The organism is Limibacter armeniacum (assembly GCF_036880985.1).
Taxonomy (GTDB): domain Bacteria; phylum Bacteroidota; class Bacteroidia; order Cytophagales; family Flammeovirgaceae; genus Limibacter; species Limibacter armeniacum.
In genome coordinates this window covers 1,268,773-1,326,443 of sequence record NZ_JBAJNO010000009.1, presented here as the reverse complement: position 1 = coordinate 1,326,443, position 57,671 = coordinate 1,268,773, and the positions used below count along the sequence as shown (strand labels likewise).

The 57,671-nt window shown below is 40.4% G+C and carries 48 protein-coding genes (2 of these 48 only partly in view); 28 read left to right on the top strand and 20 right to left on the bottom strand.

Going from position 1 to position 57,671, the window contains the following annotated elements; translation table 11 throughout:
• Nucleotides 1–543, top strand: partial view of a class I SAM-dependent methyltransferase gene (locus V6R21_RS23200; protein ID WP_334245921.1) — the 3' portion only. Its footprint begins 351 nt before the window's first position; only the last 543 of its 894 coding nucleotides appear in the window; its start codon lies off the left edge, out of view; its stop codon occupies nt 541–543.
• A gap of 239 nt (nt 544–782) precedes the next feature.
• Nucleotides 783–2,201 (top strand): DEAD/DEAH box helicase, encoded by a 1,419-nt coding sequence (locus V6R21_RS23195; protein ID WP_334245920.1) that lies wholly within the window; start codon nt 783–785, stop codon nt 2,199–2,201.
• 241 nt (nt 2,202–2,442) lie between these two features.
• On the opposite strand, the gene V6R21_RS23190 is transcribed toward V6R21_RS23195, so the two are convergent.
• Entirely contained in the window at nt 2,443–3,252 is an 810-nt protein-coding gene (locus V6R21_RS23190) for a hypothetical protein (RefSeq protein ID WP_334245919.1), read from the bottom strand.
• Nucleotides 3,253–3,576: 324 nt separating this feature from the next.
• Here V6R21_RS23190 and V6R21_RS23185 point away from each other — a divergent pair, with 324 nt between their 5' ends.
• From V6R21_RS23185 to V6R21_RS23155, 7 genes are all read left to right on the top strand, one after another.
• Nucleotides 3,577–5,373 (top strand): WG repeat-containing protein, encoded by a 1,797-nt coding sequence (locus V6R21_RS23185; protein WP_334245918.1) that lies wholly within the window; start codon nt 3,577–3,579, stop codon nt 5,371–5,373.
• 192 nt (nt 5,374–5,565) lie between these two features.
• A complete protein-coding gene (locus V6R21_RS23180; RefSeq protein ID WP_334245917.1) occupies nt 5,566–6,198 on the top strand; it encodes a peroxiredoxin in 633 nt (210 codons plus the stop codon).
• A gap of 138 nt (nt 6,199–6,336) precedes the next feature.
• Complete coding sequence (locus V6R21_RS23175) at nt 6,337–7,581, top strand: flavin monoamine oxidase family protein (RefSeq protein ID WP_334245916.1); 1,245 nt, start codon at nt 6,337–6,339, stop codon at nt 7,579–7,581.
• A 158-nt stretch (nt 7,582–7,739) separates the two neighbouring features.
• Entirely contained in the window at nt 7,740–8,573 is an 834-nt protein-coding gene (locus V6R21_RS23170; RefSeq protein ID WP_334245915.1) for a hypothetical protein, read from the top strand.
• A 78-nt stretch (nt 8,574–8,651) separates the two neighbouring features.
• Nucleotides 8,652–9,515, top strand: coding sequence for a hypothetical protein (locus V6R21_RS23165; protein WP_334245914.1), 864 nt, complete (start codon nt 8,652–8,654; stop codon nt 9,513–9,515).
• A gap of 168 nt (nt 9,516–9,683) precedes the next feature.
• Nucleotides 9,684–10,976, top strand: a complete 1,293-nt coding sequence (locus V6R21_RS23160) for a hypothetical protein (RefSeq protein WP_334245913.1) — start codon at nt 9,684–9,686, stop codon at nt 10,974–10,976.
• A 732-nt stretch (nt 10,977–11,708) separates the two neighbouring features.
• Complete coding sequence (locus V6R21_RS23155) at nt 11,709–13,103, top strand: YfcC family protein (protein ID WP_334245912.1); 1,395 nt, start codon at nt 11,709–11,711, stop codon at nt 13,101–13,103.
• Nucleotides 13,104–13,168: 65 nt separating this feature from the next.
• On the opposite strand, the gene V6R21_RS23150 is transcribed toward V6R21_RS23155, so the two are convergent.
• Nucleotides 13,169–13,462 (bottom strand): DUF4235 domain-containing protein, encoded by a 294-nt coding sequence (locus tag V6R21_RS23150; RefSeq protein WP_334245911.1) that lies wholly within the window; start codon nt 13,460–13,462, stop codon nt 13,169–13,171.
• 182 nt (nt 13,463–13,644) lie between these two features.
• Here V6R21_RS23150 and V6R21_RS23145 point away from each other — a divergent pair, with 182 nt between their 5' ends.
• Nucleotides 13,645–15,927, top strand: a complete 2,283-nt coding sequence (locus V6R21_RS23145) for a CHAT domain-containing protein (RefSeq protein WP_334245910.1) — start codon at nt 13,645–13,647, stop codon at nt 15,925–15,927.
• A 71-nt stretch (nt 15,928–15,998) separates the two neighbouring features.
• Here the strand turns inward: V6R21_RS23145 and V6R21_RS23140 are convergent, their stop codons facing one another.
• From V6R21_RS23140 to V6R21_RS23110, 7 genes are all read right to left on the bottom strand, one after another.
• Nucleotides 15,999–16,634, bottom strand: a complete 636-nt coding sequence (locus V6R21_RS23140) for a hypothetical protein (protein WP_334245909.1) — start codon at nt 16,632–16,634, stop codon at nt 15,999–16,001.
• A gap of 234 nt (nt 16,635–16,868) precedes the next feature.
• Entirely contained in the window at nt 16,869–18,275 is a 1,407-nt protein-coding gene (locus V6R21_RS23135; protein ID WP_334245908.1) for a DUF5723 family protein, read from the bottom strand.
• Between the two features lie 58 nt (nt 18,276–18,333).
• Nucleotides 18,334–20,121 (bottom strand): hypothetical protein, encoded by a 1,788-nt coding sequence (locus V6R21_RS23130; RefSeq protein WP_334245907.1) that lies wholly within the window; start codon nt 20,119–20,121, stop codon nt 18,334–18,336.
• Nucleotides 20,122–20,297: 176 nt separating this feature from the next.
• Nucleotides 20,298–20,750 carry a pantetheine-phosphate adenylyltransferase gene (gene coaD / locus V6R21_RS23125; protein ID WP_334245906.1) on the bottom strand — a complete coding sequence of 151 codons (453 nt, stop codon included), beginning with the start codon at nt 20,748–20,750 and terminating at the stop codon, nt 20,298–20,300.
• 58 nt (nt 20,751–20,808) lie between these two features.
• Nucleotides 20,809–21,690 (bottom strand): DUF3822 family protein, encoded by an 882-nt coding sequence (locus V6R21_RS23120; RefSeq protein WP_334245905.1) that lies wholly within the window; start codon nt 21,688–21,690, stop codon nt 20,809–20,811.
• Nucleotides 21,691–21,692: 2 nt separating this feature from the next.
• Nucleotides 21,693–22,301: a hypothetical protein gene (locus V6R21_RS23115; protein ID WP_334245904.1), complete on the bottom strand. Its 609-nt coding sequence runs from the start codon at nt 22,299–22,301 to the stop codon at nt 21,693–21,695.
• 364 nt (nt 22,302–22,665) lie between these two features.
• Entirely contained in the window at nt 22,666–23,307 is a 642-nt protein-coding gene (locus tag V6R21_RS23110; RefSeq protein ID WP_334245903.1) for a peptidylprolyl isomerase, read from the bottom strand.
• A gap of 175 nt (nt 23,308–23,482) precedes the next feature.
• Between V6R21_RS23110 and V6R21_RS23105 the strand changes: the two genes are divergently transcribed.
• Together V6R21_RS23105 and V6R21_RS23100 are read left to right on the top strand one after the other, a co-directional pair.
• Complete coding sequence (locus V6R21_RS23105) at nt 23,483–23,893, top strand: VanZ family protein (protein ID WP_334245902.1); 411 nt, start codon at nt 23,483–23,485, stop codon at nt 23,891–23,893.
• Nucleotides 23,890–24,426, top strand: a complete 537-nt coding sequence (locus tag V6R21_RS23100; RefSeq protein ID WP_334245901.1) for a dihydrofolate reductase family protein — start codon at nt 23,890–23,892, stop codon at nt 24,424–24,426. The genes V6R21_RS23105 and V6R21_RS23100 overlap by 4 nt, the downstream gene beginning before the upstream one ends.
• A 66-nt stretch (nt 24,427–24,492) precedes the next feature.
• On the opposite strand, the gene V6R21_RS23095 is transcribed toward V6R21_RS23100, so the two are convergent.
• The gene (locus V6R21_RS23095) at nt 24,493–26,280 is read right to left on the bottom strand and encodes a cytochrome P450 (protein ID WP_334245900.1); all 1,788 of its coding nucleotides are present in this window, start codon (nt 26,278–26,280) and stop codon (nt 24,493–24,495) included.
• 238 nt (nt 26,281–26,518) lie between these two features.
• Here V6R21_RS23095 and V6R21_RS23090 point away from each other — a divergent pair, with 238 nt between their 5' ends.
• Nucleotides 26,519–28,015 carry a cryptochrome/photolyase family protein gene (locus tag V6R21_RS23090; RefSeq protein ID WP_334245899.1) on the top strand — a complete coding sequence of 499 codons (1,497 nt, stop codon included), beginning with the start codon at nt 26,519–26,521 and terminating at the stop codon, nt 28,013–28,015.
• A gap of 83 nt (nt 28,016–28,098) precedes the next feature.
• Here V6R21_RS23090 and V6R21_RS23085 read toward each other — a convergent pair whose 3' ends face one another.
• Nucleotides 28,099–28,569, bottom strand: a complete 471-nt coding sequence (locus tag V6R21_RS23085) for a GNAT family N-acetyltransferase (protein ID WP_334245898.1) — start codon at nt 28,567–28,569, stop codon at nt 28,099–28,101.
• A 201-nt stretch (nt 28,570–28,770) separates the two neighbouring features.
• Here V6R21_RS23085 and V6R21_RS23080 point away from each other — a divergent pair, with 201 nt between their 5' ends.
• The 4 genes from V6R21_RS23080 to V6R21_RS23065 all read left to right on the top strand — a co-directional run bounded on the left by V6R21_RS23080 (nt 28,771) and on the right by V6R21_RS23065 (nt 32,064).
• On the top strand, nt 28,771–28,962 hold the full coding sequence (locus V6R21_RS23080) for a CPXCG motif-containing cysteine-rich protein (RefSeq protein ID WP_334245897.1): 192 nt from the start codon (nt 28,771–28,773) through the stop codon (nt 28,960–28,962).
• A 165-nt stretch (nt 28,963–29,127) separates the two neighbouring features.
• Nucleotides 29,128–30,576, top strand: coding sequence for an OmpA family protein (locus V6R21_RS23075; RefSeq protein ID WP_334245896.1), 1,449 nt, complete (start codon nt 29,128–29,130; stop codon nt 30,574–30,576).
• A gap of 257 nt (nt 30,577–30,833) precedes the next feature.
• Complete coding sequence (locus V6R21_RS23070; RefSeq protein WP_334245895.1) at nt 30,834–31,304, top strand: hypothetical protein; 471 nt, start codon at nt 30,834–30,836, stop codon at nt 31,302–31,304.
• A 151-nt stretch (nt 31,305–31,455) separates the two neighbouring features.
• Entirely contained in the window at nt 31,456–32,064 is a 609-nt protein-coding gene (locus tag V6R21_RS23065) for a DUF4291 domain-containing protein (RefSeq protein ID WP_334245894.1), read from the top strand.
• Nucleotides 32,065–32,077: 13 nt separating this feature from the next.
• Here the strand turns inward: V6R21_RS23065 and V6R21_RS23060 are convergent, their stop codons facing one another.
• The 4 genes from V6R21_RS23060 to V6R21_RS23045 form a co-directional block, all read right to left on the bottom strand.
• Entirely contained in the window at nt 32,078–33,067 is a 990-nt protein-coding gene (locus V6R21_RS23060) for an AAA family ATPase (protein ID WP_334245893.1), read from the bottom strand.
• Between the two features lie 5 nt (nt 33,068–33,072).
• Nucleotides 33,073–35,073, bottom strand: coding sequence for a TonB-dependent receptor (locus tag V6R21_RS23055; protein ID WP_334245892.1), 2,001 nt, complete (start codon nt 35,071–35,073; stop codon nt 33,073–33,075).
• 157 nt (nt 35,074–35,230) lie between these two features.
• The gene (locus tag V6R21_RS23050; RefSeq protein ID WP_334245891.1) at nt 35,231–36,379 is read right to left on the bottom strand and encodes a hypothetical protein; all 1,149 of its coding nucleotides are present in this window, start codon (nt 36,377–36,379) and stop codon (nt 35,231–35,233) included.
• Nucleotides 36,380–36,683: 304 nt separating this feature from the next.
• The gene (locus V6R21_RS23045; RefSeq protein ID WP_334245890.1) at nt 36,684–38,690 is read right to left on the bottom strand and encodes a glycyl radical enzyme family protein; all 2,007 of its coding nucleotides are present in this window, start codon (nt 38,688–38,690) and stop codon (nt 36,684–36,686) included.
• A gap of 740 nt (nt 38,691–39,430) precedes the next feature.
• Between V6R21_RS23045 and V6R21_RS23040 the strand changes: the two genes are divergently transcribed.
• Nucleotides 39,431–41,101, top strand: a complete 1,671-nt coding sequence (locus tag V6R21_RS23040) for a pyruvate dehydrogenase complex dihydrolipoamide acetyltransferase (protein WP_334245889.1) — start codon at nt 39,431–39,433, stop codon at nt 41,099–41,101.
• A 56-nt stretch (nt 41,102–41,157) separates the two neighbouring features.
• Here V6R21_RS23040 and V6R21_RS23035 read toward each other — a convergent pair whose 3' ends face one another.
• Nucleotides 41,158–41,883 (bottom strand): GIN domain-containing protein, encoded by a 726-nt coding sequence (locus V6R21_RS23035; RefSeq protein WP_334245888.1) that lies wholly within the window; start codon nt 41,881–41,883, stop codon nt 41,158–41,160.
• Between the two features lie 5 nt (nt 41,884–41,888).
• Entirely contained in the window at nt 41,889–42,983 is a 1,095-nt protein-coding gene (locus V6R21_RS23030) for an acyloxyacyl hydrolase (protein WP_334245887.1), read from the bottom strand.
• Nucleotides 42,984–43,523: 540 nt separating this feature from the next.
• Here V6R21_RS23030 and V6R21_RS23025 point away from each other — a divergent pair.
• Together V6R21_RS23025 and V6R21_RS23020 are read left to right on the top strand one after the other, a co-directional pair.
• Nucleotides 43,524–44,513, top strand: coding sequence for an aspartate-semialdehyde dehydrogenase (locus tag V6R21_RS23025; RefSeq protein ID WP_334245886.1), 990 nt, complete (start codon nt 43,524–43,526; stop codon nt 44,511–44,513).
• Nucleotides 44,514–44,644: 131 nt separating this feature from the next.
• Nucleotides 44,645–45,979 carry a Na+/H+ antiporter NhaC family protein gene (locus tag V6R21_RS23020; RefSeq protein WP_334245885.1) on the top strand — a complete coding sequence of 445 codons (1,335 nt, stop codon included), beginning with the start codon at nt 44,645–44,647 and terminating at the stop codon, nt 45,977–45,979.
• A 92-nt stretch (nt 45,980–46,071) separates the two neighbouring features.
• On the opposite strand, the gene V6R21_RS23015 is transcribed toward V6R21_RS23020, so the two are convergent.
• From V6R21_RS23015 to V6R21_RS23005, 3 genes are all read right to left on the bottom strand, one after another.
• On the bottom strand, nt 46,072–48,867 hold the full coding sequence (locus V6R21_RS23015) for a T9SS type B sorting domain-containing protein (protein WP_334245884.1): 2,796 nt from the start codon (nt 48,865–48,867) through the stop codon (nt 46,072–46,074).
• 317 nt (nt 48,868–49,184) lie between these two features.
• A complete protein-coding gene (locus tag V6R21_RS23010) occupies nt 49,185–51,893 on the bottom strand; it encodes a T9SS type B sorting domain-containing protein (protein WP_334245883.1) in 2,709 nt (902 codons plus the stop codon).
• A 381-nt stretch (nt 51,894–52,274) separates the two neighbouring features.
• Nucleotides 52,275–52,769: a DUF6702 family protein gene (locus tag V6R21_RS23005; protein WP_334245882.1), complete on the bottom strand. Its 495-nt coding sequence runs from the start codon at nt 52,767–52,769 to the stop codon at nt 52,275–52,277.
• Nucleotides 52,770–53,173: 404 nt separating this feature from the next.
• On the opposite strand from V6R21_RS23005, the gene rplC reads away from it, so the two are divergent.
• The 8 genes from rplC to V6R21_RS22965 form a co-directional block, all read left to right on the top strand.
• Nucleotides 53,174–53,794, top strand: a complete 621-nt coding sequence (gene rplC / locus V6R21_RS23000; protein WP_334245881.1) for a 50S ribosomal protein L3 — start codon at nt 53,174–53,176, stop codon at nt 53,792–53,794.
• A 10-nt stretch (nt 53,795–53,804) separates the two neighbouring features.
• Entirely contained in the window at nt 53,805–54,425 is a 621-nt protein-coding gene (rplD, locus tag V6R21_RS22995) for a 50S ribosomal protein L4 (protein WP_334245880.1), read from the top strand.
• A 14-nt stretch (nt 54,426–54,439) separates the two neighbouring features.
• Nucleotides 54,440–54,727, top strand: coding sequence for a 50S ribosomal protein L23 (gene rplW, locus V6R21_RS22990; RefSeq protein WP_334245879.1), 288 nt, complete (start codon nt 54,440–54,442; stop codon nt 54,725–54,727).
• A 146-nt stretch (nt 54,728–54,873) separates the two neighbouring features.
• Nucleotides 54,874–55,698, top strand: a complete 825-nt coding sequence (gene rplB, locus V6R21_RS22985; RefSeq protein ID WP_334245878.1) for a 50S ribosomal protein L2 — start codon at nt 54,874–54,876, stop codon at nt 55,696–55,698.
• Between the two features lie 5 nt (nt 55,699–55,703).
• The gene (gene rpsS, locus V6R21_RS22980) at nt 55,704–55,982 is read left to right on the top strand and encodes a 30S ribosomal protein S19 (protein ID WP_334245877.1); all 279 of its coding nucleotides are present in this window, start codon (nt 55,704–55,706) and stop codon (nt 55,980–55,982) included.
• A 2-nt stretch (nt 55,983–55,984) separates the two neighbouring features.
• Complete coding sequence (gene rplV / locus V6R21_RS22975) at nt 55,985–56,371, top strand: 50S ribosomal protein L22 (RefSeq protein WP_334245876.1); 387 nt, start codon at nt 55,985–55,987, stop codon at nt 56,369–56,371.
• 26 nt (nt 56,372–56,397) lie between these two features.
• Nucleotides 56,398–57,192 carry a 30S ribosomal protein S3 gene (rpsC, locus tag V6R21_RS22970; RefSeq protein WP_334245875.1) on the top strand — a complete coding sequence of 265 codons (795 nt, stop codon included), beginning with the start codon at nt 56,398–56,400 and terminating at the stop codon, nt 57,190–57,192.
• A gap of 367 nt (nt 57,193–57,559) precedes the next feature.
• A protein-coding gene (locus V6R21_RS22965; protein WP_334245874.1) for an NUDIX hydrolase crosses the window boundary here: on the top strand, nt 57,560–57,671 show its 5' end (the start). 599 nt of this gene lie beyond the right edge of the window; 112 of the gene's 711 nt are visible here — the first part of the coding sequence; its start codon is at nt 57,560–57,562; the stop codon falls past the right edge of the window.

The window sequence follows — 57,671 nt, the reverse complement described above, 5'->3', positions numbered from 1 at the left end:
TTGAAGAACCCGCAGGGAGCACTCAAGGAGATGAAACGTGTACTGAAACCTGGTGGAACAATACTTTGTGTTGAACCGAACAATAGGGTGCAAAACTTGGCTAAAAGCTCTATCTCGGATAAGGCATCTATTGATGAGACGCTGGAACATGTAAAGTATGCACTGATTTGTGAATTGGGCAAGAAAAAGCTGGGACATGGGGACAACTCCCTTGGTGGATTGTTACCAGGTATGTTTGCCAAGGCTAAATTCAAGGATATTGAAGTAAGGTTGTCAGATAAGGCAATCGCCATGTACCCTCCTTATACCAAGCAGGAACAAAGGGCTACATTGCAGCAATGGGCAACAGGAAGTACATGGTCTTCTGGAGGATTGACGGATAAGGACTATTTTGACGCAGCAGGCAAGCAGTACCGAAAGTTTTTTGAAGCTTATCAACAGAAGTATAAAAATGCAAACGAAGAACTGATCGAGGCATTGGCTGAACAACAATACCATGCGGCAGGTGGCGCTATGATGTACTTGGTGTCTGGCGTGAAATAACCATTTAAGAGACTTAAATACTTGATATAAAAACAGGAGTATTGATACTGTTTCAATACTCCTGTCGTGTATCCAATCTTGTTAACAGTTGTAGCAGACAGAACCTAATAGGTAATGTGTCTGTTTTTCTGTGGTGAAATCTTTTTTTTAGTAGAAAGGGAAAGTAGTTAGTAAGCAGGGGAGTACCTGCTAGCCTAAATACTGACTACGGACTACTAACTACTATTTTTAAAATCTATATGAAATTTGAATCACTGAACTTAATTGCGCCTATCCTGAAGGCTGTGAAGGCTGAAGGCTATGAAAAGCCTACTCCTATTCAGGCGCAAGCAATCCCTGCTGTTTTAGAAAGAAGAGACCTGTTGGGCTGTGCTCAGACGGGTACAGGTAAGACAGCAGCTTTTGCTATTCCTATTCTTCAGATATTGGAAGAAGACAGGGAAAAGGGATTTAAACAAAGGGGAATAAAAACGCTGATACTGACACCTACTCGTGAGTTGGCTATACAGATAGGTGAAAGTGTGGAGGCTTATGGTAAATATATGCAGGTACGCCATGCCGTTATTTTTGGTGGCGTTTCTCAACATGGCCAAGTGCAGGCACTAAAAAGAGGTGTCGATATATTGATTGCAACACCAGGGCGACTATTGGACCTGATGAATCAAGGTTTTATTGATTTAAGAAATATCAGGCAGTTTGTGTTGGATGAGGCTGACCGTATGTTGGATATGGGTTTTGTGCATGACGTAAAGAAAGTATTAGCCAAGTTGCCTAGTAAAAGGCAGTCTTTGTTTTTCTCTGCGACAATGCCCGATACGATTGTAAAACTGGCGGACTCTATCCTGACTAATCCAGTTAAGGTAGAGGTAACACCTGTTTCATCTACAGCAGATACTGTACAGCAATCTATTTACTATGTAGGAAAGAAAAACAAGAGACACTTGTTGCTTCACCTGTTGAATGAGCACGAAATTCCACGTGTCTTGGTGTTTTCAAGGACGAAGCATGGAGCCAACAGAATAGTAAAAGACTTGGATAAGGCAGGTGTCAAGGCAGAGGCTATACATGGTAATAAGTCTCAGAATGCAAGACAACAGGCACTGAAAAACTTTAAGGACAGCCGTACCCGTGTATTGGTTGCTACAGATATTGCCGCTAGAGGTATTGATGTGGATGAGTTGTCTCATGTAATCAACTTTGACTTGCCAAATGTGCCTGAAACTTATGTTCACCGAATCGGTAGGACGGGTAGGGCAGGTACCAATGGTATGGCGCTATCATTTTGTGATGGAGAAGAACGTGCTTATTTGAAGGATATCCACAAAGTGATCAATAAAAGTATCCCTGTGATAGAGGAGCACCCTTTCCATGATGAGGAAGGAGTTGTTGTAACTGAGGCACCAAAGAAAGCAACAGGTGGTGGCAGAGGGAATCACAATAACGGAAACAACCCTAGAAGTAAGGGAGGTAATAAGAAGCGAAGTGGGGAAAGAACAGGCCAGGGAAGACCTAAAAACAATGGAGGACCTCGAAGCAAGAGTGGTGGGCCAAAGCCTGAAAAGAAACCTGATACAAATACTAATGGTGAAAATAAAGGTAGCCAAGGTACAGGTAACGGAAAGAAATGGTCAAAAAGTGGTTGGAAAAAGACTTGGTAATATAGCTCCAACTAGGATACATCTTGAAAGCCCTCAGAGAATTCAATTCTCTGAGGGCTTTTATTTTAGGAGTCAATTTTTGAGCAAACAAAAAGGCAGTCTTAAATGACTGCCTCGTAATTGGTCTGATAGTTTTTCTCTTAATGATAGCCAAATTGTTAAAGGACCAACATTAGGAAATTGCTTTCCGATTAGTCTCTTTACCGTTTTGTTACATAAGAAATACGAGCATAATGCTAAATTATTGTCTTACCCACAGCTCAATTTCTGATGGACCACTCCAAACGAAGCTAAGCTTCTTGTCGTCGAAAGACTTTTGTGGTCTACCATAAAAGAATACAGCCGATGAAGTAGGGACGTTCAGTTTCCAACTGCTGGATGGCGCTAGCTGTCCTTCAAGAATCATAGCGATTTGGCTATAGTTTCCATAAGGCTTTGCTGCGATGACAACTTTACCGTTCGAAGCGGCTTTTACAGCTTCATCCAATACAGTTTGATCTGTAGCCATTCCAATTTTTTTCCATGATCCATTATTCTTTACATACTCATGGATCTCTGTCATGTTAATATAGCTACCATCTACATGTGGATCTTTGAAATCATCAATGCTAAATGTTTGGCAAATGGCTTTAGCTGTAAACCCTTGGCATGAGATGTCATTGGCAGCATCGCCTTCACATGCTTGGTAGTCTAGCAATAGCTGAGCCAAAGCACCTGCTTTTTTAGGGCCAGCTGGCTTAGCTGATGCTGTATTGGAAACAGCGCTACCGCCTAAAAATTCTTCATCTGAAGTCATCAGTTCTTCACTAACTTTAGTGAACATAAATGCTTCAGCGTTGCCACCATTTTTCCAGTTTCCCTTGAACATATAGTTGGCAAGGATGCTACCAGTAAAGGTGCCTGCAGGCTTTCCTTCCGCGTTGGTTGCAGCCATGTTTAAGGTTCCAGATTCTTCAAAACTACCATCTAACGTATATTTTTCTTTGGTCTTTTGGTTCAAGGCAGTACCTGTTACTTTTTTCTCTTCGTTCATTTCAAATGAGACTCTCATTTTATATGACGTGTTGACCAGGCCTTCAAAAACTTGAAGCTTATAACTCTGTGCGTAGATATTGGTAGAGATAAGGAGGAGAAGTGAAAATAAAAATACGTTCAGATATTTCATGTTAATCGAGATGTATAAAGTTTAAATGCCTTTATAATTGAATATGATCTTAGGAAAATCAAATATGATGCCCCGAATGAGAAAGATAACTTATTTTTTAGTTTGGCACCTTTTTTCATTGCATAATCAGAGATAAATTGATCAAAACCACATAGATTGAACAGCCCCATCCTGAACATAAATTTTCTATACGAACCAAAAGCAACCAAGATGAGAATTTCAATTGCAGTTTATGGCTTAGCCATTGTCGCATTAGCTTTTTTGAGTAATGTAATACAGGCTCAGGAACTGTCTGTTTTCAAGAAAAAGAAAGACAGATATGGTTACCGTTTTGAGCACAATGACGAGAGCGTAATAAAAGCCAAATTTGAAAAAGCTTTTCCTTTTAAGAATGGTGTGGCAAGAGTTGTAAAAAGAGGAAAGTGGGGATTAATTAATAGGGAAGGGAAGTATCTGCAACGTCCATCTTTTAGCTATATCTTACCCTTTGATCAGCTAGGTTATGCGAGGTTTTGTGAAGGAGGTGATGAATATGGGTTTGGCGGAAAGTGGGGTGTATTGAATGAGGAAGGTAAAATAGTATTGGAGCCAGTGTATGATTATATATCTGCGTTTTCCTCAATGGGGATTGCAAAAGTAGCGGTTGGTGGGGCAATGCAGAAAACGGGCAGCTTTGAATATGCCCGATTGGTAGATTTGGAACCTCCTTATCCAATTATAGGAGAAGACCTGATTATTGTGGAGAAAGCGGAAGATTGGCAGGAAGCTCCTCAGGATGGAGATGAAGAAGAGTGGGATGAGGAAGGTCAGGTACCAGCATTTTCGTATTGGGATAATGGTAAATGGGGTTTGGTTAATACGGATGGAAAGGTAATCGTGGCGCCAGTATATACTCAAATAGGAAACCTTCCTGTTGCCAATAAATTATCTCATAAGGAAGTGGTTAAAGTATGTTTGGATTGTCAGATTGACTTGGAAAAGACCGTAAGTGCCGAAGAGATTGTTTGGAAAGGTGGCAAGCAAGGGTTTATCAATGTGCGTACGGGAGCAGAGTTTTTGCCTATAAAGTATGGGTACATTGATGCCGATTTGACAAAGTTTGGAGCTGATGTAGCAAACAACCAATGGGTTGTCAGTGATGGGAGCAGACATTTGGAAGTGGATCTAGAAAAGGGGTTGCGTTATTGGGACGGGGTAGGTAAAGTTGGTATCGTGGATGCTGTAACAGGAAAAGAGCTTTTACCTGTAGCATTTGATGAATTACAGCCTTTTTTAAGTGGTGTTCCTGTAGCTGAACAGGTGCTGCCGGTTGGGAAGACAGATCCAAAAACGGGATTTGCTGCATATGGTTTTGCAGATGCCTCAGGCAAAATGATTTCAGACTATAATGCTAATTACAACGATGTAATACTGATGAAAAGTACGCCATTAGGTATTGCTGCTACACAGGAACTGCATTACTGTGTAGTTCGGTATGATGACAGTTTTCAGAAGAATAATAAAGGCTTAATCAACCAAAATGGAAAGGTAATTTTACCTCAGGAATATCAAGAGGTGAAATCCCTATCGGATGGTAAATGGTTGGTTTACAAAGATGATATAGCTGTTGTATTTGACCATACTGGTAAGAAGATCCTCGAAGGAAACTATTCAGAAGTGTTTGTTGCAGAAAATGTGATTTGTGCTTACAGGAATGGGAAGTGGGTTTGTTTGGATAAGGAAGGAGTAGAACAACAGGATTGTAATTGTGATCAACTTACTGAGGGTAAGGAAAAGAAGGTAGGCAGACTGATCAGCGATGAAGTGCAAGTAATGATTGGTTATGGGGCGGCAGGGTATACCGTGTTTGATCCTTATGGAAATGTACTGATTGATGAGGTGTTTGAGCAGGCATTTGTCAAGGATGGGAAGATTTGCACCCTGAAGCAAGGTAACTGGAAATGTTATGCATTGAGCGGAAAATCATTGGAAAGTGGCTGTGATTGCGGACCTGTTAAGAGTGAATAACAGAATACTTGTCAATATATGATTAAATATTCTTTACAATAGTCTTGAATTATAGTGTGTTAGCCTATTCTATAGTTTTTATCTATTGGCGTAAACTAATTATCTATTTGATTGTTGATAATATCGAGTTTATTTTTGCGACGCAAAATTTAGATTATTAGAATAAATTAATCATACAAAACAAAGATTCCTATGTCATTGATTAACAAACCTGCACCGAAATTTGTAGCTCCTGCAGTTATCAACGGAGAAGAGATCGTAGAAGACTTTTCACTGGAGCAATTTATCGGTAAAAATGAAGTAGTATTCTTCTTCTACCCAAAAGACTTCACTTTCGTATGTCCTACTGAGATCTTGGCTTTCCAAGAGAAATTAGCTGAGTTCGAGAAGAGAGGTGTGAAAGTAGTAGGTTGTTCTACTGACACAGAGGAAACTCACCTTGCTTGGTTGAGCACTCCAAAAGCAAACGGTGGTATCGAAGGCGTTACTTACCCATTGGTTGCTGACGTTGCTAAGACTATTGCTCAAAACTTTGACGTATTGGGTGGTGAGTACGTATACGACGAGGAGACTAACCAAGTGAAATTCGAAGGTGCTCCAATCGCACTGAGAGGTACTTTCCTGATCGACAAGAATGGTGTGATCAGACACATGGTAGTAAATGACTTCCCACTGGGTAGAAACATTGACGATGCGTTGAGAATGGTTGACGCACTTCAGTATGTTGAGAAGCACGGTGAAGTTTGTCCTGCAAACTGGGAAGAAGGTAAAGAAGCAATGAAGCCTACAAAAGACGGCGTTGCTGATTACTTGTCTAAGAACTAATTAGATCATTTGATCTTTATGATATTAAAGGCTTCCATAATTGGAAGCCTTTTTTTGTTATCAGACAATTTTTTCATTATCTGAGATCATTCCGTATTTTCCCTCCAAAATATGGTATTGAAACCAACTTTTTAACTTATGAAAATCATCATTGTAGGTGCGGGTATCAGTGGACTTTATGCAGGAGCAATGCTGCAAGAACAAGGGCATGAGGTACTGATTTTGGAAGCTTCGGACAGGGCAGGGGGCAGAATTCTCTCCTCGACCTTAGACGGCGTGAAAGTAGAACTTGGAGCTGAGCAGGTTCACGGTAGAAAATCCGTTTTTTTTGAGATGCTGGAACATCTGAAGGTAACGCTTATCCCCGAAACGGGAGATCATTACTATTGGCTAAAACAACAACTACTGACAGAAGAGAGTACTTATGAACTTCCTGATGCTGCCAAGTTGCTTGACTTTCTGTATCAAGAGATTGAAGGATATGAAGGGGAGGAAATTTCATTGGAAGCTTATTTTAGGAAAAAACCATATTACGAAAAACACCTTAAAAACCTTTTGGAAGGGTTTGCGGCGGAGTATGGAACATCCGCACATCGGTTGGGAGTGAAAAGCTTAGCAGAAGAGGAGAAATTGTGGCATTCAGGAGATAAAAATTACATCACTTCACAACCGCTTTCTCTAGCATGTGAATACTTTGTCAATAAACTTGGTAGAATAATCCAATACAATTCTTCGGTAGTTGGCATCAATTATGCCAATGATATGATAGAAGTGGTTGATAGTCAGAAGGAAACTTACATCGCTGATAAGGTGGTAGTAACTGTGCCATTAGGCGTTCTCAAACAAAATCAGTTGCATTTTCACCCTCCAATGCCTGATTGGAAACAGGATGCAATTGACACGGTTGGTTTTGATGCAGGAATCAAGATGATGATGAAATTTTCAGAAAGATGGTGGGGTGAAGACCTGTTGGAGATTCAGGGAGGTAATGCGTGTGCTGTCTATTGGGCACATGACAGTCAGCCACTGCTAACAGCTTACCTGATGGGAGACAAAGCAACGTTTGTTTCAGGAGAAACGGAAGAACAGCTGAAAGATAGATTCCTAACTGAATTGAGCCATATGATGGGTAACACCAAACCAAGAGACACTTATCAGGGGATGGCCGTTAAAAACTGGCAAGAAGACAAGTTTACAAAAGGAGCTTATTCTTTTGCAGCACCTTTTACGGAAGGGAAACGGGCATTGCTAGCTAAACCATTGGATAACAAAGTCTTTTTTGCTGGAGAAGCTTGTCATACAGAAGGGCATGCAGCTACAGTACACGGCGCAATGGAGACTGCCGAAAAGGTAGTATTTGAGCTGATTGGAATGCATGCCTGAAAAAAGTTTCCAAGTTGTCAGCTACGAGTTAAGAAAAGATTTCCAAACCTAAGTTAGATCCTTATTTTTGTATAAATTCAATAAACTTTATTGACAATCGTAAATTTACTTTCAACCAATTAACGTTCATTACACAGGAACCAATTAAATTTTTTACGATGATAAGAGTTGTTTTAGCGCTGTTGCTTACAGTAGTAATTGGCTTCTCAGTTGAGGCTCAAGATCTGTATGTGTTACATGTGAAAGGAGATATCAGGGTAAATCCGGAAAATAAGCCTTTGAAAACCGGAGATAAGATTACTGCTGACAAGGAAATCAAGTTTATGTCACAGGATGCTACTGCTATTGTGATGAGCCGAGAAAAAGGAAGGATGCAACTGGATGGTAAAAAGTCTAAGTCGTCAGGGTCTGGAGAGTTTTTGGCAGTCGTTACAGAAGTGATGGTACCGATGAAACTGAACATGCAAATGAGTACTCGTTCAGAGGCGGAGTTTGTGCCAGTCAGAAACCTGAAAGAGTATTTTGGAGAAGACCAGTTTGCTGTAGTTGGAGAGCAGCTGTTTGTGCCTTTGGATGAATCACAGTTTCCAGAGGAAAAACACAGTGCGCTTGTATTCAGATATGAAGTAGATGGCAAACCCAAGATGAAGGTGTTGCCACGCAAACAGAATATAATCCTTTTTAACAAGGACAAGATTTTTGGTAATCATCAACCTGTTCAGGGAGAGATTTACCATGTAGATAAGGTGACGAAAGCTTCAGAACAACTGACGTCTTTTAGGCCTGTATTTATTAATGAAGACAGCTTGAGCAAGGAGCTGAACGCATTGGCAGATTTTTATACAACACAAGACAGTACATTGACTCAAGACTCTTTGCGTACTCGCATGGAGCAATATGTACAGGATGTGTATGGCAAAACCGATGCTTATCAGTTGGGTAAATGGATTGAAAAGCAGCCGTTTCCAGCCCAAGAGAATGTTCAAGAGTAGGCATTTTATTAAGAAAAAATATTTGGCCTTGTATCATGCTGGATTGTCAAAGCACTATAACCCAATAATTGACTAGAGATGAAATTGCTTTCAACTTATTTACTGCTTATTGGCTTACTGACAGCTGTATCTTTTCAAGGTTTTACACAACAGCACGCCACTCAGAAAGATGAAATCTATTATGTGGTACATGTTAGTGGTGATATCACCAGCCTGAAAGATGACCGTAAGGTTGTGCCGGGTATGGAGCTTCAATCTTCTGAAAAACTGAAGTTTGTTGGAGTAGGAGCAAAGGCAGTTGTATTGAGCCGTAAAGGAGGACGGATGTTGTTGCAGGCACCTGAAGGGAAGGAGAAAGCAACAGAATTTGAGTTGATGGTTAATGAGGTGTTTGTTCCTAAAAAAGTCCATTTGCGGATGAGTACACGTCAGGCTCCAAACAGTTTAGTTAACAACCTGAAGGATTATTTTGGCGAGGAGCGTTTTGCAATTATTGGTAATGAGCTAACAGTAAAACTAGACTCTTTCAGTTATCCGCTCAATGAGGAGAAAGTAATGGTGCTGTATTATAAGCAACCTGAAGGAGCGGAAAAGAATATTCAGATTCCTTATGAAACAGACAATAGCCTAGTGTTTCATAAGGATTCGCTTTACAATGATATGGATCCAGGCTACACTACTGGAAATAGCATCTACTATTTTTATAAACCCCAAAAGGAAGCCCGCAAGCTAGCAGAGTTTCAACCAGTATTTATTGAGGAAAATAAACTGTTGGAAGAGCTGAAGTTGATGCATGACTTTCTGTCGGAGAAAAAGCTAGCTGAAGGGAGTTTGCTTTATGAGGAGATGCTCAGCTTTGTGACTGACGTGTATGGTAAGGTAGACCTGAATCTATTTGATCAATGGACAAAAAAACATGGCCTTTATACAGGCGATGAATAAAGATAAAGCCTGAATAGGGCTCTTCCTGTTTTGACCGCTCTGTCTTTTAACCTTTATCTAATTTTTTAACCCGGTGTTTAACCCGCCGGGTTTTTTCATATTTTGCCAATAGTTTTTTAACTGACAGTACAATGGAAAATTTTTGGCTACCTGTAAACTAAAATCAAAGTGAAAAATCTACTTAAGAAGATACAGCAAAATAAGCCACTATTGATACTGCTATCTTGTATTCATGCAGTTATCATGATTGCGGCAATATTGTGGTACTCCACTTTGCCTTTTACATTAGGGGATGAAGTAACACTAATAGAAACCAGTGCACTTATCAGGAATACCCTGGTGAAGATGGATGAAAAACCTGATAGGGACCGCTTCTTATTTGTGAACTGTGCTTGGGAAAAGCAACTGATTGCTCATACAGACTCGAATGGTTTCGTAATTGGAAACATTGACATTACAAACCGTAAATCTTTGGGAAGACTGGTTCAGGTAATGAACCAGAAACCGGACAATCACGAATTCCTGCTGATTGACGTTCGCTTTTACTTAGAATCTCCTGATGATTCGTTGTTGCATGCAGAATTGCCAAGATTGAAAAATGGAATTCTGTCTTACCATAAAGGTGCTAATGATAAGCCACTGTATCCTATTTTTAAGGCACCGTTAGGATTGTCTGATATGGAAAGCCAGACTCGTAGTAATCAGGATGATCTTATGCTAAAGTATCATTTGGTTCAGGGAGACTCACTCAAGACAACACCTCTGTTGATGTACGAGAAGATGCATGATGAAACACTACAAAAAGGCATGTTCTTCGACCAATTGTCTGGACATTTCATTCATAACTCATTTATCATTGAGCACCCAATCAGAAAGTATGACCTGTTTCAGGCGCCTGATTCATTACGTTACAGCTATATGCACTTGGGTGAGTTGGTCAATTTACCGGATTTTGTGATTCAAGAGTTTACCAAAGATAGAATTGTGGTAGTAGGGGACTTTGAGGATATGGATATTCACCGTACAATCTATGGTAAGTTACCTGGTCCTCTGATTTTGGTGAACGCCTTTCTGTCACTTGAAAATGGAGACAATATTCTCTCAATGGGATTCCTGCTGTTTCTCTTTGTCACTTTTGCGATCATATCATTCAAGGCACTGACTCTAAGAGATCCTGTGACAGTATTTTTGGAAAAAAGATTCAGTTCTGATCATTTCTGGCTGGAGTTAGCAAGGGACCAAATGTTCTATCTGGTATATTTTGCTATCGTTTCCCTTTTATCATATGTCTTTTTCAATACACAGTTGACGATTTTGGTTCTGTCATTTTATGTTTATGGTGTAGAGCAGGGCGTAATATCGCTTATGGAGGAAAAAGAGCAGAAAGACAAAAAAGATGCTACTGAAGAAGCTGATAATGAGGAGAAGAAAATTGTTAACGCTAAGTTAATGGAGCAATAAAATACAGATAAAGGTTACATGCGATTAATAATAATTAAATTTATTATTAGAAAAATGAAATAAAGTATTGTTTATAATTGAAAATACTGCTATAATCGCATGACCTCTTGTATTCAACTGACCTAAAATCGGAACAAAAGAACTGTTAGATTGATAAGTAAAATTAAGATATGTTGGACAATAGTGTGCCGATACCTACTATAAGAGCCGCATAAAATATCAATCAACAAGACTTTATACCCCGCAGACGGCGGGGTTTTTTTGTGCCCATACTTTTTTAGGCTTTAATAAACGAACACTTTTCATTCTTCCTACCCAATATTTGACTTCAAAAAACATGACGTATAACATAGCGGTGTTATTTACTCTATAGAAGTACTTGAGTAAATAAAAGGGGTATATCTTTAATAGTGAATTTGAATCCATTGTCCAGTAACACCGATTACCTGATTGGTGAAATCAATATCAAATTGAAAGCATTTAATATCCTATTGAAATAGAAAATACCTTTCTTTTCCAGAGTAGTAGAATAGCTGATGGCAACAATATAATTTTGGCATTATGGGGTTGTGGATTAAAGCTGTTGGAATGCTTGATTCTGAGCACCAATTAAAGAAAAGATCAAAATGGAAGGAGCAGAAAATCTTGCAATGAATGTTTACCTTGATAGGAGAAGATGGACTGTTGGGTTGGGAAGTGATAGTATGTCAAACGAATAAGGATAATTGACTGATGAATAAGACTAAGAAAATGCCTGATACATTGGTGATCGCAAGTATGATTCTGTTGGTATTTATTATACTCACCTGGATTGTACCTGCAGGGGAGTTTAGTAGGAGTGTCGTTAATGGAAGAAATGTATTAGTGCCAAACTCTTATAAAGAAGTTGCTCCTTCTCCACAAAGTGTATTCACATTCTTTACAGCACCATTACGTGGCTTTATGGAAGCAGCGGAAGTGATTGCGTTTATTTTTATTGTTGGTGGTGCCTTTGGAATGCTTAACGCGACAGGCGCAATAAGTGCAGGGCTACATAAGATGGTTCAGTTCAGTATGAAAAAGCCATTGTATAAATGGCTGATCATTCCGGTTTTGATGTTGGTTTTTTCTTTTGCTGGAGCAAGCTTTGGTATGAGTGAGGAAGTATTGGTGTTTATTCTGATTACAATTCCATTGGCACATGCACTGGGGTTGGATACGATAACAGGTGTTGCTATTCCGTTTATAGGGGCTGGAGCTGGGTTTGCAGGTGCTTTCTATAACCCTTTTACGGTTGGTATTGCACAGAGTATAGCTGAGCTACCAACCTTTAGTGGGTTACAGTACAGACTATTCGTTTGGGTAGTGTTTACTTTGATCGCAATAGGTTTTGTGATGCTATATGCATATAAAGTGTCTCAAGATGCATCCAAATCTGTATTATACGAAGAAGATGAATTATTGAAAGCTTCTGAAAAGAGTGAACAAGTACATGAACCACTTACTTTCCGCAGAAAGCTGATCTTATGCTTACTGGGACTAAGCCTTGCATTGCTGGCTTGGGGAGTAACCGAGCACGGATGGTATATGGTAGAGATAGGTGCATTATTCTTTGGTTTGGGAATAGCTGCTGGTTTGGTTGGCGGTATGAATCCTTCGGTGATGTCCAAGTCATTTGCTGAGGGAGCCAAGGAAATGATGACAGCTTGTCTTGTAGTCGCATTTTGTAAGGGGATCTTATTGGTTGCTACTGATGGCAAGATCATCGATACACTGTTGTATTATGTATCTGAGTCAGTGAAAGATTACCCAAGAGCAGTTTCGGTAGAGTTAATGTTTATCGTGCAGAGTGTATTAAACTTTTTTATCCCTTCGGGGTCTGGACAGGCAGCTTTGACAATGCCAATTATGGCTCCACTAAGTGATCTGCTAGGTGTATCAAGGCAAACGGCTGTATTGGCTTTCCAGTTTGGGGATGGGTTGTCTAACCTTGTCATCCCTACAAGTGGGGTCACTATGGGGATTCTCTCGATTGCTAAAATCCCTTACAATAAGTGGATTCAGTGGATGCTTCCATTGATGGGTTTATTTGTATTGGCAGCTATGTTGCTTTTACTAGGACCTGTAATGTTCTTTCAATGGAATTGAGTTAAAATGAAAAAAGCAGACTCAAAATGGTGTGTCTGCTATTACTCCTGCTTTCGTTATTTAGTTTACTTGGATTCCATGGGAGGTTTTTTACCTGTAAAAAACTCCCAACCTGCAGCAGCTCCCCTTTGAGCAATGAGCATACCCATACCTCCGGTAATTCCTGTTGCGATGGTCCACATGATAGCTTCAGACCACTTGGTATTAGGAGAAGCGGGGTTTTGTGGCGGGTCAGTTTTAGTATAAGCTTTCCATCCTTCAGTCAGTCCTTTTTTGATTAGCCAAGCCGCACCAACAGCAACTCCAGTTGCAAAAGTTTGCCATATACGTTCAGAGATTTTCTTCTTGAAATCTATCATAAGCCAAAGCATTTGTTTAGGTAAATTTGTAAGGTGTGTTCAATCAGGAAAACAGTCTCTGAAAAAAGAATGTTCATCCTATGGTCATCAATATTACCTTAGAATGGAGTAGGCTGTTTGCCCATCTTCCCTATATTTGTATGGCAAAAAGCTAAAACCAACAACGAACAGACTGAACTGACATGAGATTTTTTTTAATGCTGTTGGCATTGCTAACGGTGAATTGTGCATTAGCACAACATACCCGGTGGCAGATTACGCTCAATAATGCAGAAGCACTTTTTGAAGAAGGAGATTTCAATGAGGAAAAGTATTTTGAAACGATTGATACACTTCGTGCAGACCCTCTTACCGCTGCATATGAATTGACAGGAAAAGCAGATGGCCTGCTTATCGAGATGAACAGGCTTACCGCTGTTGCATATCAGCAATTGGGTAATGCAGAAGAAGTAGATTACTTTAACCGTATTGCTGATAGTATTGAAAAATACAGCCGTGAGCGAGAAGAACTTGTGGCTAATATGGCTGAATTTGATTCTCTGTCAGGTAAGTGGTCGGTAGGGCAGTTAAAAAGCTACCTGAATAAAAACCTTGGTATTGCAGATAAGGCACTTGGAAGTGAGCACCCACTTAGAGGTATATTGTTGTATCATAAGGCAAAGGTAAATTTTCAGCTCAAAGACTTTCAATCTGCAATTGCTTCCATCTCAGCAGCTGAGAAAATTCTGTTGGGTTTTATGGCAGAGTCAGCTTCTGTATATTCTGATATGATCTTGCTGAAAGCAGAGTCGTTTTTTGCTTTGGGTGATACTGATAAGGCAGCAACCACTTGCAAACAATATATTTGGGTTAAGGAAAAGGAAATGAGCTTGCTTGAAAGCAATTTTGGTTTCCATCAGAAAGAGACATTTTTTAGAGATAATAAAGGTAACCTTTCACGCCTTTATGCTTTGGTGGCATCCCTTTCAGACTCCAATGAAAGCTTGGTGGGTGAACTTTACAGTTTTGTGATCAGGCTAAAAGAACTTCACCTTGCATATGTATATAGGGTCAAAGAAAAGGCATACCGATCAACTGATCAGCAATTGAATGCCTTATTGAGGGAGTGGGAAAATATGGTTGACCAAACTGCTCAAGCTTATCGCGAGCGTATTTTCAATACAAAGGATTCCATCAATTATTCAGGGGCATGGTCAAAGCTTCAGTTGAAAAAACGGGAGCTGTCAATACTGGAAAAGCAAATAGGGGATCGGGCTGAACAGATTCGCCTTCTGATTCCTGATTATGAAGCAAACTGGTACAACATTCAGTCTGCATTGGCTTTGGATGAGGTAGCCGTAGAAATTATTAAGGCTTCCGTAGGAGCTGATGCTAAATATTATGCTTTGGTTTTAAAGGGAGGAAATCACCCACCTGAAATGGTGGAGATCGGATCGGTATCCGACCTTGAACACTTAAGCTATGGCCAATATCTACGTGAAAATGGTGTAAGAGGAACCAGTTCCTTGGCGACAGCCCCCGTTAAGTTGAGGCTGAATCCATTGGATGAATCTCTTTACAGTAAATATTGGGAGCCTTTTGGACACTTGTTGGGTAATGCTAACAAAGTATTCTTGTCTTCTGATGGAGTGTTCCATAAGATTAATCCAGAAACATTTATGTTGGAAGAGGGGGGGTATCTATTTGATAAAATTCAGATAGAGAGAGTCAATAGTACAGCTGTGCTTATTAAGCCTGAGGTAAGGAATACCCGCCTTGGAAAAGGAGCATTGGTTAGTGATCCCCAATTTAACTTTGATAATAAGACGTTATCTGAAAGTAAAGTGGAGGAGTCCGTAAAGGTTCGTTATCTCAGTGACTTTGTGGACTTGGCTCCATTACCATTTGCAAAAGAGGAAGTCAGACTGATCAGAAAGCTGTATACAGATAAAGAAACCAAACTTTACACAGGGTATCAGGCGAGTGAAGAAACGGTAAAAGAAATTGTTCAACCTTATTTTTTACATATCGCAACGCATAGCTTCTGGAATGAACAGTATGCCGACGAGCCAATGCTCAATGCTGGTATCGTACTGTCAGGAGTAGAAAATTATGAGAGTGAAACAAAGTTTCCGAAGGGAGATGGTATCCTGAATGCCTATGAAGTTATGGGAATGGATCTGTATGGAACAGAACTAACGGTACTTTCGGCTTGTGAGACAGGACTCGGTCGTGTTCAGGATGGACAAGGAGTGTTTGGCTTACAACGTGCATTCCTGATAGCAGGTGTCAAAACCTTGATCGTATCTCTTTGGAGGGTAGATGACAAGGTGACAAAAGACATGATGGCGCTATTTTACCAATATTGGAAAAATGGAAACACGAAGTCTGATGCCTTTAGAAAAGCGAGGTCTGAGATCAAGCAGCAATACCCTGATACCCCTTACTATTGGGGTAGTTTTGTAATGCTTCACAATGACCACTAGAAATGAAAAAAGGCAGTTTGAGATACTCAGACTGCCTTTGTTTCAATGTATTGTTATGAGGATTATTTCGCTTACCATTTTTTGTTGACTACAACTTTAACAGAAGTATTGCCACGTTTACCTTTTTTAGGTGTGCTTTTTCTGTGATCGTCATGATCGTGTCTATCATCATGTCTGTCACGTCTATCATCGTGTCTGTCACGTCTCTCATATCTGTCATGATGGTCATGTCTATCATTGTAGTGATCATGTCTGTCATGACGGCAATGACTATCGTGGCAATGCTCTTTTACATAGACAACTTTCTTATGATTCTTTTTGTAGTGTCCTTTGCCTGGGTGTCTGCCGTGTACATGGTGTTTTTTGTAGTACACTTCGTGATAACCACAATGGTGAGAACAATGGTGATCTCTCAATGGAGAGTATGTTCTTCTCTGTCTACGATAGATTCGACCGTCGTTACCAACAGAGACTTCAAAGTAAACATCTCCTTTTTGAAGTACTACGTCAAATGAAACGTTACTTCTGGTGTCGACGCGTCTGGCGTGGATCACATCGTAACCTCTATATTCATAACTGATAGATGTGAATACATTATTAGGCATTCTCCAATCGTTGTAACCTCCGTCATCTCGCATGTAACGCTGTGCATTTGATGCTAGTGGAAGAAACATTATCGCTGCTAGTAGTGTAATTAAGTGTCTCATAAGCTTAGTTCATTTTAGTGAAACATGGGTCGATCAATATGTGTGCCTGTTTCATCCTGTTAGGTTGACCGTTATTGCTTAAAAAGAAAAAGCTGCTTGTAAGAACAAGCAGCTTTTACTTCATCTGTGTTCTTGTAACCAAGACAACAGGTTTTATAGCTTAGACAAAAAATAGTTCCTTTATTAAGGTTAAAAAATATTAATATTTAAGCCTGTTTATTGATTTTTAAGTAGTTATGATCTTTTCTTTTTTCGGTGAATTTCTCTGTATTCTTTGAATATTTCACTTCTACCGAAGTTTAACACCAATCCAACCTGTGCATCCATTGCTTGTGCATTTTTAGCCCAAAGTCCTGTTGAAATTAAGTTGTCACTAGCAAGATAAAACTTCACGCCAGGGAAGCCCATTGTAACAACACTACCCAGTTTATGTCCAAATCTATCACCTTCATAAGAAAGTCCCAGACCTAAGAAATCACCAAGTTCCTGATCGATCGAAAGGGAAATACCTGGGATAAAACTACCTCTGTAACCAGTAGCCGAAACTAACGCACCAGCAGTCAGGTTACGTGCTAGTTCGTAGCTTGCACCAACATTGAAACGTAGTGCCTGCTTAATCTTAAAGGCTTCTACTTCGTCAATTTCGTCGAAGCTGTAAGCATCTTCCAAATCAAAAAGGTCTTCTTCTTCACCTGAAGCAAATAGTGCAGGGTCAGCACCTTCATAAGCCAGTTTATCCTCGTCAAGTGTTACGGAGTATCCAAGCAGGTTGCTCTTCCATTTGACACTACTACCTACATTCAGCAAGCTTGCTTCAAAAGTGATGCGGTCAGTATAGCGGTATGTCGCACCAAAGTCGAACATCAGACCAAAGTTAGACGGATCAAAAAATGACTGGCTGTCAAGGTTGTCAGAATCCACCTCTATCTCATTGGTTTCAGTATTGATGGTAACGTACCCTGCACTGGCATAGATCTGTGCATCTGAAGATGTAGATATTGGGTAGTTAGGAGCGTCTTCCTGCTTGATCGTCAGTCTGGCATCTTCCATTTGGAGAGCTTGTACACCGACTTTTGCATTAAGGTTGACACCTACTGTAAGCTTTTCATTTACATCATAAGCACCACCAAGTACTATATTGTGGTAGTGTTGGAAGCTCAGTGATGGCGCAATATTGACTTCTTTGCCCAAGTACTGTTCGCTTGCAGGACCTTTTGAAATAATGCCTGGCAAGTCAGCAGGAATTCCTACATGGAAATCCATGATCTCTTGTACACTGACACGGACAGATACTTTTTTGCCATTGAAATAAACACCCAACAGGTTGATGTTACTTTGCATTCTGTTGATGCTTTCACCCTCTATATTGGCAGCAACCTTGTCTATATCTAGAAAGTATTTACCATTGTCACCTTTCGTGAACAACTTGTTGAATGAAAGGTCTGTCGTTAAATCAGCGCTAGTCTGTCCAATTACAGGTAATAGGATAGATACTTTATGATTAAGCCTTCTTGCTGGATTCTGATGCGTAGATTGGGGCAATGAAGTCATAAAGTGCATTGCTGAAGAATGCTGTGCTGATGCATCGATTGCTGAAATAGAAAACAGTGCGGCAGCCAGCCATTTATATATATTTTTCATGGTTCTAGTTCTCTTTCTTTAAAAAGTCTTTTGATAATAAGTAAATGCTGCTTTTAGCTTATTCACCTGAATTACCATTGGTAATGGTAGCCAGAATACCTGCTTTAAGATTGATATCAGATTCCTTGTTCAGTTTACTGAACTTGTCAGGAGTACCGTCTCCGTCTGTATCAGGTGAGTTAACTAACACTGTGATCTTGATTTCTTTACTTTTGGCAATTGCTCGTAGTTGCTCGGTAGTTACAGTGGTTTCTGAAGTGAAAGTTGTTGGAGCTGTTACATTGCCGTTGTTGTCTGTTTCTGCCGCTTTTACAAATGCCAAACCGTTATTGATAGGCAAAAGAACAGTTTTGTTTTCTTCTGTGGTAACCTGAAAAAGCATCTTCATGTCAAGAGGCAGACTGTTGATAGCTTGAATCTTCAATACACCTTTACTTTGATCTTCGATGTCAAAATCAACATTGATGCCGTCACCTTCAAGGTTAAATGCAATATCCTGAGCCTTGATGTCTAGAGGAATGTTGACAGTGATGTCTGCGTTAGTGAAATTATCCATGCTGAAACGCATTTCATCACCTTTTTGAATGTAATCAAGACCACTAGAAATCACTTTTGCCGAGCCTCCATATATCAGTTTCGTCAGTTTCTTATCTGTAGAAAGGTTGAACAGGGATGCTGGATTGTAAACGTAATAAGATGATGTAGTCACATCTTCGAAAGAAGAAGCTCCTTCAAGGATAAATGAATCAATTGCATCACCGCCGTTTACATCAGTCAACTGAATGGTTTGGGTACTGCCATCATCAAAGTACGCTTCCAATTCAGGCGTGATTTTTACATTGGTTCCAATGCTGTTAGAAAAATCAAATCCCATTAGTAGAAGAGGGTTCTCACCATTGAGTTCTACTTTACCGCTTTCAAACAGTTCATTGTCAAAGTTAACAGGGTGCTCTTGTTCTGAAAGAGATACGGCAGGTACATTAGCATCGTCGTTGAATACCAGTGTCATTCTATCTGCCTGATTGTTATCCGTCAGTACAAGTGTTTTAGGAGAGTAATTACCTGTAGCAGTCAGTTGGATGGTAGGCAGTGCAGTTGCAACGGCTCCATTTTCCCATAGGTCCATTTCTGCACCTGTCATAGGGAAAGTCAACTCTACGCTCTCATCGCTGCTGCTTGTCACTTGTGCTGCTACTGTATTGCCTTGAAGGTTTTCAAAATAGCCGGTGATCACTACGTCAGGCGTTTCTTTTGACAATGTCATCTTGATGTTACCTTCTGTAAAGCGAATGTAGCTGATACTCATGTCGTAGCCTTCTCTGGTAACAGGGGCTGTGAATGGTACATATGCTTTCACCAAGTTATTGTCTTCATCGTATTGGGTATCTTGATCCCTTTCTACTGTGAAAATTACTTGAACGTTAGCATCAGTATATACCTCAGGCGTAATACCAGGAATATAAGTTCCTCCGAAAGCTTCTACGAGCTCTTTTTCAAAGTTGAAAGAGAAATCATCTACATGAAAAAGTGCTTGTGGGCTACTAAAACCCATTGCTTCAACAACTGTATTGATATCTGCCACTTCTTGAGATGAGGACTCAGAAAAATAGTAGAATCCATTTTCGTCTGTCTTGAGGTTTTCAGGAATGTCTACAAGGTTCTCAAACGAGAGAGAGCCATTCAACAAGGGAAGACCGATTTTTAGGCTATCAGGCATTTGAACCAGATTGTCACCTTCCTCAAATTCAAGGTCTTCTTTTAGAATGTCACAAGATTGCATGCTGGTAAATGACAGCATGAGCATTAGTGGGATGCTAGTTTTTAGTTTTGAAAAAATGGTACTCATTTTTAGCTTAGTTTAGTTAATTTTAGTGGTACAAAACTAAGTAATTTTAAGATATTTTAAGTATTGTGAGGTGTTAAATGTATGAGAATTTCTCAGTTAGGGAGCTGAAAACAAAAAAGCGGTACTCCTATTTTGTATAGGAAAACCGCTTTATACTGTATGAAAAACAGGATTTATTAGAGAGGGAAAGGCACAAATTCGCTTACATCTTGGCCATAACTATGCAGCTCACGGATAATAGTGGAGCTGATATAAGAGTATTCTGGAGATGTATAGATAAAAACGGTTTCAAGGTTATTGAAAACATGTTTGTTGGCTTGTGCAATATTGTTTTCATACTCAAAATCAGTAGTGTTTCGCAAGCCCCTCAACAAGAAGTTGGCATCGTATGTCTTAGCCAGTTTTGCGGTAAGCCCTTCATACTTGATTGCTTGAATCTTCGGGTTGTCCTTGAAATGGTCATTGATTTTATCCAGCATCTCATCTGCCGAAAAAAAACGTTTCTTTTTCGCATTGTGTCCAAGCCCGATGATTACCTCATCAAAAATACGTGATCCCCTAAGCACAATATCTTCATGTCCTTTAGTGAATGGGTCAAACGTTCCGGGAAAAATGGCAATCTTTTTCATCACAATTGATTTGTAGCTTTGTCAGTAACTGTTTGGTGAAATTTGACTGAAGCCAACCTTAACAAGTAAAGGTACAGAACAAGTCGAAGTCGTACTGTTCCGGATCATCGTCAAACTTAAATGGATAAGTGAGCTTTGTAGGCCTTTTGCTAGGAGTTACTTTGCCTACATACTTTTTGAGCAACTGAATCTCTTCCTGATAGTCAAAAATGCTTCCTGAGTAAATCAACTCAATGTCTGATGGCTTAAGGTTAAGCTCATCCACTACAAAAAGTATGAAGTAAATAAAGTCATTGATTCCTCTGAAATGGAAAGTGTTGACAATCAATGGAACACCATCTTTCAAATAAAAGATCGTCATGTCCCTATTCTGTACATTTAGATACAGCTTGTCCGCTGTACGCTCTGTATGCAACATCAGGTATTCAAGTGTGCTGTAAACGCTGTGATAGCACTTGATGGGGGTGTTTTTGTAGAAGCTACGGAACCAGTCCAACACTTCATTGCTTACAGGGTACAGGATGTGCAGGTCAGTTTGACCGATAGATTGTTCAAACAGGCGTTCCTCATTCGTGTTGATATCTGTATTGAGCCTTAACAACAACTCTTTGTCAGCTTCACTCTCTACATAAGTACCAGGAGCTAAAGTGTAGTTAGGGTGAGACATCAATAGCCTAATTTCTTTCCAGAATATGGCATTGAGAAACGAATGGTGAGAGACAAGGTTAGCGATTGCTGTTCGCATTTCGCTATAGGATTGAGTAGCAGGTAGCCTATAGCCTTCCCAGGCAAGGCACTCTCGAGTAGTGTCGTTGTAGACACCTATAGAAAGACAGCTCTGATGTATCTTAACACAGAGCGTATATGCAGATATGTTATGTACATCAAAGCTGTCAGAATGTGCTTTATAAAGCAGTGTTTCTAAGAGTAAATCTTCCAATATTATTCCCAGTTACCTGATGTAGTCGCATCAGTTTGTGAACCAAATCTCAGGCGCCATCTTGTAGGGCTAGGGTTGCTATCTTTTCTTGAAGGATCTCTTGGAGCTGGGTCAACTACCTCAACGGCAGGAACAGCTACGTTACCTTTTTCGATATTACCAGCCCAGATTTCGAATTTCTTATCTGTACCTGGTACAAATGGCAGCCTTTCTGGGCTGAATTTAGGATATTCTTCTGTAGGGAACAAAGCCAGAAGAGCTTGCTCTCTTGCAATTGTATCGTACTCAATTCTTACACTGTCAGTTCTAGTGTAGTACAATGGATCATTCTTAGTTCTTGGAGTGATGATTTCACGCTTTTCAACAGTGAAGATCGTATCTGTTTCCACGAAGTCAATCAGTGTGTCCCAAGAAGCTGTATAAGTTTTATATCTGTTGAAGTAAGCTACTTCTGCCTTTCTGATTTGTTTCAGCTTTTCAGTCACTCTTGCTTCAGCTACTTTGATCTCTTTTGCTTCAATAATAACGTCTGCAATACTGTGATATACCCGCCATGCCAGAAAAGCCGTCACGGGAATCATAATTAACGTGAGTATCTTTGTCTTTGTCATCGTTTTTTGTTTAATGATTCATTCAAATATTATGATTCTGATAGGTGCAAATACCAGAGATCAGTTTCTTATTACCGTTAGCACAAATAGAAAAAGTGAAATATATTATTGGTATAATATATTTACAGTTCGCAAATTTATCAACATTTCTTTGAAATGGTAATAGGATTGGATGGAAATCTTTCATAATCGGAGGAAAAAACCTCATAATTTTATGATAGGTACAGCTTAAAAGTGCTGAATCATCCATTTGTGATCCTGTTTATTTCCCTCTTTTTCTGTTTTTGTATTATTTTGTTACCGTGCCTTTTAGCGTTATAACAAACATTTAAGGTTTTCAGTTAGCAATAGGCAGACTGAATTCCTACTTCCCTTTATACTCGTAACCGAATTCCTTGGTGATGTCTTTTTTCTTCATTCTTTCCAAGGAAACGCTCATTCTGATAGGCTCAAGTGGACGAGCACTTCTGTCAACATCTTCTGCTGCAATCACATCAACAACCTCCATTCCACTGATCACTTGCCCAAAAATGGTATATGCGCCATCCAAATGGTGTGCGCCTTCATTGGCCTGTACAATGTAAAACTGGCTGCCACTGGATTTTTTGTTAGGGTTAACACTATCGTTTTGACGGGCCGCAGCCACCATACCTCTCTCATGTTTGTATGGAGTATTCAGCTCTGCGTTTAGTTCGTAACCAGGTCCTCCCATCCCTATTCTGGTAGAATCGTTTGACGGCTTTGTATTGGGGTCACCTCCCTGAATCATAAAACCATCCAATACCCGATGGAATGATGTGCTGTCATAAAAATGCTGACTAGCTAACTTCAAAAAATTCTTTTTGTGCTGGAGAGCATCATCAAAAAGAATCATTTTTATATCTCCCAACCTTGTAGAGATTGTCACAACATAGTCTTTTTTCTTATGCGGTTTGTACTTCAGTTGGGCTTGAGCATGGAGTCCAACAGAGAGTAAGAGTAATAGGGAAATTAGTGTCTTTTTCATTTATTAGTTTGTTTATCAGGGAAGTGCGTGAATTATAGATTCTATCAGTATATTCATACACCATTTATATAATTCAAATATTACCAAAGGTTACACCCTCACCTCGTTCATCGAGCGGTTTTTTCGTATTATTGTGAGGCAGCGCCGAATTTACAGGGATTATTTTTCTATTCAAATGTCAAAACAAAACTGGAAATCGTTGGGACCTGCCCTGATCTGGACAGCCCTTACACTTTATGCATTTTTCTTTAAGGTTCCAGATCCACCTGAGGCAATATCCATACCTTATTTTGATAAGGTGGTACACTTGGGAATCTTTGCAGGATTTAGTTTTCTATACATATTTGGCTTGGATCATCAAGCATTTTTCAAGTTGTCCTTCCCAAAGGCTGTATTGCTGGCTATTGGATTCAGTATTGCCTACGGCGGGATTGTAGAGTTAATTCAACTATACTTTATTCCTCACCGTTCAGGTGATTTCGTTGATTTTATGGCAGATATTGCAGGAGTATTGCTAGGGTGGACCTGTTACAAACCGTTGATGAAATGGTTTGAGCCATTAACTTCCAAATACTTTGCTTTATGAGAAAGGTCGTACTTTACATTGCCACAAGTATGGATGGTTTTATCGCTAAAGAAGATGGAGATGTCAACTGGTTGCATGATGAGGCATTTGCTGAGAAAGAAAATGACTTCGGCTATGCAGACTTCTTGAGCAGTATTGACACAACCTTTATGGGCAATAGTACCTACAAAGTTGTAATGGGATTTGATATACCATTTCCTTATCCAGATTCTACTAATTATGTCGTAACATCTGATCCATCACAGCCAGATACCAATGATGTGAAGTTTATAGGTAGTGAAGAGGTAAAGGATTTATTATCCCAGATAAAACAACAAGAAGGAAAGGATATTTGGCTGATTGGAGGTGGAAAGCTCAATGCATTTTTCCTTGAGCATGGATGGATTGATGAAATACGCCTTTTCATTATGCCAATTGTATTGGGGAAAGGTATCAAGATGTTCGGAGAAGTAGATGACTTCAGTAAAAAGTTTGCGCTAAAGGAAACAGAAGTATACACAACAGGAGTCGTAGCATTGCATTATGCTAAATAAAGACAACTTACAACAATATAAGGCCGCAAGGAGATACTTGTGGCCTTTTTGTTTTTACTGGAAGATTCATTTCTCCCGTTTAGCTTTATCCGTTTCAGGAATAGGTATATCCTTCCTTAAGGTAAATGAAACATCAAGGTTGGTAGGCAACATGGTAAACTCTAGCTGCTCTTTTACCTCTTTAGGATTGGACTTTAATTCAATATGGTAGTTTTTGCAAAACATGGAGAGAATGACCTTGATCTCTAATAATGCAAGACTCCTTCCGGGGCAAAATCTTGAACCAGCACCAAATGGGATAGATGCTTCAGGGTTGTGTTGTGTGTGCATAGGACAACCATTGGGTAGCCACCGTTCAGGAACAAAGTCTTTTGGATGTGTGAAATTCTCAGATTGTAAGGCTGAATGTTGGTTATGAGTGATCAGTGTAGTGCCTTTAGGAATGATGAGTCCTTCAATCTCAATTTCTTCCAGCGTATCAAGGTAGAGCATAGGAGCAACGGACTTCAGGCGAAGTGTTTCTAGTGCAACAGCTTCCGTGTAAGTTAGCAGGGCTGCATCCTCATAATTCTGAAGCAAGTGATCCTCCTTTAGAACCTGTTTTGCCTCAAGGTGCAGTTTTTCCTGAACCTCAGGATGCATCCCCAAAAAATACATGGCCCAAGCTATACTGTTGGCTGTGGTATCTTCGCCAGCTAAAAGCATTGTAAAAACATTTCCCAAAATTTCTTTGTCAGTGAACTTGTCCTCAGCTTCTTGCTCTACCAGCATGGCTTCAAGAAAATTGCCGGGGCTTGTTCTTAACTCAGGATTTGCTTTCAGCTTTTGCTTTGCCTGACTGATAAACTGATTGATCGTTTTGGTTACTTCTTGTATTGACTTTTCGTAAGACCGGTCAGCAGGAAGTTTCATATACCTCCAGTATGGAAATGGACTATTAAGCCTACGGAAAATGGTTGGGAAAATAACCTCCATATGAGCCTGAATGACATCTCCGGTCTCTTCTATGGTATTCATGTCGTAACCAAAAGCAAGGTTGGTAGTAATATCTACCGTATAGCGTACAGATAATGCATGTATATCTATTGGTCGATTTTCACTTATCATAAGATCCATTTGACCTTTAAGCCTCTGAGTCACTAGGGTAAGTGTGGGGAAGAAGGTTTTCAGGTGATGGATATTCAAGGCACGGGCTGTTACTTTTCGTTGTTTTTGCCAATCATCTCCTTCAGCCGTAAATACCCCTTCTACACCTGATTCATTGATAATGTCGGATAGCTTCTTGGATCTCCGGATCAGTTTAGGACGGTTTTTGAGTAACTGCTGATTAAAAGATATCGAGGTGGATACAACGATTTCTTTTCCAGCTAAGTCAATTCTGAATAATGGTCCCAATTCATCAGAAAGCAGTTCAAGGTCCTGATGCATTTGGGCAAAGTTGAATTGGTGTAGATTACCTAGAAATGGAAGCCCTTTTGGATGAGGAAGGCTTTTAATGGATTTAGTCTTAGATGCAGATTCTTTGGGTAGGTGCGTAGCTTTCCATTGGTTGATTTCGTCCTGATCTAAATAAACCTCAGTCCCATCTATAAGTGGAGTGAATTTATGGAGACATTCGTTGCCCGCAATTCTTTTTCCAGTCTCATGATCAAATTGCCATCCATGCATATGGCAGATTAGTCTTCCTCCTTCCACTTGCCCTTCTGCGAGTAGCGCCTGCTGGTGAGGGCATTTTCCATAGAAAACATTAACCTTTTCCTTTTGCTTTAAAATCACAAGATCAATTCCTTCTACTTCTGTCCCAAAAGGTGTGTTGTCCTGAATGCCGTTGAGCGTAGCAATGAGTTTTTTCATTCTAATTAAAATGGGTTATGAAGGTTGATGAACTTACTGTGTAGTAGTTGACCTGCTCAAGTTTATTGAAACGAACAGGGTTGGTGAGTTTAGTAGAGTTGGAGACTCCCGATAAATAGTATTGCTCGTTAACAGTTATTTAAATTAAATTTTAATCATAACAAAAAAATGTATCAGGAAAATGGAAAGGATTTGACCTTCTTTGTTTTAAACCCTACAAATTGATAACTAGCCCTATATGAAATCCCTAACCTTGGTATTCCCACATCAGCTTTACAAAGAACACCCAGCAGTGGTGAAGGGCAGGCAGGTAGTGCTGCTCGAAGACCATCTGTACTTTTCCCAATACCCTTTCCATAAGCAGAAACTGGTATTGCACAGGACTTCGATGAAATTTTATGCTGACTTCTTAAAGGACAGTGACATTCGGTCAATTTATATTGAAGCCAATGCACATGAAGGTTTGGAGTCACTTTTTGAGCATTGGAAAAGCGAAGGGTGTAAAGAGGTTTATTATGTTGATACGACTGATTACTTATTGGAAAGGAGGTTGGAAAGGTATGCAGGAGACAACCGTATTAAGCTGAAACGTTTTGATGCCCCCTCTTTTTTGCTGAGTAGGGAAGAAGTGACTTCGTTTCTGGTAAAGGATAAGAAAAGGGGGTACTTGATGGCTGATTTTTATAGGGACCAACGGAAGCGTTTTGATATTTTACTGACAGATGAAGGGACTCCTGAGGGAGGTAAGTGGAGTTTTGATCAGGAAAACCGGAAAAAACTGCCTGCTGATATATCGTTGCCACATGTTTATTCTCCAAGAGATAATAAGTATGTAAAGAAGGCCAAAGCTTATGTTGAGAAGTATTTTAATAGCCATTATGGTGATATGGATAAGTTCAGCTATCCGGTAACTTTTGATCAGGCAAAAAGGGCTTTGGATGACTTTATAGAAAACAGGATCGGAAAGTTTGGGGATTATGAAGATGCCATTGCTAAGGAAGAATCTGTTCTGTTTCATTCTGTACTTACTCCCATGTTGAATACAGGTTTGTTGACGCCTGATCAGGTATTGGATCGTACGTTTAAGCTGAATGAAAAATATGACATTCCACTCAATTCCTTGGAAGGATTTGTCAGGCAAATTATAGGTTGGCGTGAATTTATGCGTGGTATTTACCAGTTGGAAGGAAATTTTGAAAGAAAGCACAACCATTACCGCTTCAAGAGGAAAATACCGGAACATTTTTGGCGAGGTGAAACAGGAATCGAACCCATAGACAAAACCATACAAAAAGTAAAGGAACGGGGATATTGTCATCATATCGAGCGGCTGATGATTTTGGGTAACTTTATGCACCTTTGTGAGTTTGCGCCAGATGAGGTATACCGTTGGTTTATGGTGTTTTTTATAGATGCTTATGATTGGGTAATGGTACCAAATGTATATGGTATGAGTCAATATGCTGATGGCGGTTTGATTACAACCAAGCCTTATGTATCAGGTTCCAATTATGTGCTTAAAATGAGTGATTACAGTAGAGGAGAATGGTGTGATGTGTGGGATGCTTTGTATTGGCGTTATATCCACAAGCACAGGCGTTCTTTTGAGAGGAATCCGAGAATGACCATGATTGTCTCATTATTGGATAAAATGGAAAAAGCTAAACTGGATGCACATTTGGCAACCGCAGAAAAGTATTTGAAAAATATTGACAGAGGAGAAAAGTTGATTTAAATAAGTCTCTTAAATTTATAAAAGTAGAAAGCAGTCAGGGTGTAGCCTTGACTGCTTTTTTTAATATCATCCAGTTTATGGATTTAGCTCATACGGGTATTAGCTTTTATTTTTTTCTCAAAGCAGACACTGCTTTTGACATTTCTATATTGACCGTAATTCGGGATAAGCTGGTAGTCATTTTTTTGGTAAAGCCTGATTGCTTCAGGTTGTTTGATTCCTGTTTCAAGTATACATAGCCTGAATGAAAGTTCGCTGGCCCAATTTTCCAATTCAGATAGAATCTGAGAGGCAATGCCATTGCCACGGAGATTAGGAAGAACAAACATTCTTTTGATTTCCACTATATCATCTTCGTATGCTTTGAGCGCTCCACATCCAATGGCAAGATTGTCCTGATAGACTACCACTACATGTTGAATTGTATCTATAGTATTGTACTGGGCAAAGAATGAATGCTCTTCACCGTCTCTGATACGGAGGTCTTCGTCAAGGAGCTTAACCAATGATATAAAGTCCTCGTTATCGGAGTTTGTCCTGATAATTGTAGTCATGAGATGATTTGTGGGGAAAGAATTATTTTTCAGAATTTATAGTCTTTATAAATCTAAATAATACATGGATTAGTCCAAATCACTCACCTTGTTAATGTTTGTCAATTGTGATCTTCTTCTTTTTTATCCAAACCTGATGGAACTATCAGATGAAAATATTTGCTATCAAAAATATTGAGTGAGGAGTATGTAAGATGACTTATGGATTTTGAAGAAGAGTATTTTTTTCAATGTCCTTACTGCGGTGAGGAGATATCTATGATTATAGATTTGACGGTATCAAAACAGACTTATATCGAAGATTGTGAAGTTTGCTGTAACCCGATTGAGGTTAGCTATGAAACAGAAAATGGTAGTATAATGCTTTTTGATGCAAGGTCTATTGAGCAGTAGAGTTGGATTATTTATTATCCAAAATAGCAGAAAAGTAAGTTATCGGTTAACATATGTTTAGAGGGGAGTATGCATTGAACTTATCTGATGAAAATATTATTCTACATTAACAATGTGTAAGAGATTTTGACTGATAAGCAACCCACAGAACTGAATGCAACTGCTATGAAAACAGAAAATTTACGTGAACTATTCAAGAGTATGGCAATGGTAATGTTGCTGGTACTCCTTTCGGCTGGTGTTATAATGGCTCAGGATACCCGTTCCTCTTTGTTTGGAGCCATTGACCAAACCATGGAAACCGCTTTGGAAAAGAAAGCTGATGTACTGACTCCGAAAACTTATCAAAAAGCAATGCAGCATTATGATAAAGCAAGCAAGGCTTTTGAGAAAGGCGATGATCTTTCAGATATCCGTGAAGAATTGGAAGAAGCAGAGAAGTACTTTAATGAAAGTATCAAGAATATAGACTTGGCCAATGTGATGTTCTCGGAAACATTGGATGCAAGAGGTGATGCACTGAAAGCAGGTGCAGACCAACATCAGAAAGACCTTTGGGATGATGCAGAAAAAGAGTTCAGGGATGCCGCAGAAGATTTGGAAGGTGGAGACTCTGATGATGCAAAAGAAGGTGGACAGAGAGCTACCGAACTTTACCGTAAGGCGGAAATGGAAGCTATTGAAACAAACCTGTTTGGTAGTGCCAATACCTTGATTGAGCAAGCTGAAGATGCTAAAGTGAAAAAAACAGCACCAAAAACTTTGGAATCAGCCAAGGAAAATTACAAAACAGGGATAGAGATGCTGGAAGGTTCTCGCTACGACACTGAGCAGGCTAGAGAGCTTGCACAAAAAGCGGAATATGAAGCCCGACATGCACTGTACCTTAATACCTATATCAGATCACTGAAGGATGAAAAGAAAACAATGGAGGATGTCATCCTTGATAGTGAGGATAATATGCGTAAGGTAGCTGGCGCAATGGGAGTGGAGTCTCCAGAATTTGATCAAGGTTTGGGAACTGTAGCGGATAACATTACAGAAAGATCAGCGTCTATGCGTGATAGCTTGAATCAGGTAACATCTGAGTTGGAAGCAACTGAAGGTAAAGTGAGCGAAATGGAAGGCAGACTCTCAGAAATGTCAAGTCTGGAAAGTGAGCTTGCTTTTGACAAGGAAGTTGAAGAGAAGTACAACCAGATATTCAACATGTTTGATGCAAGCCAAGCAGAAGTTTTCCGTCAGGGTAAGGATATCATTATGCGTATGAAAGGTTTTGCTTTTGACGTTGGTAGTTCAGAAGTGAAACCGTCCAACTATACACTGCTTTCGGATGTAAGAAGGGCTATTGAGATATTCCCGGACAACAAGATTATAGTGGAAGGTCATACCGACTCTTCAGGTAGTGAAGCAACCAATATGAAACTTTCTCAAGAAAGAGCAGATGCAGTTAGAGAGTACCTTGTTGAAAATATGCAAGGGTATGACAAGGAGAGAATTAAAGCTGAAGGTTTTGGTGAAAATCGTCCTATCTCGAGCAACAAGACCAATGAGGGTCGTGCGGAAAACAGACGTATTGATGTGATCATCAAAGTTGAAAATATGCAGAAGTAAAAATAGAATAACCAATATTGTGAGCGTAACAGAGGTAAGATTCTGTTACGCTTTTTTGTGTTTTGAGTGTGGGTTTAAAGTGTTGATTGTTAGTGGTTAATTATGTTTTTGGTGAGTTGTTATAAGTAGAGGGATAATGAAAATAATAGAAATTCATTGTCCGATTCCAATTTAAAATTGCCTTATGTGTATCTGACAAATAAACAAAGGCGTTTTAACTAATGCCTGACAAGCACCTTTAACTTAACAATTAGCATATGAGCAAGAAGATATACATACAACTAGCAACTTTACTGATTACATTTTTGACCTCTTGTACATTTGTAGATGTGGATCCTGAGCCTGAGAGATTGGCTTCAAATGAGCTTTATAGTAGAAGAGGCGTTACGATAGATTTGGAATGGTCTACAGGAGGTACTGATTATGATGCAGTCCATGAAGCAGATATAGATCTTCAATTGTTTTTGTATGGTGACCTCATTGCCAGTTCTGAAAGGGATTATGATTTTGAGTCTGTTGAGATTTTCGATGAAGATCCAAGAGGAACCTACGACTTGGATGTGATTTATTACGAAGGTTGTAGGGATGTTTATTATACTTTATATATCACGTCTAGCGAGACTGGAGATATGATTACGATAGATGGGCATTTTGATGGGTGTGATGGAGGTGATGATTACCATACATTCCATATCCGAAAAGATGGAGATTATTATATAGTAAACTAACATAGTTACTCCAAAGCCCTCTGAGAAGGGCTTTTTTTATGAATATAATTTTTTGCTGAAAGAAGTGATATTTGTCTTTGGATGGGGATATAGGATTTAGAAATGCTTCTAAAGTGGGCATTTATTTTTTACAAAGAATTGAATAACTCAAATGAAAGAAAAAGAAATCAGGGCTGTGTTTGATGAGGATACGATAACGGTCTATCAGGCATACAGGGCTGCCATTGGGGTAGCTGCTGTAGAAAACCAACAGTTTGTGCCACCCTTTAAGCTAACAAGGATGACTTGGATAAAGCCATCATTCCTGTGGATGATGTACCGCAGTGGTTGGGGACAGAAAGAAGGGCAGGAACATGTGCTGGCTATCAAGATCAAGAGAGAAGGTTGGGAGTGGGCACTCCGTCATTCATGCCTGTCGCATTATGTAGAAGGTGTCCATTCATCGCATGGTGATTGGAAAACTAAGCTGAGTGCATCACCTGTGCGTATCCAGTGGGATCCTGAGAAAGACATCTTCTTGGAGAAGCTGCCTTACAAATCCATACAGGTAGGACTGTCAGGCATTGCAATAGAGAAGTATGTCAACGAATGGGTGGTTTCCATTGAGGACATCTCTGAAAAATGCAGGCATATCCATTCGCTGGTTAAGAATAGGGAGCTTGAAAAGGCTAAGGCACTGATGCCGAAGGAGGAAATCTATCCTATCCCTGAATCCATTGTACCTATTATCCATGCTTCTATGGCAGACCAGTCTGTCTGAAACACATTGCCGTTCATTGAATATGATGAACGCAATGTGTTTTTATTTTTTGCATAAACCTCTCCAGCCGCTTTTCCCAAGTACCGCCTATCTCTGTCACTTGAATCCCGAATTTCTTGATGGTTGCCCGATGGAACTCATCCAGCTTGTTGCGGTAGGTTTCATCCAGCCTTGTCCCGTCCTGCTCAAAGGGTAAGTCACGGGTAAGGTAGCAGTAAAGGTTAGCCTTGTTGGTCTGGTAGATGCTGTCCGGTACATCAAGGTAACTGCCAAACTCATACTTTGCATAGGACTGTGTAATGTGGATGTCCGTATCAATCAGTATAAGGGGTTTGAGCTCTTGCTCTGCTTCCCTGATCAGTCTGGCGTGCTCCGCTGCTATCAGGTAAAGGTGATCTACCGTAAAGTGGTTGGAGTTTTCCACTATCTTCCTGCCAGCTTCCTCGACCCATGAGGTACTCATCAGTTGGGCAGCTGTTTCAGAGATGGTTGTCTTTCCGGTGCATTCCGTTCCCAACACGACTACCTTCTGCTGGTAATGTCGTTTGACAGCATCTGGCAAGAAATCCCAGTGCCTGAAAATATCTTCCCTGATACTGGTGGCACTGATAGGCTGATGTACCCGCTGCGGATCAAAAGGTATATGGCGGATACCCATATAGTCGGCCACATATTCGCCGTAAGGTTCGGACGTAACCAGAAGGTCTGTGTCCGGCAACAAGGCTTGGAAAGCCTTTGCCCAAACCGCCGACACTTCCCTTGATGAGACAGACGTATTGGGCAACAGGTCTTCCTTGTAGTCAAAGGTGATGACTTCAATGCTTGTATTTGGGCTGAATGTATCCCTGATCCAACTGGCTCTTGCTTCAGCAGCCAGCGTTTCCTTGTCACTGCCGCACACTACCACAAAAAGTTTTTCGCAGTGTGTAAGCGCAAACTCCATCATTGCCTTATGCCCCATATGGAAGGGGAGGAATTTCCCGAATACAAATCCTTTCCTCATAACCTTTAGAATGAATAGGTCACCATCATATACCAGTTGGCAGGCGCCTGCACAAACAGTTTTCTGGAACCGTCATAATCGATATAACCATTGTTGAAATAGCGTGTGTTGGTCAGGTTGTTGACCATCAGTGACAGCTTCAGGTGATTGAACTGGTAATTGGCTCTCCAGTTCAGTAGAGTATAGTCCTTAAGCGTTGCCTCATTGGCAAAGTCCATATAGGATGCGCTCTGGTAGCGGAATGAAAGGGCTGTCTCAAACTTGTTGTAACGGTACACTACTTCCTGATTCACAATTACCTTTGGCGTCAGGATAGGAGAGAAGGTAGTCTCCTGCTGTGTGATGCGGCTGTAATTGTAAGAGGAGTTGTTGATCAGGGTCAACTGCCTGATAGGCTGGTATTGCCATGACACCTCCAGTCCGGTACGGTAACTTTTTTCCACGTTGCTGTTCAGCGCCAGACCGTTCGGACCAAACTGCCCGTTCAAGACCATCTCGTTTTCGAAGTCCATCCAGTATGCATTGACACTGGCAGATACCTTAGGGCTGTTGTAGCGCCATCCCAATTCGTGGTCTGTTACATATTCGGCATCTGTTGAAGAAAGCACAGGATTGTTTTGCTCATCTATCGGTAACTCATCTGATCCTGCAAACATATCATTCCTTGTCGGCTCACGTCCCGTTCTTCCTATACTGTAGTAAAGGTCACTTGCTTCACTGAGGTGATAGGTGATGCCTACCTTCGGGTTCAGGAACTGCCACGAAAGCAATGAGAAGTCTACAAGAGGCTGTGTGTAATCAAAGTCGGTATAGCGGTACTGCAAGTCTGCGTACAGCACTGCCTTGCCTGCCGTATAAGCCACTTTTGAGAAGGCACTGAACTCACGCTTGTAGCCGACATTCTGGTAAAGTTGTCCTAAGGTTTTTTCAGAGCCGGTATGTCTGCGTGAATAGCTGTTGGCTTGAATGCCTGATGTCCAGTCAAGCCTGTCTGTTTCGTATTGGTAGTTGGCAAACATGCCTACGAAGTTTGACCTGAACGCATAGTTGTACAGTTCATCCGTAGAAGGGAGCCCCAAAAAGTTATTCAGGTCGAAATCATAATTTCCTTCCAGGTAATTGTAAAACACGCTGGCATTCAGTGTGGCGTTGCTGTTGAGGAAATGGGTGAATTGCAGTTGTGTCAGGGACTGGGTAAAGTTATCGTCTTCCTGATCTGTGTTGGCGCTTGCCTTTGGGTTTTCAGCAATCATTTCTTCAGATACACCCAGCCAAGCCATTTCATTTTGCTGGTTTCCCGCAAAACCGGTTAGCTTCAGGATACTCTTCGGAAGAAAGATACCTCCGCTGTAAAACACGGAACTTGAAGTGTTGGCAGCGTTGTCACGGTACCCATCCGAATGCAGGTGTGACCCTCTCAGGTATAGTCCCATATTGTTGTGCAGTCCGCTTTTGTATTCAGCAAATGCCCTATAGGTATTGTATGAGCCATAACCTGTCCCAACTGTTGTGGCTGATGAGTCACGCAAGGAAGGTGAGGTGAATTGCAAACTGCCTGCATAGCTGGAGGTACCGTTCTTGGAGGTACCTACCCCGCGCTGTACCTGTATGTTGCTGACAGAGTTCAGGAAGTCAGGATAGTTGGAGAAATAGACACCTTGATCTTCAGGTTCATTCAGCGGCACACCATCCAGTGTCATGTTGATACGTGTCTGGTCTATGCCTCTCATCCTGTAGTAAGAATATCCCTGATAGCTTCCTGCATCGGAGTACACCGTGATGGAAGGTGTCTCGCTCAGCAGGAAGGATGGTTCCTGTCCTACGTTTTTATTCATGAGTGCTTCACGGCTGATATCTTGAAATGTGAAGGGGGATTGCCCATCGGCAAGGTACCCGACGGAGACTGTCGCTTCGGGCAGTTGCCTTAGTGTAGTGTCTTGTTCTTGTGCGAATGTATTACCCATTCCAATGGTCAATGCAGCAAGTGCAGTCAGCAATATTTTCATCGTCAAAAAGTTTATGGCCAAGCCTAAAAAATACGCCGGCAAAAAAATAAGAAGCTGTAAAGTTAAACAGGAAGATGGATGAGACAATTATATGGACATAAAACAGTCAAGCAATGGCAATAAGAAAGGGTACCTGTGTGGGTACCCTGACTGAGACTTACTGTCTGCAATAATCGTCATATACTTTTTCAGGTGTATCGTCCGTGTTGCTGTAGTCAATCTGTACCCCCACCTTCGTGTCAATCAGTGGTGGATATACAAACAGGTATGACCTTCCGGTCCAGCTGTCAGCCTCACAACAGAAGGTATTCCAGTTATCCCCATTGACCTCATTGGTTTGCAGGATATAGTCGCCAGTAAAGTCATTCTGGATACGTTTCTTGTGTCGCAGCACTACCCCGTCAAAATGATTTGGAATGCCATTGAAGCGAAGCAGCAACTCATCACCTATCTGAACAGTGGTAAGGGTGAAGTAATCTCCCTTGTAGACTATGGCATTCTTTGCCAGCAGTGACCTGTCAGGCAGTTCCGTTTTAACTTGCTCTACCTTTTCATTCTTGAATGCTTCCAGCAACTGGATAAGTTTTTCTGCCTCTTCCTTTTGGGCAGGGTGGCTATCCAGCGACAGGTAGTACTGAATCTCGTGCAGGGTATCATCGGCAAAGACAAGCTTGCCTTCACGGTCTTCCCTGTTTTCAAAGTCAGAATATTTTTGCAGGACTACTTCCCATATCTTGGCTGTCTTCTCATCGGTTTCCTTTTGCTCCCATATGCTTTTCAATGCTTGAAGTTGCAGGTTTTCAGGAAATGACTTTAAAGCCATTGTGATGTTTCCAAAGACAGAAGAAGTCTTGTCATCACCTGAGTTAAACATCTCTAACAAAGCATCTGAGATACTGCCGATGCCCATGGCATATTGGTTGTTGTACTCACAAACAAATAACATTTGTCCTTCCCTAATATTAGTGAAGCTAAGCTCATAGGTATCAGCACCTTTTTGGAAAAAGGAGACAGGTTCAGTTTGCTTTGGATTATTAAGGTTCAAGTCGTTGAGGCCCTGTATGAAAAAGTTGGTCTGCTGGTAATTCCAGTCAGGAAAGTGGGCAATTACCTTTATGTCTGTATCCTGAAAAGGGATATGCTTAATTCCTCTTAGTTTGTGATAACTGAAGTCATACCGAACGGTACAGGATTCAAGCTTGTAATAGAGATCATTGTATGATAGGTAGTAACCGTATTCGGTTGGTTGGGTTACTGCTTCTGCCAGTAGAGATTCCTCCAGTGGAGACTTGTGTGTGTGTGCCATGATTCAAGGTTTAAGGATTAAAAAAGACGAAATAATGCCTTTGGTAAGGCTTCTGTGGATTATGTCAGTTGAAAAGTGTGTTACCGATTTTCCATCATTACCTGAGAGCAGTAATCGTGGTAGCGGTACATAATTGGGTTTCAATCTAGTGATAAATTGCAAGCAGTCCATCCGTGCAAGGTAATAACACCAAGGTCTCGCTTTTTGAGCAGGTGTGTTGCTCTAGCCAATGATAAAAAAAGCCCCTTCATGAAAAGCATGATACTTTCATGAAGGGGCTGAATATTTTCTGATCTGCTAAAGCTTACAGTACGCAGTGGTCACCGTCACAGAATTTCTCTGCTTCGCTGTCCACACCACCACTCATTTCAGAGAAGTTAAGTGGCTTGATACCTTTTACCAGCTCATCATATTTGTCTTTAGAGATTTCCTCGTAAGGCATTTGAGGATAAACCGTGTTACCCATTTCCAGCTTAGGCAGGAAGCTTACAGACTTCAGGCGGTACTGGTAGTAGTTCAGGATAGGCTTGATCTGAGTCGCCTCATCTTTCTTGAACGTTACGGTTACTGATACCTGGTTGTCTGCCCAGAACTCCTGAATGAAAGCTGCCAGTGAAACCTGTTCCCAGATACTTACCTCATTAACCGTTCTAACGTTAGAAATCTCAACAGGAATGGAAACCACCATTGTGTTTGATTCAGCAACGCTTGGCTCAATGTGGAAGTTTGCCTCACGGCATTTATCCAGTAGAGGAGAGTCCTTTGCTATTCTGATACGACGGATATAGTGGTTGCTCTCAGGGTAGTGCATACCTGGTGTTACACCTGGCAGCAATGATACTGTACCTGAAGGCTTGATAGAAGTAGTCTTTACAGAGCGTGGTACACACAACCACTCACTGTAGATCTTGTCCCAGTTTTGGATTGTGTTGTAACCCTCGTCACACCAAGTTCTCAATGTTTCCAATCCATTGCCTTCAATGAATTGCGCAATGCCTGACATAGATGTACCGATACGACGGTTACGCAGCAATACACGGTTGGTCTCTGCCCAGTGTGTATTCGTTAGCGTTACAGTTTTGGCATACAGGTAAGCAAACTTCAGTGTACGCAGGAAGTCTTCCTTGCTTTCCGCTCTTGTAGGGAATGTCTCCACCAGACAGCATAGCTCATAAGATTCCAGAGACTGCTCTGCACAAGGGTTAGTACCCATTGCTCTTGCGTCCTTGTAGTCAGGTGCGTCACACATACGGCCAAACTTGCGGATATTGTCCAGCCAGATGTAACCAGGCTCACCGTTAACGGCTGTCTGTCCTGCTACCTTGTCGTAGTCCATACCCACCTCTGCAAATACAGAGTTGTTTGAAGACCAACCGTAGTCAGCACGGTGTGCCGCAGAACCTTCCATTTTCATGGTCTCGTTGTTCCAACGGTAGTCTTTCAGTTTTAGGTACTCATCGTCGTTCGGATCACCAAATACGATTTCAGCACTACGACGAACGTTACCTGCTACCACGCAGCAACCGATCATGTTCATAATGTCCACGATATCAGTTGTGGAGATGTGGCTGTCTTCAGGGCGACCATCAAATTTTTCAATGATTTGGTTGTGTAGCTTCTTCAAAGGCTCTGCTCCTGAGCTTACACCACCGAAACCTTTGATTGGCTCACCTGCTTTTCTAATCTTGCTGTAGTCAAACTCAACCGCAACTCTGTTGGGGTGCAAGTAAGTGTCAAGCAGCATACCTACACTGGTTACCCAACCTTCACGAGAGTCAGGAATAACATAGGTAGTCGTCTCTTCTTTGTTTGGTTGGTTAATCTTAACCTGTCCAGCTCCTTTTACATCAAAACCAACACCAACACCCAGCATCGACATGTCCATCAGGAATTCGAATGGTTTTACGGGGTCTTCGCTTAGTTTTTCAGTACTTACAAAAGAACAGTTGTTAAGTGCTGCAAACAGGTTACGTTTAGTTGTCAGTTCCGATCCCATTGCCCAAAGGCCTCTACCTGGAGGGAGGAACTTCATATTGAACATCCTGTCGTACATCTCTTGGGCTGAAACTTGCGCTTTGTCGTCATCCCATCCCAGTTGGTACTTTAGAATGTGGTTTTTCTGGATTGTATAGGTTCCTTCAACAACACGTCTGACAGTTTGCCACCATACTTCATTACTTCCATCCTCATTCAAACGTGAATAAGTACGCATGTACACCAGCTCACCCAAGCCGTTAAAACCAAAGGGAGGGTTGGTGTTTTTGTACTTTTCAAGGAATGATTCATCCAGAGCGAATTTATAAGTCATCATCAGTTGAATTTTTTAGGTAAAAATGGTGGTGAAAATTTTGTTTGAGTTATAGTCAATATTTTTTGGTTGTAACAGGGCTATTTTCATTTGTGCTGTTTTTATAAAGCCTAAACATTGGAGAGTGCCTTTAGTATCCTAATAAAACTCTCTTGATAGTGGTTGTTTGTTTAACTATTTGAAAAACAGCTTTAAAAGTTAATCCTAAATGTTTTAGAGGTAAACCTGTAAGGTATGTCTTGGTCATTTAGAAATGTCCTGTACTGGCGTTTCGTGAGGCAATAGCTGCAATGATTACAGCTGACAAAAATCTTATGAAAAGTTCACAAGGAGGTATTTGTCAAAGTTAATTGAATTGCAGGGGTTCATTTCACTCTCGCTGTTGCAAATAAAATTGTACAATATGAATAATGCAACATTGAATTTTTAAAGAAAAAAAGCTAATGATAAAGCTCAATGAAAATGTTAATCTCTCTTATGCTACTATAAGTGACTTTTTACTTTTATGTGAATAAACCTTTGGCATTTAAACATCTGTAAATACATATTGTTGCTATAAGGTCTTATTTTAGATGTGTGTGGGGGTTACTTATTTCATAACCAGTGAGATAACTGTGTGAGTGGTGTGGTGGGATAAAAAAGGTCATTGAATCAAAATTGTGACAATCAAATAATCCTGCTATTTTTGAGCACGAAAACGAAAATTAGACAATAATCTCGAATAATCAGACAAAATTTTCACTATGGCAGAAGTAATCAGAATGCCGAAGATGTCTGACACCATGAAAGAAGGTGTGATAGCGTCTTGGTTAGTAAAAGAAGGTGACCAAGTAAGTTCAGGAGACATCCTGGCTGAAGTGGAAACAGATAAAGCAACCATGGAATTGGAGTCATATGAGGATGGCACAATTCTTTATATAGCAGCGCAAGAAAAAGCAGCTGTGCCAATTGATGGCATTATTGCAATCATTGGTGAACCAGGAGAAGATTATCAAAGCCTTTTGGATGGTAAAGGTGCTTCTTCAGCTCCAGCTGAAGAAACTGCTGCGCCAGCAGAAGAGGAGGCTCCAGCCCAAGAAGCGGCTGCGTCTGAAGCAGTAGATACTTCAGGAATCAATGCTGAAGTAATCAGAATGCCAAAGATGTCTGACACTATGAAAGAAGGTGTTATTTCTAGCTGGTTGGTGAAAGTAGGAGATGAAGTGAGCTCAGGAGATGTTTTGGCGGAGGTTGAAACTGACAAAGCAACTATGGAGCTTGAGTCATACAACGATGGTACTATGCTTTATATCACTGATGTAACTAACGTTCCGATTGACGGAGTGATTGCGATCATCGGTGAAGCAGGTGCAGATTGGGAAACACTATTGAAAGCATCTCAGTCAGCTCCAGCTAAGAAAGAAGCTGCTCCTAAGGCAGAGGCTCCTAAAACAGAAGCACCGAAACAAACTGCATCGGCTCCAGCTGCAACACCACAAAAAACTGCGGCACCTGCGGCTTCAGCACCAGTTTCAAGATCGGCAGCACCAGCTCCTGAATCAGATGGAAATAGAGTATTTGCTTCTCCATTGGCTAAGAAAATGGCTGAAGATAAAGGCTTCAATATTGCGATGATTCCAGGTTCAGGTGAAAATGGCAGAGTAGTGAAGCGTGACGTGGAAGCGTTCGTACCTCAACCTACTACAGCAGCACCTCAAGCGGCTCCAGCTGTAGCAGCAGCACCAGCAGGTGTTGAGCACTCTTACGATGAGCCTGTATCACAAATGCGTAAGACTATTGCTAACCGTTTGACAGAAGCGAAATTCACAGCACCTCACTTCTATTTGACATTGGACATTGATATGGACAATGCAATTACAGCAAGAAAGAGCCTGAATGAAGTGTCTGACGTGAAGATTTCATTCAACGATATGGTTGTGAAAGCAGTAGCAGCAGCATTGAAAAAACATAAATATGTGAACGCTGGTTGGATGGGTGATGCGATCCGTTTCAATGACCACGTGCATGTCGGTATTGCAGTAGCTGTACCTGACGGACTTCTGGTACCAGTAGTAAGACATGCTGACCAAAAAGGAATGTCTGCAATCTCAGCTGAGGTAAAAGACTTGGCTAAGAGAGCTATTGATAAGAAACTGCAACCACAAGATTGGGAAGGTTCTACTTTCACTATCTCTAACTTGGGTATGTTTGGTATCGAAGAGTTTACAGCGATTATCAACCCGCCAAACTCTTGTATCCTTGCAGTAGGTGGTATCAAGCAAGTACCTGTAGTGAAAAATGGTCAGATTGTACCTGGTAATGTTATGAAAGTAACATTGTCTTGTGACCATAGAGTAGTAGATGGAGCTGTAGGTTCTGCCTTCTTACTTGACTTGAAGAAATTCTTGGAAGATCCAATCAGATTGCTTGCATAAGGCATCTTTTAAGATAAAAATAGATAGCCCCTGTTTCTAATGAAACAGGGGCTTATTTATGGTCCAATAAGTTCTCCTCCTCCTGTATGTTGAACAGAAATACTGTCAGGTTGGTGTACGTATTCTACATCTCCTTCAGAGTATAAGTTGACGCTCAGCATTTTTATTGGGTTGACAGTAATCCTACCAAGCCCTCGGTGATTTACAGTAACTGTATTGGCCTTCAGTTTACTACACTCCAAATTGCCTATATTGTAATACATTCCTAACGATAAAACTTCACTATCGCCTTCAAGTGTGACAGGGGAGATACTGTTACTGATGATTCTGATAAGTTGGCTATTTATCTTCAAGTGGAGACTACTGGAGCTTCTTTGTGTGAATATTGTCAGTGTGTCTATTGTCAGAAGATTAGCTGATGTGATGTCTCCTGAGCCAGAAGGAGATAAGTATTTGAGAGAAGATGTAGATAGGTGTAGTATAGGACTGTGCTTTTCTCTTACCCAGTTGCAGTAATTATTATTATAAACAGTTAGTGTTTTTCCGTTTTGAATAAACTGAAGGTCTGAAAAAAGGTTTTTACCTGTTTCTGTAACAACTCTTTGGTGAGGTGCAGAGCTGATTGAGACAGCAATATTGTCATGAACAATTAATGAGTCGATTTGAGTGAAGTCTAATTCATATGATTCAATAGGCCCTGTTGACTGGAAGCAATCAAATTCAATCTCATTACATGCAAAACTGAAAGTTAGGCAAATGAGGTATAGCAGTATTTTTCTCATGTGAGCTAAATTTTAAAACCTAATCCCCATTCTATTCCATCTGAGTTGCCAGTAAAGCTTCTGAGTGTGATTGATGCGAATAAATTATTGAACCAGTACCTTAGTCCAATTTTTTGATAGAATGTAGGTAGTGTGTCTAGTTCTTTATAAATGTGGGCAGCAAGTAGAATAGGTACACTGATCTTTCCCGCCTTAAACTCATATCCACCAAGAAGGCTGACGGTTTGGTGGTCAGGTACATTGTCGTTTGTTGAGTTGTAAAACCATTGCGTTTGCATAAAGTGAACTTCCTTTTTCAAGGCTTCACTATATTGATAATCCACTCCAATATTGATAGCATGTCTATAATTTAGGTTTTTGGCAAAAAGGAGTGTAGCGTTATAAAATGGCCATCTACCAAGAGTAGGCAATACTTCTTTTGCACCAGTGGCTACTTGTAATAAGCAATGGAGCTTATTGTCCAATGCTGGAGGAAGTAGATTTTTCTTAAAATCAGGCTGCTGTATTTTGCGACTAACTCCCAAACTTGTATTCAGGAGGTTTACACCACTGTTAGGGGCTGATAGTCCTCCGTTTGAATAGTGTGTAAGTCCTAATTTGAGGTCAATTGACCAGTAGTTATTGATATGTATTTGCTGGAGGATGCCGATATAGAGTATAAAGGAAACTGGTTGTCCAATGGCTGTATTAAGTGGGTTCTTTTCGATGTCAAAATATCCAGGAGTATAAGCTAGCCCAATGCCAAGAGGAATAAAGGTAGCCCCTCTTTTTCCTCTATAGATATTCCTACGATAGTCTAGAGAGAGGCTTAACATCTTTTTTAGGATGTTGCTTCTGTAATCAAAGTATTGCAGTGATATACCCCAAAGAGGATAATTTTGGACTTCTTCCCAGTATTTACGGCCATCTGTTTGTCTAAGATAAGTGACTTCAAAACCTAATGGTTTATGGTAACTCAAGTGCTTAGTGTTATCAATACTTAACATAGTATCACCATGAAGACTTGCCCCAAAATCATAGGTATAGGAAGCAGAGTCAAGCTGAGCTAATAATGTGCTTGATTGTAGAAAGATTAGAAGGAAGAAACATATAAGTTTCATGATGGTCGAAAGTGTTTTTCAGTGTTTCCTGGTTGGTGTAAGTTTTAGATGGAAAAGCACTGAATAGTATAGCTGGTAGTAAAGTAAAGAGAGGTTTGTTTGCGTTTAGTCTATTAAAAACTAAAGAGTACCGGAGGTCTTAAAAGGTTTTGATTTTGGTCGTACAAATGAAACTACATTTTCTTATATATCCTATATTACGTAAGGTTTCAGGTGTGTTTAGGAACCTTATGCTAAACTTGTTGATATGTGTTAGCAATTCTTACAGTCAGAAGATCTCTAAATGAAAGGAAAAAGGATGGAGATTTTAAGACAGTTGGGAGCTTTAGAGGTGACCTATTTCTGCGTATTTATCAAAGTAAAAGTCTGAGGTATAACGAAGGTTATCTTTTTGTTTTGAAAATATCAATCTGTTGTAAATGTTACAAAATTGTTATTTACCAATGCAAAAAAATGCAAATAAGTATTGTTTAGGTTGAAAAAAATAGGATTTTTGAAAGCACGAAGATTGAATCAGATACCGAAACATAAGATTATACCATGAAATTAGCTATCGTAGGAGCAACAGGACTCGTAGGTGAGCAAATGCTGAACGTGATTGCAGAAAGAGGCTTTCACTTTGATGAATTACTGATGGTGGCATCGGCTAGATCTGCCGGTAAAAAAGTTACTTATCAGGATAAAGAATATACTGTTGTTACAATAGAAGATGCTATTGCAGCAAGACCTGATATTGCCATTTTCTCAGCAGGAGGAAGCATTTCATTGGAGTTTGCTCCAAAGTTTGCAGCAGTAGGAACAACTGTTATTGACAACTCTTCTGCTTGGAGAATGGATGCCAGCAAAAAACTGATTGTACCAGAGGTGAATGCTGATACATTAACCAAAGAGGATAAAATTATAGCCAACCCTAACTGCTCTACGATACAAATGGTTGTGGCATTGGCTCCACTAAGAAACCGTTATGGAATTGAGCGTGTAGTGGTTTCAACATACCAATCAGTGACAGGTTCGGGTAAAAAGGCTGTTGACCAGTTGATGAATGAGCGTCAGGGAGTAGAAGGTGAGCGTGCTTATCCTCACAAAATTGACCTGAATGTGTTGCCACATATTGATGTTTTCATGGACAATGGGTACACAAAAGAGGAGATGAAAATGATTAACGAAACCAAGAAAATTTTTGGTGATGAGTCAATCAAGGTAACTTCTACAACTGTACGTATCCCAACAATCGGAGGGCACTCTGAAGCTGTAAACGTTGAGTTCAAGGAAGATTTTGATTTGGATGAAGTAAAAGCAATCCTATCAGAAGCACCTGGTATTATTTTGCAAGACGACCCAGCAAACAATGTATACCCTATGCCAATCAACGCCCACAATCGTGATGAAACTTTTGTAGGAAGGTTGAGAAGAGATGAGTCTCAGGCAAATACTTTGAACATGTGGATTGTTGCTGATAACCTAAGAAAAGGTGCGGCTACAAATACTGTTCAAATTGCTGAATATCTTGTAGAAAGTGGACTTGTATAGGGTAGATACCTATCCATATAATATATGCGGCGGCAATCTCTTATGAGGTTGCCGCTTATTTTTTGCTAAGTTTGGAACTTTTTAATAGATGTAATAGTTCTAAGAGTTTTTGTGAATAATTATAGATTGCTTTGAATACAGAAAACGATACGACAGTTGTCAAGAGAGGAAATGCATGGGCACTTTTACCGCTAGGGGTGTTTTTGTTGGTTTACCTTTGTGTATCCATTATTACAGGGGATTTTTATAAGATGCCTGTGGGGGTAGCTTTCCTAATAGCATCAGGTGTAGCCATTGGTATGGACCGGGGAAGGGGACTCAGTGAAAAAGTAGGAGATTTTGCGAAAGGAATGGGAAACAGAGATATCATGTTGATGTGCTTGATATTTCTGTTGGCTGGTGCTTTTGCCCAAACTGGAAAAGCGATGGGAGCTATTGACTCAACAGTTAATATGGGACTGTCATTACTGCCTTCCAATGTTTTGGTGGCAGGGCTCTTCCTGATTGCATGTTTTATATCATTAGCAGTAGGGACATCCGTGGGAACTATCGTAGCTGTAGCACCGATAGGCGTTGGAGTAGCTGAGCAATTGGGACTTCCGTTGGGACTTACATTAGGCTCTGTAATTGGAGGTGCAATGTTTGGGGATAACCTATCTATGATTTCTGATACAACGATTGCTTCTGCAAGAACACAAGGAGTCAAGATGAGAGACAAGTTCAAGATGAATATCGGAATTGTCTTGCCTGGAGCTGTATTAACCATGCTATTGTATCTGTTTTTGGCAGGAGGAGAAGCTACAAGTCTAAACGAAGAATTGGAGTACTCATTGATTAAGGTTTTCCCTTATGTAGCAGTACTTGTTGCGGCATTGTTTGGTGTGAATGTAATTCTTGTTCTGGCAGGAGGTGTGCTGATATCAGGAGTTGTTGGTATTTATACTGAAAGTTTTGATATATGGGGCTGGATAGCGGCTGTACAGAAGGGAATTTCAGGAATGTCTGAATTGGTTATTATCTGTTTATTGGTAGGAGGAGTTGTCGAATTGATTCGTAAGAATGGAGGTATTGAGTTTTTGATCAGTTTGATATTACGAAATGTCAAAAGTAAGCGAGGTGCTGAATTGGGTATTGCTGCATTAATCAGTGTTGTAGATGTTTGTACAGCGAATAATACGGTTGCGATTATTATTGCAGGACCTATTGCGAAAGATATTTCAGACAGGTTTGAGTTAGATCCAAGGCGAACAGCAAGTTTGTTGGATACTTTTTCTTGTTTTGCACAAGGAACCATTCCGTATGGAGCACAAATATTGGCTGCTGTAAGTGTGGCCGGTGCGGCAGTGATTAGTCCATTAGAAGTAATGCAATATCTTTATTATCCCTATTTGATGGGAGCAAGTGCTCTGATTGTGATTATGGTAGGAGTTAGAGGGAAAGTAAGTGTGGAGAAGGTTCCTGCTTAATTCTTTATTGGTATACGTAAAATAAAAGCGGAATGAAATATAGTTTCATTCCGCTTTTCCTCTTTAAAAGTATTGTCTGGGTAGTTTTATGACTACTTGATAGACGTGTCTATATTATTGTCATCTTTGTTTCTCATAAGCATTACCCAACCTTTGTAAGTGGTTTTCTCATCCTCTTCGTGAAGTCTGTAAAATGTGACTTCAGCCTCATAATAATAAGTACCTGATGAAAGCAGTTGCCCATCTAGGTCTCTGCCATCCCAATTAATTTCTGGGTTTTGATCAGAAGTAAATATCAAACCTCCCCATCTATTGATCACTGTAAACTTAACTTCCTTGACAAACCTAGGGCATCTCATAGGAATGAAGAGGTCATTAATCCCATCATTGTTAGGACTGAATGCATTAGGTAATATATAACTTGTGCATTCATTATCTTGAACCTCAATATTGGATAATACACTTTCATTTCCAGAGAAGTCTACTGCGGTAACAGTATAGCTTCCGGCAATGGAAACAAGGTCTTCGTGAAGGTATTGTAGATCAGGAGTTGAACCTATTTTATTGAACCCTTCCAAACTGCTTTGTTCCCTTTCACTGTAATAGATATTATAGTAAGCAATATCGTCATCACATGTGTCTCCTGTGCCATCAATCCATGACAGTTGATTGGTATAGGTCTGTAAGCATTGATCATCTGTACTATATTGCTCTTGAGAAAGTGCATTACAGTCTGGACTAACAAGTGTGAGTACAGGTGGACAAGGGGGAATTGTATCTAATAATGTAGCACATAATTCCTGAGAATAATTGATCAATGAGTCAGGTAAGCCATACTGTTCATAGGTACCGACTGTAAGGATTTTGTAACAGTACTCTTGTCCTTCAATCATCCCTTCAGACAAGTCTTCATACATTAGCCCCTCGCTGCTAACCATCACACTGTCCAGTAATTTGAATTCACTATTATCCTCTTCTTTGAGTTTTTTGAAAATATAATGAATAGGTCTACTACTTGAGGTTATACTCCATGGAACAGAAGCTTTCCAGTTCAGTATGATACTATTCAATTTGGGTGAAGCCCTGAGCTCTACTTGAGAGGCTGTTCTGGATGTTTCCAACAAATTTCCACTGGAAGAAAGCTCTACCCAATAATGGTAGCGAGTGTTTTCTGTATCAAGTCCCTTGTCAATGTAAGAGGTATCTTGTTTTTGGAAAGTTTGGTTGATTTCAGTCAATGGGTCCATGCCAGACAACCCTTCACCTCTAAAAAGTCTGTAAGTAACAGATTCCAGACTTTCGTTGTAAGGTTGAGTCCACGCTACTGAGATTTCACCATCCTCTGAATCAGTTTGGTCTATACTAACATTGGTCATGTAGAATAAAGCAGGAACAAAAGTGCAGGCTTCTTGTGAAGCAAGGCTTTCGCCTCCTTGTGGCTGAGAAAAGCTGGCGTAAATTCTATAGCAATAGTTAGAGCCTCCTTGTACGGTAACATCTTCAAAAGAGGTGGCATTGATGTCAACTTCACCAACCTTTTGATACCCTGTATACTCAGGAAGTCCAGTTTCACATACTGGTTGGAAATCAAAAGAGCCCACTTTTCGATAAATGTGTATTTTTTCAGCTCTTCCACAGGAGTATGCATCCCAATTGAGACGAACTGTACCATTGAGAGTATCTGTCTCTGCTGTCAAACCTTGAGGTGCAGGGCCTAATACTCTAACCCTCCAAGTCTGCGTATCTCCTAATTGTAAATTGCTAGGTTTTGGGTGATCCAAGGCTTGAAAGGTAAATTGGTAAGGCTGGTTACGAACATCATTGCAGGTAGTTTGCCAACTTAAAGTACCTTCTTGTTTGTGAACAGGAGGTGTGTTGAATATTTGAAAAGTAGGCTGCTGACTCGGTAATGATAGTACAGGAAAAGCTGCTAAATGTAGGGAGACACTATCAAGGCTTGGTTGTTTGCCTCCAGATGCACAAACCCGCTCCTGTTGATCTTCTCCTATTATCATACCTGTAAGTACTTCACCTGCTACAATACAAGTATCTTTTGGGAGGGTCAGTAAGGGTCTTAAATTGATGTTGTCATTTACAATAATCTGCATATCTCTATTGACAGAGCCAATCAGTACTCCATCTCGCCATTCATCTACAAAAAAAGCAACATTGTATTCTCCTATTTCATTTGGGGAATCCCAAACTAGATCTCCAGTGATTTCATCAATATAGAAGTCTCCTGGGATGGTACAATCTTCTCGTTCAAATGTCCAAGTCTCATTTAGGTCATCCGGGAAGCGGTAGTTGTTAACAGGTTTATTTTTATTTTGGAGACAAATGGTTAGTCTGTAAGATAAGCTGTCCCCTTGGGCATCATAGGCTCCAGCATTGATAATGTATTTTTGTCCAATACTGGCATGTAAAACTGGGGGTATTGTAAGAATAGGAGATGAGTTAAGGCCAAGTATAGGGTTGATTAAGAATTCTGATTCCACATAAAATGACATAGCGTCAGAATTATCCATATTCTTGATGTTACTGTTTCGTTGCATCTCAAAGTAGGAGACTTTATAGGATCCAGCAGATGCAAATGTATGTGTAGTAGTATACTGTAGCATCTCAGTCATTTTATCTTGTGTAAGCCCTAGGGAAATAGGTTCCACTTGTTTTGCTTCTGTGCCATCTCCAAAGTCAATTAAACCTTTTCCAGCTGGAACACCTCCGACATCTCTGTATAGAATGACCGTGATTTCATAAGTAAGAGATGATGTGTTGCTACTTCTTTTTATTGTTAAGTCCCCGGCTCTAATGTGACTTGCGTACAGGTTTAGTGAAGCAAAGCATATCAAGGTGGCTGTAATCAAGAATACATTTATGATATTTCGCATAATGTGGCTATTATATTGCGGTTATCCCTAAAAAATGTTTAGTCTAAATTGAATGATCATACTTAGTATGAAGGAGCTTATGTTTTAGCTATAGCTGGCATATTATCTGTTTTGTGTTTTATAAACACTAAAAGAAAATAGTGCCAAATGGAAAGCGAAAATTTACGGATTAATATAGGACTTTGTTTAGAAAAAAATAGGTTAATTTTTTTTTTAAATGATAACCATAAGAAATATTCCATTGGTTATAGAAAAAAAGCTACGCTCGGAAGCGTAGCTCGTTAAGCAGTGGATTATTCTGACGATTTGAATACAAATTAGTCAATGACCGTATCGTCTTTATTCCGAATCACTTGGATCCATCCTTTTATTGTTACTTTTTCGTCAGCTTCATTCAGACGGTAAAACTGTACATCAGCTTGATAAAAGTAAGTTCCGGATGAAATGATTTTACCGTTTTTATTTTCACCATTCCACATGATTTCTACATCACTACCATCATCACTTTCAGAATTAAACTCATAAATAGATTCACCCCATCGATTAAACACTTCAAATTCTACACTTCGCACAAACCTAGGGCAACGCATAGGGATAAATAAATCATTGATGCCATCCCCATTTGGACTAAAAGCATTTGGCAATTCGTAGATAGGACACTCATTATCCTGAGTTACGATGTTGCTTATTGGACTTTCGTTCCCAGCGTCATCCAAAGCGGTAACAGCGTAGCTTCCTGCTAGTGAAACAAGGTTACTGTGTACAAAAGTAAGATCAGGGACATTACCTATCAGGCTGTCAAATTCAGCTAAGTTTTCAGCTAGCCTTGGGCTATAATATATATTGTATGAAACTATATCATTGTCACAACCATCTGAAGTGTCATTAACCCACGTGAGAATATTTGAGAACCTGTCTGTGCAGGGGTCATCAGGGTTGTAATCACCTACGTTTTTTAAGGTTGAACAGTCAGGACTCATTAACGAAAGTATTGGAGGACATGGTGGAATAGTGTCAAGTAATGTTGTGCAACGGGTTTGAGAAAAATTGAGTAATGGTTCGGGAAGCTCATCGAATTCGTACGTACCATATGTCAAAACCCGATAACAATAGACTTGCCCTTCCACAAATCCACCTGACAGCGTATTGCCAATATCGGTATAGGTTAGCCCAGCTTGATTGACAATAATACTGTCTATCAAGACAAAAGCCTCATCAGGCTCTTCATCAAGCTTACGGTAAATTAAATGCGTAGGGAAACGATTGGATGTAATACTCCAAGGGACAATAGCCCGCCAGTTTAATTGAATTGAGCTTAATTGAGAAGCGGATTCTAATCGAACGGTTGATGCTGTACGAGTAGTGTCAAAGGTACTGCCTCCAGCAATTAATTCAACCCAATAATGATAAACAAGGTCCCGTGTATTGAGCCCTGTGTCTGTATATGAGGTTTGAGTTTCAGAGAAAGTTTGGTTGATTTCAACAAAGTTATCTTTTCCTTCAAACCCTTCGGCTCTGAATAAACGGTAGGAGATAGGCTGTGGTAAATCACTCATAGTAGGTTGTGTCCACTCCACGTCAATTGTTCCGTTTTCTGTATCGGTTTCAACTACGCTGACTTTGGTCATGTAGAGTGTAGCGGGTAGAAACGCACAAGCTTCTTCAGAGGCTAAGCTTTCTCCCCCTTGAGGATCTTCAAATGTGACAAATATTCTATAGCAGTAATTAGACCCTCTTTCCAATGAATTATCTACATAGGAGGTTCTTCCTGCTTCCACCTCTGCTATTTTTTCATAGCCAGTGTAGGCAGGGAGTCCAGTTTCACAGACAGGTTGAAAATCAAAAGAACCCACTTTGCGATAAATCATAATATTTTCAGCTCTGCCACAGGAGTAGTTGTCCCATGTAAGCGTAATATTTCCATTCAGTTCATCAGCTTCAGCTTGGAGGTTCTGAGGTGGTGGACCAACCACCTTAATACGCCATGACTTGGTGTCGCCAAGTTGAAGTTGGGCGTTAAGTCGGTCATTCTCTGGGCGTGGATTATCTAGCGTTTGAAAAGTAAACTGATAAGGCTCAGACCTGATGTCAAGGCAGTTAGTTTGCCATGTCAGTGTACCTTCTTCTCTTCCAAGCGGAGGTTGTAAACCTGCTACTGCAAAACTTGGTGAAACACTAGGCGGAGTTAGACTTGGTTGGGTTACCAAAAATAGATCGACCAAGTGGTTCTCAGGCTCTAGTCCTCCTGTTGCACAAGGGGCTTCCATAAGCTCTTCAGAGACAATCAAACCTGTAATTTGGTCTCCAGCGATAACACAGGTATCATTCGGGACCGTTAATGTAGGACCAAAGTTTGCGACGTCCTTTACAATAATTTGCATATCCCGGTTAACAGAACCGATTTTTTGCCCATCTCGAAATTCATCTACAAAGAAAGCTACGTTGTACTCTCCGGCTTCATTTGGAGCATCCCAAGTAAGGTCTCCAGTGATAGGATCAATAAAAAACTCACCCGGACGTGTACAGTCCTCTCGTTCAAATGTCCATGTTTCATTCGGGTCATCTGGGAAGCGATAGTTTTGAACAGGAAGATCACGGCCTTGCCTACAGATAGTTAGACGGTAAGCTAAGCTGTCACCTTGAGCATCAAAAGCACCTGCATTGATCATATACTTTTGACCTATGCGAGCCTGAAGAACTGGAGGAATAAGTAAGGTTGGAGAAGAGTTGAGTCCTAAAATAGGGTTGATCAGAAACTCAGACTCTATATAGAAGGCGGTTTCGCTGGGAACATCCATATTGCGAACAGTTGGGTTCCGGTTTTTTTCAAAATAGGAAACCTTGTAAGTGCCTGCCGATGGGAAGGTATGTTCCACTTCATAAAGTAGTATCTCAGTCAAGCCATCTTCTGTATTCCCAAGAGATTGTGGACTTACAAGTCTTGGGTCCGTACCATCTCCAAAATCCACAAGTCCTTCTCCGGCAGGTACACCAGTTACATCCCTGTAGAGGATGATTGTGACCATAAATGTAAGAGAAGTATTTCCGGGAAGCCGTCTTATTGTAAGGTCACCAGCTCTGATGTGAGTAGCGTAGGTGTTTGTTGCTAGGCCAAAAAGAAAGCTTAGCAAGAGTAAGGTTCTACAGATTTTCCGCATAGCGTCAGCTGAAGTTCGTAGGTGAAAATGGATTATTGGTTATGTACATTCTGCTGAAAAAGACAGTGTAGGTACCAGTTGTTTTTATCTGAGAGAAAACAACATTATTATATTAAGAAAAAAGTCAGACATCTTGAAGGAACTCTATCATCCTTTTCAAAATGAATAGGGGAATTTTTATTGAGAGGTAATGGGTTGTGTTTTAGGTTAATAAATTTGTGTTTTTTGAATAAGGTTAGGCCAGAAATATCAAGGAGTAAAGGTTTCAGTTGTGTTGTTCTTATTCATTAAAAAGCTCTCTTCCTTGTCTTCATATTTTAGGTGAATAATATTTCTTTGATCGTCGAATTGTTCTGTAAGGAAATCACAATCGATTTGAAGGCTTTTTACTTTTTTCACTTTTAGTACTTCTCTATAAATCCATATAGCGGAAAGATCAGCTTCCCTTCCTACATAGTTGAACGCTACTTCTTTGTTATTTACAGTTAGGGTAAAATGCTGTTGTAAGTATTGGGACAACCATTTTTCACTTTCAGGATGCTCGAACTTGGTTCCTAATTGTAATTTTGGTCCACCAATTCCTTCTATAGCCTGTTCAAGGTCATCCATGAAAATCTTATGGGTGATTTCAAGGGAATTGTTTTCTCCATTGTAATCGATATTGGTGACACTAATATGTAAAGGGTGTAAAGCAGATGAAAGAAGAGGGACAAGTCCACAAAGAATGATCAGAAGTTTTTTCATGTTGTTAGTTTTAGAAGTTGCTGGCTGTAAATAGTAGCCAAGGAGCAAAATTACATTTTTTAATATAGAGTTCAAGCTGCGTGAAATGGGATAACTTGAAGGCTATTAAGAAAAGTTTACATGCTTACCTACAAATTTTTGTGAAAAAAGGAAGGGAAATTTGTCATCTATCAGAAAATCACTAATTTTGCAGACCGTTTGAGTGGTGTTCTCATAACCCAACCTAAAAGAATAACTCGCTTCGAGAAGCAAATCAGCAACTTAAGCGGGTTTTTGTTTTGTAAAAATGGTTTGGGGATAGAGGTATCACGATCGGAAAAGACCGCTGGGATTCTGACTTAAGCGTAAAGCTTGCAATCCTACGTCTGAATAATTTAACTAATTATTTTAAAGGTAAAATTACAATGCCAGGAATTATCGGTAAGAAAGTCGGTATGACCAGTATTTTTGATGAAAACGGCAAGAACATCGCTTGTACGTTGATCGTTACTGGTCCTAACGTAGTGACTCAGGTAAAAACTCCTGAAACTGACGGTTATTCAGCTGTTCAGATCGGGTTTGACGAGAAAAAAGAAAAAAGAACGTCCGCTGCCTTGAAAGGTCACTTCGCAAAAGCAGGAACAACTCCAAAGCGTAAGCTTATTGAGTTCCGTAACCCAGAGGCTGAGTACTCTTTGGGGGATACGCTTAAAATGGAAGAAATCTTCGCTGAAGGAGAGTTCGTAGACATTATTGGTACCTCTAAAGGTAAAGGTTTCCAAGGTGTAGTTAAAAGACACGGTTTCGGTGGTGTTGGTCAGAGTACACACGGTCAGCACAACAGATTGAGAGCACCAGGTGCTATCGGTGCTTGTGCTACGCCTTCAAGAGTATTCAAAGGCCTGAGAATGGCTGGTAGAACTGGCGGTAAGCGTGTGACAGTTCAAAACCTGACAGTATTGAAACTTTATCCAGAAGAAAACCTGATTCTGGTAAGTGGTGCTGTACCAGGTGCGAAAAATTCTTACGTAATCATCGAAAAGTAATCTAGGAAAAATGGAATTAGCAGTTGTAAATATTCAAGGCGCTGAAACTGGAAGAACAGTGAATCTTCCTGATTCTGTGTTCGGCATTGAGCCAAACGACCACGCTATCTACCTGGACGTGAAACAATACCTGGCTAACCAAAGACAAGGTACTCACAAGTCTAAGGAGAGAGCTGAGATTACGGGTTCTACTCGTAAACTAAAAAAACAAAAAGGTACAGGTACTGCACGTGCCGGTTCTATCAAGTCTCCAGTATTTGTTGGTGGTGGTAGAGTATTTGGCCCTAAGCCAAGAAACTACTCTTTCAAACTGAACAAAAAACTGAAGCAGCTTGCTAGAAAATCAGCTTTGGCATACAAAGCATCTGAGCAAAACATCACTGTGGTTGAGGCATTCAACTTCGATGCACCTAAGACTAAATCTTATGCAGCAGTGCTGGAAGCTCTTTCACTTACAGGTACTAAAACGTTGCTAGTTACTGGCGATGTGAATACTAACGTAGTGAAGTCAGCACGCAACTTGCCTAAGACTAAGGTTGCAACAGTAGCGGACCTTAACACTTACGATATCATGCACACTGAGCGCGTGATTCTTGTGGAGGACGCGGTTGAAAAATTTTCTAACTTCTAAGGAGCCTTATCACAATGCAAATACTTATCAAACCACTAATCACTGAGAAAGCTGCTAGTATGAATGAGGAAGGCGTTTATGTTTTTGTTGTAAACAAAAACGCTAACAAAATTCAGATCAAGCAAGCAATTGAGGAGAAATACGGAGTAACCGTAGATTCAGTGAGAACAGCGATCATGCCTGGCAAGTCTAAGACAAGATACACTAAGACTGCTATTATTGACGGAAGCACTTCATCTTACAAGAAGGCATTCATCAAATTGGCTGAAGGCGAAATCATCGATATTTACGAGAACATGTAATATATGGAATAGGGTTGTGTGGCAATAAAGTATTGGCTGATTGTTACACAACCATATTCCCATATGGTTTTTAATCAATTGTTGTCTATCGCAGGCAGGAAAACCTATCTGCAGGCGGTAATAGCAAATCAAGTCTATTTTAAAAAATGGCAGTAAAAAAGTTAAAACCAGTAACTCCAGGTACGCGATTCAGAATCGCTCCTACATTCGAGGAGATTACTAAGAGCACGCCAGAGAAGTCGCTGTTAGCGAAAAAGTCACACACTGGTGGTAGAAATAATACAGGTAAAATGACTGTCCGCAACGTTGGTGGTGGTCACAAGAAAAAATACCGTATCATTGACTTCATACGTGAGAAACACGGAGTTGCTGCTACTGTAATTGGTATCGAATACGATCCAAACAGAACTGCACGCATTGCCCTATTGCAATATGAGGATGGTGAGAAGCGCTATATCGTTGCTCCTCAAGGCCTGACTGACGGCATGACGGTAGTATCTGGTCCTGGATCTAGCCCAGAAGTAGGAAACACACTTCCTCTTTCTGAAATTCCTGTAGGTACAATCATTCATAACATCGAACTGAGACCTGGTCACGGTGCTGCGATGGTTCGTTCTGCTGGTGCATACGCTCAGTTGCTGGGCCGTACTGGTAAGTACGCTACTATCAAATTGCCTTCAGGCGAAACACGTATGGTGTTGGCAGTTTGTATGGCTACAATCGGTACTGTTTCTAACTCAGACCACATGAACGTTCGTTTGGGTAAAGCTGGTAGAAACAGATGGTTGGGCAGACGTCCTAGAGTTAGAGGTGTAGCAATGAACCCAGTCGATCACCCTATGGGTGGTGGTGAAGGTAAATCTTCAGGCGGTCACCCACGCTCTAGAAACGGCTTGTACGCTAAAGGTCAGAAGACTAGAAAGCACAACAAGTACTCTGACAGAATGATTATCTCAAGAAGAAAAAAATAATTTAAATGGCTAGATCACTAAAAAAAGGACCATATATTGATTTCCGCCTGGATAATAAAGTACAGGCGTTGAACGAGTCTGGTAAGAAGCAAGTTGTCAAGACTTGGTCTAGAAGATCTATGATCTCTCCAGATTTCATCGGTCATACGTTCGCTGTTCACAACGGTAACAAATTTATCCCTGTATATGTGACTGAAAACATGGTAGGTCATAAACTAGGTGAATTTGCTCCTACAAGAACTTTTAAGGGTCACATTAACAAAAAAGACAAAGGCAAAAGATAAGCATGGAAGCAGTAGCAAAACTGAATAACTGCCCAATCGCTCCTCGCAAGATGCGTCTTGTTGTGGATACGATCAGAGGCAAGAAAGCCATTGAAGCATTGAACTTGCTTAGATATGAGCAAAAAGCAGGTGCTCCTTACATGGAGAAACTTCTTCTGTCTGCCATCGCTAACTGGGAGCAGAAGAACCCTAATGACTCTATTGAGGACGCAGACCTGTTCGTAAAAGAGGTATTCGTAACGCAAGGTCGTACACTGAAGCGTTTCCGTCCAGCTCCACAAGGTAGAGCGCACAGAATCAGAAAACGTTCAAACCACGTAACTTTGGTGGTTGACGCTCTGAGCACTGGCCTGATTGACGTTCAAGTTGAATCAGCAGACAACGAATAATCTTAACTCTAAACTAAGCAATTTCAATGGGACAAAAAGTAAATCCTATAGGTCTTAGACTTGGCTATATTAAAGGTTGGGAGTCTAGCTGGTATGGTGGAAAAGACTTTTCAGACAAGCTGGTAGAAGACCAAGAGATCAGAAAATATTTGGCAGCACGTATCCCTAATCCAAGAGCAGGGGTAGCAAAAGTTGTTATCGAAAGAACACTGAAGCGTATCACGCTTACTATCCACACTGCTCGTCCAGGCGTGGTAATTGGTAAAGCGGGTGCTGAAGTAGACCGTATCAAAGAAGAGCTGAAGAAGCTTACTGGTAAAGACGTTCAGATCAACATCTTCGAGGTGAAAAGACCTGAAACAGACGCTAAACTGGTAGGTGAATCAATCGCTCAGCAGCTGCAGAACCGTGTATCTTACAGAAGAGCAATGAAGCAAGCAATTGCTAACGCTATGAGAGTAGGTGCACAAGGTATCAAAATCAAGCTGTCAGGTCGTTTGGGTGGTGCGGAAATGGCACGTGTTGAAACATACAAAGAGGGTCGTATTCCACTACACACACTGAGAGCTGACATCGATTACGCTCTGTCAGAAGCACAGACTGTATACGGTATCATCGGTATTAAAGTATGGATCTTCAAAGGTGAAGTGATCGGTAAGCGTGACCTTTCTCCTAACGTAGACACTGGCGGCAAGAAAGAAGGCCGTGGTGGACGCGGTGGTCGTAACCAAGGCCGTGGCGGACGCGGTGGTCGTGGTGGCCAAGGCCAAGGCGGCGGTAGAAGAGACAGAAAAGATAACAGAGGCGGCAAAGAAAGCTAATTTCGGCGCAAGCATCTGTAAACATACTTCAAAAGGCAAAACCCGAACCTGTAATATGGTTCGGGTTTTTTTGCATTAATCACTTTCTGATTCAATATTATTGAGAAATAAAACCCTTACTTTAGAGGGATAATTAAAAATCTCTTTGTATTATCAGAAGAAATCACTGAATTAAACGTTGATTGTAAAAAAGCATAAAACACCTGAAATAATTCGCTGATATCAGGAAGTTACATTCATTTTTTTGTAGTTTTAGACCATCTAGCTTTCAGAACAACCATATTTATATGCTTATTAGATAAATATTTTTAGAATTAGGTTTGACTGAAACGACTAACTAAAAACACAAAAACCACAACTTGGCTATATGAACGAGTATTATAGAAACGCCTATCGGCCCCTGCTGGCCATGGACTGTGTGATATTTGGTTATGAAAAAGGTACGCTGAAGGTTCTTCTTACCCGTAGGAAGCAGGAAC

Coding starts and splice junctions, on each gene's coding strand:
- V6R21_RS23195 (WP_334245920.1), top strand. CDS start 783: ATGAAATTTGAATCACTGAACTTAATTGCGCCTATCCTGAAGGCTGTG.
- V6R21_RS23190 (WP_334245919.1), bottom strand. CDS start 3,252: ATGAGAGTCTCATTTGAAATGAACGAAGAGAAAAAAGTAACAGGTACT.
- V6R21_RS23185 (WP_334245918.1), top strand. CDS start 3,577: ATGAGAATTTCAATTGCAGTTTATGGCTTAGCCATTGTCGCATTAGCT.
- V6R21_RS23180 (WP_334245917.1), top strand. CDS start 5,566: ATGTCATTGATTAACAAACCTGCACCGAAATTTGTAGCTCCTGCAGTT.
- V6R21_RS23175 (WP_334245916.1), top strand. CDS start 6,337: ATGAAAATCATCATTGTAGGTGCGGGTATCAGTGGACTTTATGCAGGA.
- V6R21_RS23170 (WP_334245915.1), top strand. CDS start 7,740: ATGATAAGAGTTGTTTTAGCGCTGTTGCTTACAGTAGTAATTGGCTTC.
- V6R21_RS23165 (WP_334245914.1), top strand. CDS start 8,652: ATGAAATTGCTTTCAACTTATTTACTGCTTATTGGCTTACTGACAGCT.
- V6R21_RS23155 (WP_334245912.1), top strand. CDS start 11,709: ATGAATAAGACTAAGAAAATGCCTGATACATTGGTGATCGCAAGTATG.
- V6R21_RS23150 (WP_334245911.1), bottom strand. CDS start 13,462: ATGATAGATTTCAAGAAGAAAATCTCTGAACGTATATGGCAAACTTTT.
- V6R21_RS23145 (WP_334245910.1), top strand. CDS start 13,645: ATGAGATTTTTTTTAATGCTGTTGGCATTGCTAACGGTGAATTGTGCA.
- V6R21_RS23140 (WP_334245909.1), bottom strand. CDS start 16,634: ATGAGACACTTAATTACACTACTAGCAGCGATAATGTTTCTTCCACTA.
- V6R21_RS23135 (WP_334245908.1), bottom strand. CDS start 18,275: ATGAAAAATATATATAAATGGCTGGCTGCCGCACTGTTTTCTATTTCA.
- V6R21_RS23130 (WP_334245907.1), bottom strand. CDS start 20,121: ATGAGTACCATTTTTTCAAAACTAAAAACTAGCATCCCACTAATGCTC.
- coaD (WP_334245906.1), bottom strand. CDS start 20,750: ATGAAAAAGATTGCCATTTTTCCCGGAACGTTTGACCCATTCACTAAA.
- V6R21_RS23115 (WP_334245904.1), bottom strand. CDS start 22,301: ATGACAAAGACAAAGATACTCACGTTAATTATGATTCCCGTGACGGCT.
- V6R21_RS23110 (WP_334245903.1), bottom strand. CDS start 23,307: ATGAAAAAGACACTAATTTCCCTATTACTCTTACTCTCTGTTGGACTC.
- V6R21_RS23105 (WP_334245902.1), top strand. CDS start 23,483: ATGTCAAAACAAAACTGGAAATCGTTGGGACCTGCCCTGATCTGGACA.
- V6R21_RS23100 (WP_334245901.1), top strand. CDS start 23,890: ATGAGAAAGGTCGTACTTTACATTGCCACAAGTATGGATGGTTTTATC.
- V6R21_RS23095 (WP_334245900.1), bottom strand. CDS start 26,280: ATGAAAAAACTCATTGCTACGCTCAACGGCATTCAGGACAACACACCT.
- V6R21_RS23090 (WP_334245899.1), top strand. CDS start 26,519: ATGAAATCCCTAACCTTGGTATTCCCACATCAGCTTTACAAAGAACAC.
- V6R21_RS23085 (WP_334245898.1), bottom strand. CDS start 28,569: ATGACTACAATTATCAGGACAAACTCCGATAACGAGGACTTTATATCA.
- V6R21_RS23080 (WP_334245897.1), top strand. CDS start 28,771: ATGGATTTTGAAGAAGAGTATTTTTTTCAATGTCCTTACTGCGGTGAG.
- V6R21_RS23075 (WP_334245896.1), top strand. CDS start 29,128: ATGAAAACAGAAAATTTACGTGAACTATTCAAGAGTATGGCAATGGTA.
- V6R21_RS23070 (WP_334245895.1), top strand. CDS start 30,834: ATGAGCAAGAAGATATACATACAACTAGCAACTTTACTGATTACATTT.
- V6R21_RS23065 (WP_334245894.1), top strand. CDS start 31,456: ATGAAAGAAAAAGAAATCAGGGCTGTGTTTGATGAGGATACGATAACG.
- V6R21_RS23060 (WP_334245893.1), bottom strand. CDS start 33,067: ATGAGGAAAGGATTTGTATTCGGGAAATTCCTCCCCTTCCATATGGGG.
- V6R21_RS23055 (WP_334245892.1), bottom strand. CDS start 35,073: ATGAAAATATTGCTGACTGCACTTGCTGCATTGACCATTGGAATGGGT.
- V6R21_RS23050 (WP_334245891.1), bottom strand. CDS start 36,379: ATGGCACACACACACAAGTCTCCACTGGAGGAATCTCTACTGGCAGAA.
- V6R21_RS23045 (WP_334245890.1), bottom strand. CDS start 38,690: ATGATGACTTATAAATTCGCTCTGGATGAATCATTCCTTGAAAAGTAC.
- V6R21_RS23040 (WP_334245889.1), top strand. CDS start 39,431: ATGGCAGAAGTAATCAGAATGCCGAAGATGTCTGACACCATGAAAGAA.
- V6R21_RS23035 (WP_334245888.1), bottom strand. CDS start 41,883: ATGAGAAAAATACTGCTATACCTCATTTGCCTAACTTTCAGTTTTGCA.
- V6R21_RS23030 (WP_334245887.1), bottom strand. CDS start 42,983: ATGAAACTTATATGTTTCTTCCTTCTAATCTTTCTACAATCAAGCACA.
- V6R21_RS23025 (WP_334245886.1), top strand. CDS start 43,524: ATGAAATTAGCTATCGTAGGAGCAACAGGACTCGTAGGTGAGCAAATG.
- V6R21_RS23015 (WP_334245884.1), bottom strand. CDS start 48,867: ATGCGAAATATCATAAATGTATTCTTGATTACAGCCACCTTGATATGC.
- V6R21_RS23010 (WP_334245883.1), bottom strand. CDS start 51,893: ATGGTCACAATCATCCTCTACAGGGATGTAACTGGTGTACCTGCCGGA.
- V6R21_RS23005 (WP_334245882.1), bottom strand. CDS start 52,769: ATGAAAAAACTTCTGATCATTCTTTGTGGACTTGTCCCTCTTCTTTCA.
- rplC (WP_334245881.1), top strand. CDS start 53,174: ATGCCAGGAATTATCGGTAAGAAAGTCGGTATGACCAGTATTTTTGAT.
- rplD (WP_334245880.1), top strand. CDS start 53,805: ATGGAATTAGCAGTTGTAAATATTCAAGGCGCTGAAACTGGAAGAACA.
- rplW (WP_334245879.1), top strand. CDS start 54,440: ATGCAAATACTTATCAAACCACTAATCACTGAGAAAGCTGCTAGTATG.
- rplB (WP_334245878.1), top strand. CDS start 54,874: ATGGCAGTAAAAAAGTTAAAACCAGTAACTCCAGGTACGCGATTCAGA.
- rpsS (WP_334245877.1), top strand. CDS start 55,704: ATGGCTAGATCACTAAAAAAAGGACCATATATTGATTTCCGCCTGGAT.
- rplV (WP_334245876.1), top strand. CDS start 55,985: ATGGAAGCAGTAGCAAAACTGAATAACTGCCCAATCGCTCCTCGCAAG.
- rpsC (WP_334245875.1), top strand. CDS start 56,398: ATGGGACAAAAAGTAAATCCTATAGGTCTTAGACTTGGCTATATTAAA.